At 41.4% G+C, this 56,301-nt stretch carries 69 protein-coding genes, 1 riboswitch and 1 other annotated feature (2 of these 71 only partly in view); of the genes, 55 read left to right on the forward strand and 14 right to left on the reverse strand.

The features are described from left to right. Positions 1-87 carry the 5' end (the start) of a pyrroline-5-carboxylate reductase gene (gene proC, locus M2369_RS02700; RefSeq protein WP_024718913.1) on the reverse strand. Its footprint begins 741 nt before the window's first position, so the window shows 87 of its 828 coding nt (coding positions 1-87); it begins with the start codon at positions 85-87; its stop codon lies off the left edge, out of view. 41 nt (positions 88-128) lie between these two features. Continuing rightward, positions 129-340 (reverse strand) — a binding site (T-box leader). Positions 341-509: 169 nt separating this feature from the next. Here proC and M2369_RS02705 point away from each other — a divergent pair. Further along, on the forward strand, positions 510-1,472 hold the full coding sequence (locus M2369_RS02705; RefSeq protein ID WP_259253373.1) for an MBL fold metallo-hydrolase: 963 nt from the start codon (positions 510-512) through the stop codon (positions 1,470-1,472). Beyond that, positions 1,473-2,249: an SDR family NAD(P)-dependent oxidoreductase gene (locus M2369_RS02710; protein WP_058336677.1), complete on the forward strand. Its 777-nt coding sequence runs from the start codon at positions 1,473-1,475 to the stop codon at positions 2,247-2,249. A gap of 16 nt (positions 2,250-2,265) precedes the next feature. On the opposite strand, the gene M2369_RS02715 is transcribed toward M2369_RS02710, so the two are convergent. Together M2369_RS02715 and M2369_RS02720 are read right to left on the reverse strand one after the other, a co-directional pair. After that, entirely contained in the window at positions 2,266-2,688 is a 423-nt protein-coding gene (locus M2369_RS02715) for a VOC family protein (RefSeq protein WP_259253386.1), read from the reverse strand. A gap of 8 nt (positions 2,689-2,696) precedes the next feature. Next, positions 2,697-4,025 carry a CoA-disulfide reductase gene (locus M2369_RS02720; protein WP_259253374.1) on the reverse strand — a complete coding sequence of 443 codons (1,329 nt, stop codon included), beginning with the start codon at positions 4,023-4,025 and terminating at the stop codon, positions 2,697-2,699. A 190-nt stretch (positions 4,026-4,215) separates the two neighbouring features. Here M2369_RS02720 and coaA point away from each other — a divergent pair, with 190 nt between their 5' ends. Next, on the forward strand, positions 4,216-5,175 hold the full coding sequence (gene coaA, locus M2369_RS02725; protein WP_008342294.1) for a type I pantothenate kinase: 960 nt from the start codon (positions 4,216-4,218) through the stop codon (positions 5,173-5,175). A 31-nt stretch (positions 5,176-5,206) separates the two neighbouring features. Here the strand turns inward: coaA and M2369_RS02730 are convergent, their stop codons facing one another. From M2369_RS02730 to M2369_RS02745, 4 genes are all read right to left on the reverse strand, one after another. Next, positions 5,207-6,442, reverse strand: a complete 1,236-nt coding sequence (locus tag M2369_RS02730) for an MDR family MFS transporter (protein ID WP_259253375.1) — start codon at positions 6,440-6,442, stop codon at positions 5,207-5,209. Between the two features lie 231 nt (positions 6,443-6,673). Continuing rightward, positions 6,674-7,018, reverse strand: coding sequence for a YolD-like family protein (locus tag M2369_RS02735; protein ID WP_017367544.1), 345 nt, complete (start codon positions 7,016-7,018; stop codon positions 6,674-6,676). 15 nt (positions 7,019-7,033) lie between these two features. After that, positions 7,034-8,266, reverse strand: a complete 1,233-nt coding sequence (locus M2369_RS02740) for a DNA polymerase IV (protein ID WP_024718949.1) — start codon at positions 8,264-8,266, stop codon at positions 7,034-7,036. A 141-nt stretch (positions 8,267-8,407) separates the two neighbouring features. Further along, on the reverse strand, positions 8,408-8,857 hold the full coding sequence (locus tag M2369_RS02745) for a YfmQ family protein (protein WP_024718948.1): 450 nt from the start codon (positions 8,855-8,857) through the stop codon (positions 8,408-8,410). 282 nt (positions 8,858-9,139) lie between these two features. On the opposite strand from M2369_RS02745, the gene M2369_RS02750 reads away from it, so the two are divergent. After that, complete coding sequence (locus M2369_RS02750; protein ID WP_007501073.1) at positions 9,140-9,619, forward strand: GNAT family N-acetyltransferase; 480 nt, start codon at positions 9,140-9,142, stop codon at positions 9,617-9,619. Further along, complete coding sequence (locus tag M2369_RS02755) at positions 9,616-10,590, forward strand: GNAT family N-acetyltransferase (protein ID WP_039165852.1); 975 nt, start codon at positions 9,616-9,618, stop codon at positions 10,588-10,590. The genes M2369_RS02750 and M2369_RS02755 overlap by 4 nt, the downstream gene beginning before the upstream one ends. A gap of 17 nt (positions 10,591-10,607) precedes the next feature. On the opposite strand, the gene M2369_RS02760 is transcribed toward M2369_RS02755, so the two are convergent. After that, positions 10,608-11,315 carry an expansin EXLX1 family cellulose-binding protein gene (locus M2369_RS02760; RefSeq protein WP_193803715.1) on the reverse strand — a complete coding sequence of 236 codons (708 nt, stop codon included), beginning with the start codon at positions 11,313-11,315 and terminating at the stop codon, positions 10,608-10,610. A gap of 212 nt (positions 11,316-11,527) precedes the next feature. Between M2369_RS02760 and M2369_RS02765 the strand changes: the two genes are divergently transcribed. The 3 genes from M2369_RS02765 to M2369_RS02775 all read left to right on the forward strand — a co-directional run bounded on the left by M2369_RS02765 (position 11,528) and on the right by M2369_RS02775 (position 13,669). Next, positions 11,528-11,854, forward strand: coding sequence for an iron-sulfur cluster biosynthesis family protein (locus M2369_RS02765; RefSeq protein WP_039165847.1), 327 nt, complete (start codon positions 11,528-11,530; stop codon positions 11,852-11,854). A 12-nt stretch (positions 11,855-11,866) separates the two neighbouring features. Further along, on the forward strand, positions 11,867-12,106 hold the full coding sequence (locus tag M2369_RS02770) for a YqkC family protein (RefSeq protein ID WP_008343836.1): 240 nt from the start codon (positions 11,867-11,869) through the stop codon (positions 12,104-12,106). Positions 12,107-12,406: 300 nt separating this feature from the next. Then, complete coding sequence (locus M2369_RS02775) at positions 12,407-13,669, forward strand: Rap family tetratricopeptide repeat protein (protein WP_144679387.1); 1,263 nt, start codon at positions 12,407-12,409, stop codon at positions 13,667-13,669. A 24-nt stretch (positions 13,670-13,693) separates the two neighbouring features. Here M2369_RS02775 and M2369_RS02780 read toward each other — a convergent pair whose 3' ends face one another. Next, complete coding sequence (locus M2369_RS02780) at positions 13,694-14,623, reverse strand: alpha/beta hydrolase (RefSeq protein ID WP_082627017.1); 930 nt, start codon at positions 14,621-14,623, stop codon at positions 13,694-13,696. 119 nt (positions 14,624-14,742) lie between these two features. Between M2369_RS02780 and M2369_RS02785 the strand changes: the two genes are divergently transcribed. Continuing rightward, the gene (locus tag M2369_RS02785) at positions 14,743-14,967 is read left to right on the forward strand and encodes a YqkE family protein (RefSeq protein ID WP_008343840.1); all 225 of its coding nucleotides are present in this window, start codon (positions 14,743-14,745) and stop codon (positions 14,965-14,967) included. Positions 14,968-15,142: 175 nt separating this feature from the next. Here the strand turns inward: M2369_RS02785 and M2369_RS02790 are convergent, their stop codons facing one another. Beyond that, on the reverse strand, positions 15,143-16,069 hold the full coding sequence (locus tag M2369_RS02790) for an aldo/keto reductase (protein ID WP_008343842.1): 927 nt from the start codon (positions 16,067-16,069) through the stop codon (positions 15,143-15,145). Between the two features lie 168 nt (positions 16,070-16,237). Here M2369_RS02790 and M2369_RS02795 point away from each other — a divergent pair, with 168 nt between their 5' ends. The 23 genes from M2369_RS02795 to lysA all read left to right on the forward strand — a co-directional run bounded on the left by M2369_RS02795 (position 16,238) and on the right by lysA (position 34,396). Next, positions 16,238-16,795, forward strand: a complete 558-nt coding sequence (locus M2369_RS02795; RefSeq protein ID WP_024718940.1) for an NUDIX hydrolase — start codon at positions 16,238-16,240, stop codon at positions 16,793-16,795. Next, positions 16,792-17,973 carry a TIGR00375 family protein gene (locus tag M2369_RS02800; RefSeq protein ID WP_135009210.1) on the forward strand — a complete coding sequence of 394 codons (1,182 nt, stop codon included), beginning with the start codon at positions 16,792-16,794 and terminating at the stop codon, positions 17,971-17,973. The genes M2369_RS02795 and M2369_RS02800 overlap by 4 nt, the downstream gene beginning before the upstream one ends. After that, positions 17,960-18,412, forward strand: a complete 453-nt coding sequence (locus M2369_RS02805; RefSeq protein WP_135009209.1) for a GNAT family N-acetyltransferase — start codon at positions 17,960-17,962, stop codon at positions 18,410-18,412. The genes M2369_RS02800 and M2369_RS02805 overlap by 14 nt, the downstream gene beginning before the upstream one ends. 266 nt (positions 18,413-18,678) lie before the next feature. Beyond that, positions 18,679-18,900: a hypothetical protein gene (locus M2369_RS02810; RefSeq protein ID WP_024718937.1), complete on the forward strand. Its 222-nt coding sequence runs from the start codon at positions 18,679-18,681 to the stop codon at positions 18,898-18,900. A 111-nt stretch (positions 18,901-19,011) separates the two neighbouring features. Further along, positions 19,012-20,142, forward strand: coding sequence for a S8 family peptidase (locus M2369_RS02815; protein ID WP_024718936.1), 1,131 nt, complete (start codon positions 19,012-19,014; stop codon positions 20,140-20,142). Between the two features lie 115 nt (positions 20,143-20,257). Then, positions 20,258-20,902: a stage II sporulation protein M gene (gene spoIIM / locus M2369_RS02820; protein WP_017367532.1), complete on the forward strand. Its 645-nt coding sequence runs from the start codon at positions 20,258-20,260 to the stop codon at positions 20,900-20,902. A gap of 121 nt (positions 20,903-21,023) precedes the next feature. Further along, positions 21,024-21,476: a ferric iron uptake transcriptional regulator gene (gene fur / locus M2369_RS02825; protein ID WP_003215577.1), complete on the forward strand. Its 453-nt coding sequence runs from the start codon at positions 21,024-21,026 to the stop codon at positions 21,474-21,476. A gap of 117 nt (positions 21,477-21,593) precedes the next feature. Then, complete coding sequence (locus M2369_RS02830) at positions 21,594-21,821, forward strand: YqzK family protein (RefSeq protein ID WP_024718934.1); 228 nt, start codon at positions 21,594-21,596, stop codon at positions 21,819-21,821. A gap of 6 nt (positions 21,822-21,827) precedes the next feature. After that, positions 21,828-22,718, forward strand: coding sequence for a site-specific tyrosine recombinase XerD (gene xerD / locus M2369_RS02835; protein ID WP_007501057.1), 891 nt, complete (start codon positions 21,828-21,830; stop codon positions 22,716-22,718). A 153-nt stretch (positions 22,719-22,871) separates the two neighbouring features. After that, positions 22,872-24,056, forward strand: a complete 1,185-nt coding sequence (gene deoB / locus M2369_RS02840; protein WP_025207568.1) for a phosphopentomutase — start codon at positions 22,872-22,874, stop codon at positions 24,054-24,056. 11 nt (positions 24,057-24,067) lie between these two features. Continuing rightward, a complete protein-coding gene (locus M2369_RS02845) occupies positions 24,068-24,880 on the forward strand; it encodes a purine-nucleoside phosphorylase (RefSeq protein ID WP_019743098.1) in 813 nt (270 codons plus the stop codon). Between the two features lie 158 nt (positions 24,881-25,038). Further along, positions 25,039-26,193 (forward strand): D-alanyl-D-alanine carboxypeptidase family protein, encoded by a 1,155-nt coding sequence (locus M2369_RS02850; protein WP_201297801.1) that lies wholly within the window; start codon positions 25,039-25,041, stop codon positions 26,191-26,193. A 157-nt stretch (positions 26,194-26,350) separates the two neighbouring features. Beyond that, a complete protein-coding gene (gene spoIIAA, locus M2369_RS02855; RefSeq protein ID WP_008344431.1) occupies positions 26,351-26,704 on the forward strand; it encodes an anti-sigma F factor antagonist in 354 nt (117 codons plus the stop codon). Beyond that, a complete protein-coding gene (gene spoIIAB, locus M2369_RS02860) occupies positions 26,701-27,141 on the forward strand; it encodes an anti-sigma F factor (protein ID WP_007501052.1) in 441 nt (146 codons plus the stop codon). Before spoIIAA ends, spoIIAB begins: the two co-directional genes overlap by 4 nt. A gap of 12 nt (positions 27,142-27,153) precedes the next feature. Continuing rightward, positions 27,154-27,921, forward strand: a complete 768-nt coding sequence (gene sigF / locus M2369_RS02865) for an RNA polymerase sporulation sigma factor SigF (RefSeq protein WP_259253377.1) — start codon at positions 27,154-27,156, stop codon at positions 27,919-27,921. 114 nt (positions 27,922-28,035) lie between these two features. Next, positions 28,036-28,656: a stage V sporulation protein AA gene (locus M2369_RS02870; RefSeq protein ID WP_061419522.1), complete on the forward strand. Its 621-nt coding sequence runs from the start codon at positions 28,036-28,038 to the stop codon at positions 28,654-28,656. After that, a complete protein-coding gene (locus M2369_RS02875; RefSeq protein ID WP_061419521.1) occupies positions 28,646-29,062 on the forward strand; it encodes a stage V sporulation protein AB in 417 nt (138 codons plus the stop codon). The genes M2369_RS02870 and M2369_RS02875 overlap by 11 nt, the downstream gene beginning before the upstream one ends. 20 nt (positions 29,063-29,082) lie before the next feature. Continuing rightward, positions 29,083-29,535: a stage V sporulation protein AC gene (gene spoVAC / locus M2369_RS02880; protein WP_024718929.1), complete on the forward strand. Its 453-nt coding sequence runs from the start codon at positions 29,083-29,085 to the stop codon at positions 29,533-29,535. 12 nt (positions 29,536-29,547) lie between these two features. Beyond that, a complete protein-coding gene (gene spoVAD / locus M2369_RS02885) occupies positions 29,548-30,564 on the forward strand; it encodes a stage V sporulation protein AD (protein ID WP_024718928.1) in 1,017 nt (338 codons plus the stop codon). Then, positions 30,564-30,914 carry a stage V sporulation protein AE gene (spoVAE, locus tag M2369_RS02890; protein ID WP_007501045.1) on the forward strand — a complete coding sequence of 117 codons (351 nt, stop codon included), beginning with the start codon at positions 30,564-30,566 and terminating at the stop codon, positions 30,912-30,914. The genes spoVAD and spoVAE overlap by 1 nt, the downstream gene beginning before the upstream one ends. 6 nt (positions 30,915-30,920) lie before the next feature. Beyond that, a complete protein-coding gene (gene spoVAEA / locus M2369_RS02895) occupies positions 30,921-31,529 on the forward strand; it encodes a stage V sporulation protein SpoVABEA (protein ID WP_226650633.1) in 609 nt (202 codons plus the stop codon). Next, positions 31,483-32,955: a spore germination protein gene (locus M2369_RS02900; RefSeq protein ID WP_007501043.1), complete on the forward strand. Its 1,473-nt coding sequence runs from the start codon at positions 31,483-31,485 to the stop codon at positions 32,953-32,955. Before spoVAEA ends, M2369_RS02900 begins: the two co-directional genes overlap by 47 nt. A 115-nt stretch (positions 32,956-33,070) precedes the next feature. Beyond that, positions 33,071-34,396, forward strand: a complete 1,326-nt coding sequence (gene lysA, locus M2369_RS02905) for a diaminopimelate decarboxylase (protein WP_024718927.1) — start codon at positions 33,071-33,073, stop codon at positions 34,394-34,396. Between the two features lie 40 nt (positions 34,397-34,436). On the opposite strand, the gene M2369_RS02910 is transcribed toward lysA, so the two are convergent. Beyond that, positions 34,437-35,321, reverse strand: coding sequence for a DUF1002 domain-containing protein (locus M2369_RS02910; protein ID WP_008344446.1), 885 nt, complete (start codon positions 35,319-35,321; stop codon positions 34,437-34,439). A gap of 321 nt (positions 35,322-35,642) precedes the next feature. Between M2369_RS02910 and M2369_RS02915 the strand changes: the two genes are divergently transcribed. Continuing rightward, positions 35,643-36,080 carry a peptidylprolyl isomerase gene (locus M2369_RS02915; protein WP_007501040.1) on the forward strand — a complete coding sequence of 146 codons (438 nt, stop codon included), beginning with the start codon at positions 35,643-35,645 and terminating at the stop codon, positions 36,078-36,080. 30 nt (positions 36,081-36,110) lie between these two features. Here M2369_RS02915 and M2369_RS02920 read toward each other — a convergent pair whose 3' ends face one another. Continuing rightward, positions 36,111-37,373, reverse strand: coding sequence for an MFS transporter (locus M2369_RS02920; protein ID WP_251211249.1), 1,263 nt, complete (start codon positions 37,371-37,373; stop codon positions 36,111-36,113). 250 nt (positions 37,374-37,623) lie between these two features. Between M2369_RS02920 and M2369_RS02925 the strand changes: the two genes are divergently transcribed. The 7 genes from M2369_RS02925 (at position 37,624) to M2369_RS02955 (ending at position 41,969) form a co-directional block, all read left to right on the forward strand. Further along, entirely contained in the window at positions 37,624-38,205 is a 582-nt protein-coding gene (locus tag M2369_RS02925) for a TetR/AcrR family transcriptional regulator (RefSeq protein WP_249856009.1), read from the forward strand. A 200-nt stretch (positions 38,206-38,405) separates the two neighbouring features. After that, positions 38,406-38,642 (forward strand): DUF2164 domain-containing protein, encoded by a 237-nt coding sequence (locus M2369_RS02930; RefSeq protein WP_017359788.1) that lies wholly within the window; start codon positions 38,406-38,408, stop codon positions 38,640-38,642. A 231-nt stretch (positions 38,643-38,873) separates the two neighbouring features. Next, on the forward strand, positions 38,874-39,218 hold the full coding sequence (locus M2369_RS02935; protein ID WP_008344451.1) for a hypothetical protein: 345 nt from the start codon (positions 38,874-38,876) through the stop codon (positions 39,216-39,218). 113 nt (positions 39,219-39,331) lie between these two features. After that, positions 39,332-39,473: riboswitch (FMN riboswitch) on the forward strand. 252 nt (positions 39,474-39,725) lie between these two features. Next, the gene (ribE, locus tag M2369_RS02940) at positions 39,726-40,376 is read left to right on the forward strand and encodes a riboflavin synthase (protein ID WP_138278694.1); all 651 of its coding nucleotides are present in this window, start codon (positions 39,726-39,728) and stop codon (positions 40,374-40,376) included. Positions 40,377-40,387: 11 nt separating this feature from the next. Next, entirely contained in the window at positions 40,388-41,011 is a 624-nt protein-coding gene (ribB, locus tag M2369_RS02945) for a 3,4-dihydroxy-2-butanone-4-phosphate synthase (RefSeq protein WP_017359786.1), read from the forward strand. Between the two features lie 26 nt (positions 41,012-41,037). After that, complete coding sequence (gene ribH / locus M2369_RS02950; protein WP_007501031.1) at positions 41,038-41,502, forward strand: 6,7-dimethyl-8-ribityllumazine synthase; 465 nt, start codon at positions 41,038-41,040, stop codon at positions 41,500-41,502. A gap of 113 nt (positions 41,503-41,615) precedes the next feature. Continuing rightward, positions 41,616-41,969, forward strand: a complete 354-nt coding sequence (locus M2369_RS02955; protein ID WP_017359785.1) for a GNAT family N-acetyltransferase — start codon at positions 41,616-41,618, stop codon at positions 41,967-41,969. Between the two features lie 220 nt (positions 41,970-42,189). On the opposite strand, the gene M2369_RS02960 is transcribed toward M2369_RS02955, so the two are convergent. Next, a complete protein-coding gene (locus M2369_RS02960) occupies positions 42,190-42,714 on the reverse strand; it encodes a DUF309 domain-containing protein (RefSeq protein WP_138278693.1) in 525 nt (174 codons plus the stop codon). An 88-nt stretch (positions 42,715-42,802) separates the two neighbouring features. Beyond that, the gene (locus M2369_RS02965; RefSeq protein WP_008359694.1) at positions 42,803-42,895 is read right to left on the reverse strand and encodes a YjcZ family sporulation protein; all 93 of its coding nucleotides are present in this window, start codon (positions 42,893-42,895) and stop codon (positions 42,803-42,805) included. A gap of 210 nt (positions 42,896-43,105) precedes the next feature. Here M2369_RS02965 and M2369_RS02970 point away from each other — a divergent pair, with 210 nt between their 5' ends. The 15 genes from M2369_RS02970 to M2369_RS03040 form a co-directional block, all read left to right on the forward strand. Continuing rightward, a complete protein-coding gene (locus tag M2369_RS02970; protein WP_007501021.1) occupies positions 43,106-43,864 on the forward strand; it encodes a segregation/condensation protein A in 759 nt (252 codons plus the stop codon). Next, the gene (gene scpB, locus M2369_RS02975) at positions 43,854-44,447 is read left to right on the forward strand and encodes an SMC-Scp complex subunit ScpB (protein ID WP_008344462.1); all 594 of its coding nucleotides are present in this window, start codon (positions 43,854-43,856) and stop codon (positions 44,445-44,447) included. Before M2369_RS02970 ends, scpB begins: the two co-directional genes overlap by 11 nt. A 113-nt stretch (positions 44,448-44,560) precedes the next feature. Beyond that, entirely contained in the window at positions 44,561-45,040 is a 480-nt protein-coding gene (locus M2369_RS02980) for a YpuI family protein (protein WP_024718922.1), read from the forward strand. Positions 45,041-45,150: 110 nt separating this feature from the next. Then, positions 45,151-46,302, forward strand: a complete 1,152-nt coding sequence (locus tag M2369_RS02985) for a D-alanyl-D-alanine carboxypeptidase family protein (protein ID WP_017367523.1) — start codon at positions 45,151-45,153, stop codon at positions 46,300-46,302. Further along, entirely contained in the window at positions 46,290-46,877 is a 588-nt protein-coding gene (locus M2369_RS02990) for a nucleoside recognition domain-containing protein (RefSeq protein ID WP_007501015.1), read from the forward strand. The genes M2369_RS02985 and M2369_RS02990 overlap by 13 nt, the downstream gene beginning before the upstream one ends. 4 nt (positions 46,878-46,881) lie before the next feature. Continuing rightward, the gene (locus M2369_RS02995) at positions 46,882-47,418 is read left to right on the forward strand and encodes a spore maturation protein (RefSeq protein WP_039165799.1); all 537 of its coding nucleotides are present in this window, start codon (positions 46,882-46,884) and stop codon (positions 47,416-47,418) included. Positions 47,419-47,552: 134 nt separating this feature from the next. Next, positions 47,553-48,287, forward strand: coding sequence for a 23S rRNA pseudouridine(2605) synthase RluB (rluB, locus tag M2369_RS03000; protein ID WP_008344472.1), 735 nt, complete (start codon positions 47,553-47,555; stop codon positions 48,285-48,287). A 90-nt stretch (positions 48,288-48,377) separates the two neighbouring features. Then, positions 48,378-48,908, forward strand: a complete 531-nt coding sequence (gene resA / locus M2369_RS03005) for a thiol-disulfide oxidoreductase ResA (RefSeq protein ID WP_017359780.1) — start codon at positions 48,378-48,380, stop codon at positions 48,906-48,908. 1 nt (position 48,909) lies between these two features. Then, on the forward strand, positions 48,910-50,589 hold the full coding sequence (resB, locus tag M2369_RS03010; protein ID WP_173408101.1) for a cytochrome c biogenesis protein ResB: 1,680 nt from the start codon (positions 48,910-48,912) through the stop codon (positions 50,587-50,589). After that, positions 50,573-51,751 carry a c-type cytochrome biogenesis protein CcsB gene (gene ccsB / locus M2369_RS03015; protein ID WP_144679400.1) on the forward strand — a complete coding sequence of 393 codons (1,179 nt, stop codon included), beginning with the start codon at positions 50,573-50,575 and terminating at the stop codon, positions 51,749-51,751. Before resB ends, ccsB begins: the two co-directional genes overlap by 17 nt. Before the next feature lie 86 nt (positions 51,752-51,837). After that, the gene (locus M2369_RS03020) at positions 51,838-52,560 is read left to right on the forward strand and encodes a response regulator transcription factor (protein ID WP_003215596.1); all 723 of its coding nucleotides are present in this window, start codon (positions 51,838-51,840) and stop codon (positions 52,558-52,560) included. After that, positions 52,557-54,338: an ATP-binding protein gene (locus M2369_RS03025; protein ID WP_024718919.1), complete on the forward strand. Its 1,782-nt coding sequence runs from the start codon at positions 52,557-52,559 to the stop codon at positions 54,336-54,338. The genes M2369_RS03020 and M2369_RS03025 overlap by 4 nt, the downstream gene beginning before the upstream one ends. A 202-nt stretch (positions 54,339-54,540) precedes the next feature. Continuing rightward, complete coding sequence (gene sigX, locus M2369_RS03030; protein ID WP_007501006.1) at positions 54,541-55,101, forward strand: RNA polymerase sigma factor SigX; 561 nt, start codon at positions 54,541-54,543, stop codon at positions 55,099-55,101. Then, a complete protein-coding gene (locus M2369_RS03035; RefSeq protein WP_017367519.1) occupies positions 55,061-56,167 on the forward strand; it encodes a hypothetical protein in 1,107 nt (368 codons plus the stop codon). The genes sigX and M2369_RS03035 overlap by 41 nt, the downstream gene beginning before the upstream one ends. A 100-nt stretch (positions 56,168-56,267) precedes the next feature. Next, on the forward strand, positions 56,268-56,301 hold the start of the coding sequence (locus tag M2369_RS03040; RefSeq protein ID WP_024718917.1) for a M23 family metallopeptidase. It continues 614 nt past the right edge of the window; only the first 34 of its 648 coding nucleotides appear in the window; it begins with the start codon at positions 56,268-56,270; the stop codon falls past the right edge of the window.

Here is a 56,301-nt window from a genome sequence, read left to right on the forward strand (position 1 = left end):
TTCATTTGACATAATGCCGCTCTTTAAAAGACCTTTAATCATAGACTCGGCCATTGAGCCTGCACCAATAAATCCAATTTTACTCATAAGCTGCTCCTCCTTGTAGAAAATAAAAAAACCTCTCGTCTGCAAAGGACGAAAGGTTTTTCGCGGTACCACCCTCAATTAGCATGCAATGTTGCATACTCAGCTCTAGTCCCTTAACGCGGGAAACGTTTAGGTTTGCCTAACAGCTCAAAGGGCAGGTTCAGCAAATAAGAGGATGGTGAAGTCTTACAGCCGGTGGACCTCACTCTCTTGCATCGTTATTTTGCTTACTAATCCTTGTCATCGCGCATCTTATATTTGTTGTTCATTATGCAACGATGGACAAGTTTGTGTCAATAGGGATAGATAAAAAAATTGACCATCTAAACCGCATGACAGTCTGCCCTTTGCAAGATACAATGAATAAAGAAGAGTGAGTTCAGATGATCTATGAGTCAAAAATCAGGAGATGACGTATAAAAGTGAAAGAAGAAATGATTCAATTATCCATCCCCACACCGTTTGCGGTGGGGGATGTCCATGCATATGTATTAAAAGGCGATGCCGTGACCTTAGTCGATTGCGGACCGATGACACAAGAGGCGCAGCATGCCTTTGTCACGCAATTAAAGGAACATCATTTATCAATAGATGATATTGATCAAGTGGTTTTGACACATCATCATGCAGATCATGTCGGTCTTTTAGATCTGATGAAACCCCATGTCCGTGTCATCGGACACGAGTTGAATGAGCCCTATATTAGTCAGGATGAAGCGTTTAAACAGCGTCAAATCCATTTTATGAATGATTTTTTTCAGCAGTTAGGTGTGCCGCTTCGTCAAGGTGAGTGTGAAAGAATTGTGAGGCAGTCCTATACATATTCATGTACGGCACATGTCGATGACGTCATAAAAGAAGGCGATCGTTTGAAGGGACATGAGCACTTCCAAGTGCTAGAGACCCCGGGACATGCACAATCTCATCTTTCTTTTTTAGATGAAACAACAGGGAATTTCATCGGCGGTGATCTGCTGCTTACGACCATTTCTTCCAATCCGTTAATGGAAGCGCCAATGAAAGGAACAGAACGTCAAAAATCGCTGCTTCAATATAAAGCATCACTCAAGCGTTTATTGCATTTGCCCATTCAGGCGATTTATCCAGGGCATGGCCAGCTCATTACCTCTCATCACGAATTGATCGAAGAAAGATTTAAAAAACAGGAAAAACGGGCCAATACGATGTATCAGCTGCTTCAACGAAAGGAAATGACCGCCTTTCATCTTTGTCGCACCCTATTTCCGGGCCTGTATGAAGAAGCATTATTTCTGACAATGTCTGAGACAGTCGGACAGCTTGATGTGCTTTTAGCGGCTGGACAAATTGAAGAAGTGCAAAAAGACGGAACCCTCTACTATCGAGCAAATGAAGGAGTGAAATAAATGGGGCGACTAACAGGAAAGAGAATATGGATTACAGGTGCTTCAGGCGGTATTGGTGAAAAGATGGCGTACTTGGCAGCAGCCGAAGGAGCAGAAATCATTGTGTCGGCAAGACGAATTGAAAAGCTCACAGGTGTACAAGAAAAGATTATAAGTGCTGGCGGCGTATGTCACATCGTTCAGCTTGATGTCAGTCAGCTTGAGGACATTGATCAAGCCTATCAACAAGTGGGTGCTGTTGATATTTTGGTGAACAATGCCGGCTTTGGTGTGTTCGATCTCGTCGAAGACGCATCCATTGAGGAAATGGTGTCGATGTTTGAGGTCAATGTCTTTGGTTTAATTGCCTGCACAAAAAAGGTCCTTCCTGAGATGAAACAAAGAGGGAAGGGACATATTATCAATATAGCGTCACAGGCAGGCAAAATTGCCACCCCTAAATCCGCCATCTATTCCGCATCAAAACATGCGGTTCTCGGATTTTCAAACAGCCTCAGAATGGAGCTGGCAGACAGCGGGATTCATGTCACAACCGTCAATCCAGGACCGATTGCCACAGACTTCTTTACCATTGCAGATCGCAGTGGTGAATATGTGAAAAATGTTGATTTTATGATGCTCAGTGCTGACAAGGTAGCAGGGAAGGTCGTATCCGCCATGATGACAAAAAAAAGAGAGATTAATTTACCAGGATGGATGAATGCTGGCAGTAAATTGTATCAATTATTCCCGTTTTTATTTGAAAAAGCAGCACGTAAAGCGATGATGAAAAAATAACAAAAAAAGAAACCGGTCACAGGCTGGTTTCTTTTTTTGTTTGATGGGGCTTAATATTGGTGACGCTAAAGACATTGCCATCAACATCTTCGAAGCTAAAACCGCCTAAGTTTGGGTCAGCTAATATTTGAATAACCGATACGGTCACTTCATGCTCGCTTAAATACTGGTGAAAGTTTTTTAAATCCTTCACAAATAGATCAATCATACTATGCCGAACTCCTGTAAAAGAGTTCATAAAGTAGATTCGTTTCTCGTGTTTTGTTTTGACGAGATAAAAAGAAGGTCCCTCGCCATGGGTAAAAGTGAGCATGGCGGCTTCTTCTGATTGATGTAGAACGATCATCTCTAAAATCTGTTCATACCAAGAGACAGCCCGGGTGATATCAGTCACAGGAATTTCAATAGTAGCAATTTGTTGAATGGTCAATGGCTTCACTCCTTTTTCTATATTCGTCTTGCCGCTTGCTGAAGTGGATCCCATACACTGTTAAAAGGAGGGGCATAGCTAATATCTAAATCTTCAAGGTCTGTCACAGTCAGCCCTTGATAAAGAGCAGTTGCCATGACATCAATTCGTTTATCAACACCTTCTTTACCGATGATTTGTGCGCCAAGCAAGGTGTGATCATCGCTTCTGTAAATCAGTTTCACTTTTATTTTCTCTGCATCTGGGTAATATCCAGCGTGGTCAGTGCTGTCGATGGTGATGGTGGAGAAAGGAAGGCCTGCGTGTTTTGCTTCTTTCTCTGATAAACCCGTTCGCCCTGCCGTCACGTCCATAAATTTCATCACCGCTGTGCCGGTTACGCCTTGAAACGCGCGGTTTGTTCCTGTCATATGAAAACCTGCGATTCTTCCTTGTTTATTTGCTGTCGTGCCGAGCGGAATATAGTCCAGTTCCTTTTTGATACGGTGGTAGGTCGCTGCGCAGTCACCAGCCGCATAGATATCTTGTACATTCGTCTGCATGTATTCATTCACAACAACTGCACCATTTTGAAGACGCTGAATTCCTGTGCTGTCTAAAAAGGATGTTTGCGGAGTGACGCCAACGGCAATGATGACCATATCTGTTTCAATGGTCTGTTTGTCTGTTTGAACAGCTGTTACATGTGTCTTGCCCTTTAACTTTTGCACTGTTTCACCAAGTACTACTTGAATGCCTTGATTATCCGCTTCTTCTTTCAGATACTTTGCCATATCGGGGTCAAAGCCTGGGCCAAGTGTTGCACCCCGCTGAATGATATGAACGTCTTTGCCTAGCCCTTTTAAATTTTCTGCCATTTCTAAGCCGATATATCCTCCGCCGATGATCGTGATATGTGTGACGTCTTTTTTTAGATTGTCTAAAATAGACAGCGCATGCGGGATTGTTTTTAATACGTGGACACCTTCTAATGAATGACTGTCTAGATCAAGTGTGACGGGGCTTGCTCCTGTCGCAATTAACAGGCGGTCATACGTTTCTGTAAAGGGCTCTTTTGTTTTAGAATGAATACCCGATACTGTTTTTTGCTCCGGGTCAATTGAGGTCACTTCGTGTAAGCATCTGGCATCAATTCCGTATTTGTCACGAAAAGTGTCAGCGCTACGTGCGATGAGTTTTCTGTGATGATCAATGAGACCGCCGATCAAGTAGGGGAGTCCGCACTGTCCATATGAGAAAATCTCTCCTTTTTCAAAAGCTACAATTTGCGCGTCTGGATCCTCTCTATATATTTGCATAGCGCAGCTCATTCCTGCTGCATCTCCGCCAATCATCACATATTTCATTTGGTGTGCTCCCTTCTATCTATCAAACTGAATACTCTTATTTACCCTCATTTTCCTTTATTTAATGCTTTTTTTTTTCGCAAAAGAAGCAAACTTTCGTTGAAAAATAAAGACAGCGCCTTCATTTTAAGCTACAATCGGATTATCGTCTTTTTGGTTATGAGTTTAGTTTAGATTGGTGGGAAAGACTTTGGGTGACGAACGACTAGATTTTAATACACTATATACACGCCATACGAGAGAGGCATGGGCCGCTCTTGGAGAATATATGCCGGTATCTGTTTCAGAAGAAGAAGTGAGAGCACTTCAAGGATTAAACGACTACTTATCGCTAGAAGAAGTGCGAGATATTTACATACCGCTTATTCGGTTTCTGACATTACATGTCTTTGCAGAAAAACAAAAAAATCAGCATGTCAATGCTTTTTTAAACTACCCGCATCATGCGAAAATCCCTTTTTTAATTGGGATTGCAGGAAGTGTGGCCGTCGGAAAAAGCACGACAGCACGTATTATTGAAACACTTTTATCAAGGCTTGGAGATGGGCTGAAGGTGAGTCTCGTAACAACGGACGGCTTTTTGTATCCTCAAAAAGAGTTAAAAGATCGGGGGCTGATGGAAAAGAAAGGCTTCCCGGAAAGCTATGATGTTAAAGCGCTACTTTCGTTTTTAAATGAATTAAAATCAGGGAAACAAACTGTGCATGCACCTGTATATTCACATCTGACCTATGACCGTCTTGAAGGGGTGTATGAAACAGTAGAAGATGCAGATATTGTCATCATTGAAGGGATCAATGTGTTGCAATCACCGGCACTGGATGATCTGAAGGATGAGCCGCGCGTGTTTGTATCAGATTACTTCGATTTTTCGATTTATGTAGATGCCGCTGAGACGCAAATTCAATGCTGGTATAAAGAACGGTTCCGTTTGCTGCGGGAAACAGCCTTCCAAGACCCTGAATCTTTCTTTCATCAATACAAAGATTTGACGGATGAAGAAGCAGATCAGATGGCAAGCACGATTTGGAATACAGTGAACCGGCCAAATTTATATGAAAATATTTTGCCGACAAAATATAGAGCCGATTTGATTTTAAAAAAAGGTGATCAGCATAAGGTGGAAGAGATCGCCATCCGCAGGGTATAAAGAAAACCGCTCAAATTGAGAGCGGTTTTTTTTAATGACCTCCACTTACTTTCACAGCCACGGCAGCCGCTGTTCGTTTTTTTAGGCGATAGTATCCGATAAGTAAAAACGGAACGCCTGCAGCGGTGACAATCGCCAAGACTGAAAAAATAGAAAGGGGATGGGCTACGCCAAATAAGTCAATACACAATCCTCCGACAAACGGTCCGACGACGCTGCCGAGCTGAGAAAACCCCATTGCGCCGAAGTATGATCCTTTCACTTCAGGTTTTGCAATATTGTCTACAAACAGATCCATCATCGCAAAGAGCAGCACTTCACCAATCGTAAACACGACAATGATAAAAGCAAGCGTGCCGAGACTTTGTGAAAAAGCAATGGCAAACAAACTGCCTGCTAGAAGCACGTTCCCAGTCGTTAACGACAAAATCGTTGAATAGCGCTTAGCGATCATAATCAGCGGGTACTGAACGACAATGACAACCACTGCGTTTAAGGATAAAAGATACCCAAACAGTTTAGGGCCATCCTCAATCATAGGGGATGCCGATAAATATTGAGGCAGTGTTGAGCTTAGGTGTGAATAGCCAAATGAACATAAAGTAACGCCAATGAGGATGATGCTAAAGACCGTATCTTTCTGAATAATGGAAAGAGCTTTTTTGACGCCGATTTGTTTGGTGCTTTCTGGAGCAGCCACTGGATGCTTTTGAAATTGCCATGCCAGCGTTAACCCGTACAACAAGTAAATGAGGGCAGCGACGAGAAATGGAAAAGTCGTTTTTGATGACCCGAGATATAAGCCAAGCAGTGGGCCGAAAATGACACCAATGTTAATGGCCGTATACCGTAAGTTAAAGACAAACAACCGAATGCTCGATGGGGTGACATCGGATAAGAGTGCTTTAGACGTTGGTTCAAACAGCGCCCGGCACAGTCCATTTAAAGCATTCATAAAAAAGAAGACCCAAATGGCATCTGCAAACGCGAAGCCAACAAAGACAAGTGTCCAGCCAAAGATGGATAAAAGCATGACCTTTTTTCTGCCGATTCGGTCGGAAACATAGCCGCCGTAAAAACTCGCAACAATCCCAATAAGAGAGCTGACGGCAATGATCAATCCAGCTGAAGAGGCTGAGGCGCCTTTGACTTGTGTCAAATAAACGGCTAAAAAGGGAATGCTCATGGATGTCGCCATTCGGCCAAATATCGTGCCGATGATGATCGTCCAACTAAGTGGATGTAAAGTGCGTAAGTTATTTTTCATGCTGTGTCTCCCCTGAGTTTGTAAGATGTTCCAATCATACATGAAAAATTGTGCAAATTAAATACACAATTTGATGGAGGAGTCATCCGTCAAATGACAGAGAAGCTTGAACTGTTCCGTTCATTCGAAGAGCATATGCCTCGTTTTCAAGGTTTTAAGCCTTGATGGGTCATAATTTTTTCAGAAAAACGAAGCGTGTTTTTCAATGATCATGTTTTCGTTTTGCGAAAATCAATTGAGATCGATGGCAATAATTTGATGTAAGGAAAGGTTTAGAACATCTTCGTCATTCACGATTTTCATTTGGCGTGTTTCATAATGAATGGCTTTCACCCAGCCCCAAAACTGTGCTTTCATGCCTGATGAGACATATGTCACGCAAATCGCTTGATCCTCGGTAATCGACTGTGTGATCAAAACATTCATTTCCTCTAGCTGATCGGAGCTGAGCGGTAGAGGTGTATATTCTTTTTTCTTTCGTTTTTGAGCAAGTAGTTGCTCCCGGTGCTCTGGTAGCATCATTCGGCTTGATTCCCACATGATGTTGTATCCAGGTGTTAATTTATTGGGATTCATGCTTGTTCGCCTCCGTTATTTGTAATGCCCGCCAATTTTTTCGGCGCGGTGATATGCCTGCCCTGCGCTTGTCAGTGACGAAGCATGCAATAATGCCGCAGGTCCATATTTCAGATGGATTTCATCAAATACTTTGCTGAGTTGATCTTTCTTCAAATGATGATCAAATAAAGTCAGCTGATAGTGGCTGTCAGGCTGCAGCTGTGAGAGGGTAATGCCTACACTGCGAATGGGCTGGCCATCCCAGTGCTGCTGGCATAGCTGAATCGCTGCCTCTGCAATATCTGAGCCATACTGTGTCGGTGAATGAAGCTTCATTTGTCGATGAAAGCCTGTTGGATGTGAAAAATCAGCCCCTCTTACACCAACAGACACCGTTTGACCGAGATAATGCTTAAAACGTGCCCGCCTAGCGACTTCCTCACTCAATTCAAGAAGAGCGACTTTGATCTCCTCAAAAGATGCGTAATCACGGGGAAGGGTCATATGATGCCCAACGGCTTTTTGCTGATCATGTGTGTGAATAGTGACTGGGGAGGGATCGTGTCCTAAAGCTGTTCGCTGCAGAAGCTCCCCATTGATTCCCCAGCGTTTTTTTAATCGGTCTAACGGATAAGTAGCAAGTGTGCCAATAGTACTGATGCCCATTCGTTTCAAATGATGCTCCATTCGTTTGCCGACGCCAAATAATTTTCCAATTGGAAGCGGCCATAAATCAGCAGCAACCCGGTCGGCACTCAGTTCGTAGATGCCGGATGTGTTTTTTTTGGCAAAATGGTCACAGGCCATTTTAGCGAGCACTTTATTAGGGCCGATGCCCACACGTGCGTAAATGCCAGTCTGATTCATAATCGTTGTTTGTATATGTTGAGCGATCTCATGTGGAGAGCCGAATAGTGTAAGACTGCCTGTAATATCAAGAAACTGTTCATCAATGGAATATGGCTCGACAAGGTCTGTGTATTGTTCAAGCAGTTCTGTAATCATGACAGAGACATCGAGATAGCGCTGCATACGTGGACGTACAACCACTGCTTCAGGACATTTCTCCTGTGCTTCCCATAACCTTGATGCATTTTGTACGCCACGTTTCTTCGCGAGAGGGCAGGCCGCCAGGACGACTCCGCTTCTTCGTTCTGGATCTCCAGAGACAATGAGCGGCACATTCTCCAAATGAGGCGCCTCCACCTTCTCAACTGATGCATAAAATGACTGCATATCCACAAGCAGAATGGCTCGTTCATTCATTGTACTTCACCTCTAAGAACGTATGTTCTGCATCTATTGTAAACAACATGAGGTGAAATTCATACTGGTAAATCATTCAAAAGCTGTCCATACAAAAAAGACGAAGTGGTGAACACTTCGTCTCGTCTGCTGCAACGATTGTTAGGCATGTGCCATGTTGTGGAATGTTTGGAGCGGTTCAGAACGCAGACGATAAGCCATCAGCTTTTTCTTTGGCTTATGTGTAAACTGCCGAACCACATCCACATGGTCATCATAATGGAACAGATAAAGGGTGACATCATGTTTCCCATGCTTTGTTTGCATAGTAAGCGGCGCTGGCCCTTCATTCGGATGAAGAAAGCGTTCTTCATCACCAGGGTAAATATAATAGCGTTCAATAAAGATCGCATCATTAAAATGTTGAATGATTTCAGATGCTCGCTGCTCATCAAGCGAACGACCTTGAAAAGTAATATTTGTTTGCTCACTTGTTACTTTAGCATGTACGGCGTAGCGGCTAAAAAGGCGCTCAACAACACCAGAAGGCAAAGAGGTGACAAGCAGCTTTAAAAGACTAAATACAACAAGCGAAATAACAACCCAAACCAATCTCATCATCTCCAATAAACATTTGTACCATTTCCTATATGAACCATCTTAACATAACAAATGAATGAAACTTTCGCACAAAAAGTGAACTTTTTGAAATAAGTGTGAAGATTTAAAAGGAGATGACGGCTGAAAGACGAAGAACCAACAAGTGAATATGAAAAAAGACAGGCATACTGTCTTTACAACCATTTGATCAGACAGTAGACTATTGAAACAATCGCATTTTTGAGAAAAAACGAATCAAAGGAAAGCCAAAATGGAAAAAGGGGCGAGGCCATCATGATACGTCAAGTGAAACCGTCAGATTTTTACGCAGTCACATCCGTCATTCAAAGCTGGTGGGGAGGCAGAGATTTGCGTGCAAAATTGCCAAAGCTCTTTTTTGAACATTTCCAGCAAACAAGTTTTGTTGTCGTTGAAAAGGGAGAGCTGATCGGCTTTTTGGTTGGTTTTTTATCGCAATCTCATTCGGATGAAGCCTATATTCACTTTGTTGGCGTCCACCCAGATCACCGTAAATTAAAGATAGGTAAAATCCTCTATCAAGCTTTTTATGAAGCGGCTGAAAAGGAAGGAAGAACAACAATTAAAGCTGTCACAGCTCCTATCAATAAAGTCTCCATTGCTTACCATACAAAACTCGGGTTTCAGATAGAAAAGGGAGATAAAACAGTAGATGGCATCTCAGTCTTTTCAGATTACGATGGCATTCATGAAGACCGTGTGTTATTTGTGAAGAAGCTGGAGGCAATGAAATGATTGTTTATTTAGATCACACAATAAGTGATGTAGCAAAGCAGATTTTACATATTCAACTAGCTGCATACCAACAAGAAGCTGAACAAATTGGCTATGCTGATCTTCCGCCATTAAAAGAGACCATTCAAGATGTCATGAAAGCAAAAGAGCAATTTATTGGTTTTCAGCAAAATGATCTCTTATTAGGTGTAGTCTCTTATGAAGAGCTGAAAGATTGTTTGATCATTAGTCGATTGGCTGTGCATCCAAAAGCGCTAAAGCAGGGTATTGGAACAAGACTTATGTCCACAATCATAGAGAAGAATGTGCCGATAGAACTGACCACAGGGCAGGAAAACACCCCTGCAAAAAGGCTATATGAAAAATTAGGGTTTTTTGAAACAAATGTCATTCATGTGGAAAAAGAGCTCACCCTATCAAAAATGAAATGGACACCGCGACGCAAGGTTGAGGTTGTCGAATTCAAAAACGAATGGCATGAAGAATTCCGTCAAGAAAAGCAGCGACTCAAGCAAATCATTCAAAAGAGCTGGATAGAAGGATACCATATAGGCAGCACGTCAGTTACAGGACTTGTTGCCAAACCAATTATAGATATATTAATAGAAGTAAGCGATATAGAAGAGATTGATAGAAAAAAAGAGAGATTTGAACACCTTGGATACGAAGCGCTCGGTGAAAATGGTATAAAAGGGAGACGTTTTTTTCAAAAGGGTGGCTTGAATCGTACGCATCATGTCCATGTGTATGAAAGGAATCATCCTGATGTGAAAAGACATTTATTGTTTCGAAATTACTTAAGACTCCACCCAGAACGAGCTGAAGCGTATGCGTCTGTCAAGGAACAATTAGCAAAGCAGTATCCGGAAGATATACAAAGCTATATGGCGGGAAAGAATGAAATCATAAAAGAAATAGAAAATGAGGCATATCGCTGGGATAAAGAAGGAAGAGAGGAAGCTCTTAAATAAGCTGCCTCTTCTCCTCGTTAATTAGGAAACTGAACATTGCCTTTTACAATATAGGCCTGTGAAGCAGCAGTAGATGGAAGAGCGGGTAATTGATCCTTTACTATGACCCCGCGAATATCTGTGATTCGAACAGGAAGAGATGTAGACCCCATATGAAAGCCAAGGAAATGGTTGTAGTCTGTCTTTCCCATGTTCACCCATTGTCCATCTTTGTAATATTCCATTTTCATAACCGGATATTTATGATTGCGCACTTGAATCGCAGCCCACCACTCACTGCTACCTTCTTTTATTCTGTAAGCTACATTTCCGCTAATCGGTGCTTTTATAATTTTCCAACTAATTGGGATTTTCCCATCTTCCATATTGCCAATTTTGGCAAAGGCATTAGGAGAAAGATCAAGAGCTCCTTTTGCTCCTTCTGGATATTTATCGGTTACATACACAACGGTCTTTCCTTTTGGCCCCGTTACTTCAAGGTAAGCCCCTGCAAGTGCCGCATTTACCCCTTTATAGTTATAGTCATGGGGATTTAAAGCTGTAATTTCCATGTCAGAGGGAATAGGATCTAATAAAGCGGCGCCCCCTGAGTAACCAGATCCCGTATAAGTCGCATAGCTTTCTCGTACTTCATCAAGGATAGATGCCGCTTTCATGTTGGGCATAGTGAAACTCAACATCAATATCAGCGCCCCGATAAAGCAGAGAGATAATCTTTTTTTCACGATCTAAAACCTCCTGTTTCTTCTTTTAAAATTGATAGCGTCATCAGTATAATTCTAAAAAACAGGATGCAGAAAGAGCCAATAGATAGATATAATCCTAGTGAGAAGAGCGTGTATTTCAAAGAGTATGACTTTCGGATTTAGTCGTGTGTCATGTTTTATGGTGTTTTATGTGTTACAATGTAAGCATCAATTTAAAAAGGATGTTCGCCATGTATATTCACATCACAGAACTGGCTAAAACGTATATAGAAAAACAGCAAACAGGAAACGGAACGAAGGAATTACTGCTTCGCTACGATTCAGAAGGTTGTGGCTGTGCAGTGAGTGGCGTACCGATGCTTTGGTTAACAAGTGAAAGAACAGGTGAATGGGAACCACTTAAAAATAGCCAACATTTAAAACTATATATACACACAGCACAAAAGGTGTTTTTTGACGAGGAAATGACGATTGATTTTAATGAAAAAGCCAATACACTTATGTTGAAAAGTCCTCAACAAATACTCAGCCCGAGAATGGGTATACTTGTAAAGTAAGGTGGAAACGTAGTGGATCAAAAGCTGAAAGTGATACAAAATACGGCACAAAATAAAACGTGGGTGTCGTTTTTAAATAATAATCATCCATATAGCCTTTTGCACTGGTCAATCGGTGGAATGGATTCAGTAAAAAAGGACGTCTGGCTTCTCCAAGATGAAGTCACATTTGAAACGGAAGAATTTCCAACGCTTGAATTAGCAGTCAGTTGGATAAAAGAGAATATGGAACACGTAACAGATGTGTTATAAGCCCTTTGCTGAAGAGGGCTTTTTTTGTGCCATCATCATCTCATCAAACAGGAGAACTGTCTAATTTGAAAAATGAGATTTTTCAACGATAAAAAGTCATTTTTAACAAACATTTAGACAAAATGAGAAAAATAGAAAGAGAAAAATAGAGACTGTAAATGCCGAAAAATCGGCAATGAAAGCGGTTATTGCGGGATACCGAAAACTTTACGAAAAACGACATTTCATATTTCTTCCATTCGAGGAAATATGATAGAATACAACATGTATCGTACATGAGGAGGGAGGTGCTAAGGTGAATTGAAGCTCAAGCTGTCATCGCCTCAGGTTGGAATCAAAATAAACGAATGGTATAGGCAGATTTGCGGATTTCATGTCATGAAAGCAGAGAAGCTAAAGGCCGAGATCGAGCAGGAAATCCTTGAGATGGAGCAAGATCAGAACTTGCTGCTTTTTTACCAGCTGATGGATTTTCGACATAAGGTCATGCTTGAATATTTTGAACCGGCAAAAAAAGCCTCGAATGATGAGGAGATTAAGAAGCTTCTAGAAACAATTGAACATTCGCAGACCAAATTAACAGATATGCTTGAATACTATGTTCATTTTTTTACAGGAATGTTTGAATTTGAACAGAGAAACTATTTGAGCGCCATTGCTTATTACCGTTCCGCAGAAAAAAAGCTCAATCTCATATCAGATGATATAGAAAGAGCAGAATTTTATTTTAAATTAGCAGAAATATACTACCACATGAAACAAACCCACTTTTCGATGCACTATGCTTTGCAAGCGTTAGATACGTACTCTGCCTACAGAACGTACACGCTGAGAATCATCCACTGTGAATTTGTCATCGGTGCAAACTATGATGATTTGAAATGCTATGAACATGCATTGCCCTACTTTAAAAATGCTCTAAAGCGAGCACGCTTAATTGGAAACCCTCGAGTCATAGGTTCGGCCCTTTTCAACTTAGGTAACTGCTATTACCAAATGAACGATCTTGCTACAGCAAGTCGCTATCTCAAAGACTCTCTTGAAGTGTTTGAAAAGGAGAATTTAACCCATCTGAATCGCTCTCTAGACCCACTATTTATGCTGACCCAAATCCTGTTTAAACAAAAACAAATAGAAGAGTCGTTAACCCTCTATCAACAAGGTATTATGAAAGCCTGTGAATTAGAAGATGAAATTTACATCTGCAAGTTTCAGTTTTTAAAAGCATTATACGTTGATGCAGAAATAAAAATCATAGACGATACATTAGATTTGTTGGAGGACAAGCGTTTATACCCAGATATTGAGGAACTGGCACTTGATGCGGCTCATTATTATAATGAGCTTGGATTATTTGAAGTTTCTACCCGGTATTACGAAAGGAAAATTCAAGCCATATCAAAAATTCAAAATGGAGGTCATTTATATGAAAATGAGTTTGATAGTTCTTTTATTGGCAGCAACTGCAGGGTTATCGGTCATGAGTCAGCAGCAATCGGAAGAGAGCCATATGGAGCTGGCGGGCAGACACCATACAACAGTGGTGACTATCGTATAAGTTAGCAAAAAGAGGAGACGAACGGCTGTTCATTCTCCTCTTTCATTTTGATTGAAGTGAAATGCTTCCAAAAATGCTTCGACCTCTTGTTCATAGACTTCCTTATTGTCACTATAAGACATCGCATGCGCACCATGTGGCGCAATAAATAGCCGTTTATCACCTTTTTTGCGTGCGTATAACTGCTCGCTTTGCTCACAAGGGATATAGTCATCATGGAGGCTATGAATAAAAAGGATAGGTTCTTTCACCTGATCGATTACATCAAGTGGAGAAACTTGCCGAATGCTGTATCCGTCCCGCCATTTCAACACTTGATCACTTAGTGGAAGAATCCACTGTCCTGAAAGACGAAAATCTGTTTTTAATCGATACAGAAGCTGATCCTCAAAGGAAGCAAAAGGACAATCAGCGATGTAAAAATTGGCGTTTGCATCTGGTTTTGCAGCATATAATAAAGTTGTGACTGCGCCCATCGATTCTCCGTGTATCCCAATGATTGCTTTTTCCCCAAGCCTTTTTCTCAGCCACTTGACGACTTGAGCCAAATCTTCTTTTTCATAATATCCATAGCTCGTTGTTTTTCCGCCGCTCATCCCATGTCTTCTATGATCATAAAGCAGCACATTCCATCCAAGCTTTTGGAATAATTTCATATACTTCACGGAATTGATCAAACTGACTGTAACCCCGTGACAAAGAACGATGGTGCGTGTTGTATGAGGGATCGGTACAAAATAGCCATGAAGATCATAACCAAATGTTGAAGGAATACAAACTTTCTCTTTTTGCAGCTGTTGAAACTCCTCGTGATGATAGTGCCCTTCATCTGATTCTCGTTTGATGAGCTCTTCATCCGTTAATTTTCGTATATACATCATTTTATTGGTAAAAAAAATGCCGATTGCAGCGAGTGGAAATAATACCAAGGCGAGTATAGCGAGCCATTTCTTCTTCAAGCTGATTCTTCCTTTCCGAAGGGTTTCTATGAAGATCATACCACATGTTGGGAGTTTGGCGTGACTCTTGCTGAGCAAATAAAACGGATGATACACTAAAGCAAAAGGAGAGAGGCAAAGTGAAAAAGACCAATCAAGATCAAGCAAAGCTAAAGGACGGCATAAAGGATGATGTGAAACAGCAGCTCCTTCAAATGAAGCAGAATCTGGCCGCCGAGACAGAAAAAAGAGAAGAACAAAAACGACAAGACCTCCTTCGGCAACAGAAAGAAAAAGAAAAAAATAAAAGCTTCTCAGAGCTGCTAGATGAAAGTCATTTAGACTGGAGAAAGTATAAAAGTTAAAAAAGGGAGCTATGATGCTCCCTTTTTTATGTTATATCCTTGAGATGAATACATACTACATGAGCCTAAGAGAAAACACGTCTAACTCCCTCGTATCACTTCATTTCAGAATCGCACCAATAGGGTTGTACATTAAAACAAAACATAAGTGGCAAGCTGTTCTTCCATTTGTCTTCTATTGATTCAAACGATGCGTCTCATACACAGACTGTTTTGTGAAATATGACAAAGCTTTTACTTCTTGGTCGCTTAATGAACGTGCATTTGCCGCTGCCACATTTTCTTTTAACTGTTTCACCGAGCTTGCGCCAAAAACAACAGAGCTGACTGCAGAATGCTTGAGCAAGTATTGAATGGACAGCTCTGTCAGTGATAGGTCATAAGCGACTTTCTTTAACGAAGGAATGATTTGCTGGAGCTCTTCAAATGAATATTCAAGATACCCGTTCTTTTGAATCGCCGCACTTGCTTGCGAAAGGGGTTTTTCAGTTAATAATCCTTTTGCTAAAGGACCTCTTGCCACGACACTAATGCTTTGTTCTTCAAGAAGAGAAAACCATTCTTCTGGGCGGCGGTCGAGTAAACTATATTGCATCATCACACTCACGATATTTGATTTTTTGGCGTATTCTTTTATGACATTCGGACGGATCGACGATATGCCGTAATAGCGAATGACACCTTCTTCAACCAATTCTTCAAATGCCTCGATGGTTTCGTCAATTGGATCGTCAATTGTGCCGCCATGCAATTGATATAAATCAATATAATCTGTTTGAAGTCGTTTCAGGCTTTGTTTCACAGCCTCTTTTATATATGCTTTTGAAGGATCCCAGTCCCAGCCAGGTTTGCCTTTTTCAAAGCGGTTGCCGCCTTTTGTGGCCAAAATCAAATCTTGGCGTCTGTTCTTAATGGCTTCCCCGACGATTTCCTCATTTGTTCCAAAATCATATAAATCAGCTGTATCCAAATAGTTAATCCCAAGATCAATGGCTTCATCTAATAAAGAGAGCGCTTTTTCTTTTTCAGTCCCAAGGGACATACATCCTAGTGCCGCCTCACTAACCAAGAGATCAGAGGTGCCAATTCGTCTTTTTTTCAATTCAATCACACTCCTATCCTTTCACATTAAGTGAAACAATTCTGGAATTCAAGCTAGGTGATTTCAAAAGGCGCATTGAAGCAGGCATCCGCATTTTGGCTTCTCCTAAAACATCTATGTTAAAATGAATGAAGTAAAAAGTGAAAGTAGAACGAGGAGCTGACAAAATTGAAGGACTTTGAAGAAAAAACATTATCGTCAAAAACATTATATAACGGAAAAATCATTGACTTGGTTCTTGAAGATGTAGAATTGCCGAACGGAAAACCAGGCAAACGCGAGATCATTAAACATCCAGGTGCAGTAGCAGTCATTGCACGTACAGACGAAAATAAAATCATTTTGGTCAAACAATACCGTAAAGCACTGGAGAGAGCCATCGTTGAGATTCCGGCTGGAAAACTAGAAAAAGGGGAAGAGCCGGCACATACAGCACTGAGAGAATTGGAAGAAGAGACAGGCTATACTACTCAGGCGCTCCAAAAACTGACCGCCTTTTATACATCACCAGGGTTTGCGGATGAAATTGTTCATATCTACCTTGCCGATCAGCTGGTCCCGCTTGAAGAGAAACGAGAGCTGGATGAGGATGAATTTGTCGAAGTGATGGAAGTTTCATTAGAAGAAGCGCTGCACCTCATCGAAAAACAGCATATTTATGATGCAAAAACAGCCTATGCCATTCAATACTTACAATTGCAAGAGGTACTTAAGTCTACAAAATGAGGGAATTCTTTGCAGATATCCATATTCATATTGGTCGAACAAGAACAGGCAGGGCTGTCAAAATTACAGGTGCAAGGTCACTGACCATTGACCAAATTCTCATTGAAGCGTCTCAAAGTAAAGGGATGGGGATGATTGGTGTCATTGATGCACAATCTCCCGAAGTACTAGAAGAACTGATAGAAGGTGTAGAGGAAGGCACGTACACTGAACTAACCGATGGCGGTTTATCATTTGGAAAGACCGTTTTGCTTTTAGGCAGTGAGCTAGAAATCAATGATGACCAATCAAAAGGTCCGATTCATGTGCTTGCCTTTATGCCCACGCTTCGTAAAATGTCTGAGTTTTCCGCATGGCTTTCTCTTCATATGAAAAATGTGCATTTGAGTTCACAGCGGTTATATGTGGATGGGAGAACGCTTCAGCATAAGGTGAAGGAACTAGGGGGATTATTTATTCCTGCCCATATTTTTACGCCGCATAAAAGTTTATACGGCAAAGGGGTCAATACGTCTTTAACCGAAGTATTCGATCCAGAACTCATTGATGCTGTTGAGCTTGGCCTTAGCTGTGATACGTCTATGGCCTCCCAGCTAAGTGAGCTAAACCGCTATCCTTTTTTAACAAATTCAGATGCCCATTCTTTAGGGAAAATTGCGCGGGAATATACTAAGATCCGAATGGATCATGCCTCCTTTGCTGAATTCGAGCTAGCGCTTCAAGGAAAAGATGGCAGAAACATCACTGGAAATTATGGGCTCGCTCCGCGGCTCGGAAAGTATTATCATACGACCTGTGAGAAATGCGGGGTAAGACCTGACAGTCAGGAGCAAGAAAAGTGCCAAGCATGCGGCCATACCCGAATGACAAAAGGGGTGAGTGAGCGGTTAAAGGAGCTTGCTGACCAAGAAAGTGACAAAGGAATAAGGCCTCCTTATGTTCACCAGCTTCCCCTTCAATTTATTCCGGGTGTTGGAGCCAAAACGTTAGAAAAGTTAAAAGCTGTCTTTCATACAGAGATGAATATTCTTCATCAAGCAACAGAACAAGAATTAAAAGCGGTCCTGCCTGAGAAAACAGCCGATTACATCATCAAAGCAAGAAGAGGTGAAGTTGGACTGATCGCTGGCGGAGGCGGGGTCTACGGTAAGGTGGATATCAATCATGAATCAACTTAAATGGACATGTCACACATTTGAACAACTGTCTAAAGAGGACCTTTACCTGATTTTAATGGAAAGAGTGAATGTGTTTGTTGTAGAACAAACATGTCCTTATCCTGAAATTGATCATCGTGATCAAGAGGCGCTGCATGTAATCGCCAAAGAGAACGGCACGATTGTGGCTTATTGCCGCATTTTCCAAAGCGGGATCATGTACAAAGAGGCATCCATTGGACGTGTCCTTGTGACGAAGACCGGCCGGAAAAAAGGTTACGGGAAGATCCTGCTCGATCAGGCGATAAAAAAGCTCAGTGAATTAGGCGAAACAAAGATTAAAATCCAAGCACAGGCTTATTTGAAATCGTTCTACGAATCGTTTGGCTTCGAAGCTGTCTCAGATTGTTATGATGAGGATGGAATTCCGCATCTTGATATGGTGAGAATAGAAAGATAGGCGTGTCTACGTCTATCTCAGCGTGTAGACAAACCCTCGCATTCTTTGTCAGTCCTGCGCTCCGGTGCTCACGAATGTCAAATTCGCTCCGCGCCAGTGCTCGTTCTTCCTAGACTGCAAAGGTTTTCTATCACGCTGAAAGAAGACAAAAGGCTAAAATCAAGTACATTTTAGCCTTTTGTCAACAATTTGAGATAGACGTGTATACGTCTATCTTTTTTAGGTGCTTTCATGTATCATAACGACAACGAAAGGGGTTTTGCGAAATGGGAAAAAGCAAAGCAAAGAAAAAGAGAGAACACCTTCAAAGGCAGCACAGTCGAAATCCAGAACAATCGAGAGGAAATATACCGCATTTTAGTACACACGAAAGAAAGACAAAAACAAAGCAAGAAGCCTTGCAGCATATGATGAAAAAACATAAAGGTAGGAATGCTTATGATCGCTATGAACAGGATCATAAGCATTTTTATTTTGCTTTTTTGTGACAAGTAGATCAAATAATTGGAAAAATTTTAAAAAATAGGACAAACGGTCGTTTCTTTTTGTCTAAAAATGTAGTTAAATGACAAAAAGAAATGAAAGGGAGAGTGGGTATCGTGAAGGTCAAATCATTTGGAGCAGGGCTTTGTATGGCAAGTATGCTGCTGGCATCGATGACATTCGGCGCATCAGATGTATCTGCAAAGGATCAAGCAAAAAAAGAGTATATGATCGGTTTTTCTTCTTCCGTTCAAGACAAAACACAAAAACAGCTTGTTGAAAAAGCTGGCGGTCATGTGAAAGAATCAATAGATAAAATAGATATGATGAAAGTTTCGTTGAACGAAGCATCAAAAGAAAAACTACATCAAGCAAAAGAAGTTACTTTTATTGAGGAAGACCAAAAAGCAAAAACAAGCGGTCAAAGCGTCCCTTATGGTATCAAAAGCATTAAAGCACAAAAGGTACATAAACGAGGATATGCAGGACAGAATGTCAAAGTAGCTGTTCTTGACAGTGGAATCGACGGCAAGCATGAAGATTTACATGTAACTGGTGGTGTCAGCTTTGTTCCAACAGAGTCCGATCCGCTCGTTGACCCGCATGAACACGGAACCCACGTTGCAGGCACGATCGCAGCATTAGATAATAAGGTAGGCGTCGTTGGTGTGGCTCCAAAAGCTTCGATCTATGCGGTGAAAGTGGCAGATGAAAATGGTGACGGCTACTATAGCTGGATCATTAAAGGCATTGAATGGGCGATTGAGAATGAGATGGATGTCATCAATATTAGTATGGGGGGAGCAAGTGAATCGGAGGCGCTGAAAGAAGCGGTAGATCGAGCATATGACAACGGGATTCTCATTGTCGCATCTGCAGGAAATGCTGGAAGCTACGGGTCACTTAATACGATAGATTACCCGGCCAAATACAGCTCTGTCATGGCAGTTGCATCTGTGGATCAACGAAAGCAAAGAGCCTTTGATTCCTCTGTTGGGGAAGAGGTGGAAGTATCAGCACCAGGTGTTTCAACATTAAGTACCATTCCTCATAACGAATATGGATATAAGAGTGGAACGTCTATGGCATCACCTCATGTAGCTGGTGCTGCGGCAGTCATTCTATCAAAACATCCGAATCTGACAAATGATGAATTGCGTGAAAGGCTGACAAAAACGGCCACAAAACTTGGCGAACCTTTTTATTATGGAGCTGGGCTTGTGAACGTACAAAAAGCTGCACGATAAAGGAAACGAGAAAGCAGTGTACAGTTGCTTTCTCGTTTTTCTTTTCATAAAACTGTCATGTTTCGTCTGCTCTCTCATAGAATCTAGTAACCTTTACTATTTGGGAGGAAGGCGCATGCGGAAAAAGTCTTGGAAAGAACATCTTCTTCAGCACGTGAAAGATCATTTATCAATTTATTTGTTTGTTTCTGTACTATTTTTAATGGGCGTCATTTTTGGAGCCATTATCGTCAATAGTATGACAATGAGTCAGAAAGAGGATTTATTCTACTATTTAAATCAATTTTTTGGTCAACTGACGAATGAGAAAGCAGCAGAATCAAAAGAAATGTTTTTGCAAAGCTTTTTGCATCATATGAAATATTTGGGCCTCATGTGGATACTCGGAATTTCCATCATTGGCCTGCCGCTTATTTTTCTGATGATCTTTTTAAAAGGGATTGTAGTTGGGTTTACTGTCGGTTTTTTGGTCAATCAAATGGGGCTTAGCGGTTTTTTTCTTTCTTTTGTCTCGGTGCTTCCTCAAAATATCTTGCTCATTCCTGCGTATTTAGTGATCGGAACTTGTGCGATTGCGTTCTCCATTCGTTTAATTGGTCAGCTTTTTATGAAAAAAACCATCAGTCAAGCGCCAATCCATTGGTTTGGCCGGTATGCTTCTGTTCTACTGATGATTTTAACCCTCGCTGCTCTTTCGTCCTTTTTTGAATCATACTTATCATTCATGCTGATGAAAAAGCTGGCAGGTGTTCTGTTTTGATAATTTTATAATCGTTATTAAATAATAATCAATTTATTTATCAATTTAAAATGATTATAGTTGGCTCTCTGCACATCATTTGATATAATGATCAAGTAATGTGGCGTAGGAGGGAAAGTCAATGGAAAATCGGATTGATCGAATTAAGAAACAGCTTCATTCTTCCAGCTATAAGCTCACGCCACAGCGTGAAGCAACAGTAAGAGTACTGCTTGAGAATGAAGAAGACCATTTAAGTGCAGAAGATGTATACCTCCTCGTAAAAGAGAAGTCTCCTGAAATTGGTCTTGCTACTGTTTATCGGACGTTAGAATTGCTTACTGAACTGAAAGTTGTTGATAAAATTAACTTTGGAGACGGCGTTTCGCGATATGATCTTCGCAAAGAAGGAGCCGCTCACTTCCATCACCATCTTGTCTGTATGGAATGCGGAACAGTCGATGAGATAGAAGATGATTTATTAGAAGATGTTGAAGAGATTATTGAACGCGACTGGAAATTTAAAATTAAGGATCATAGATTGACATTCCATGGTATTTGCCACCGGTGTCATGATGATGAATCCGGCAAATAATCCGAATTGGAACCTTTTCATTCAAAATGAAAAGGTTTTTTGCATGTTCGCTGTATATTCCTTGTCCCACCTGGCATATGCTGAAGTAATGAGAACACGAGAAAGGACATGAAGAACATGCGAAAATGGCTCAAAACAACAGGTGAAGTAATGAAAGTATTTATCTTGTTCACTGGTTTTACCGTCCTGTTCTATTATGCTATGATATGGATAAATTCAGAATATGAAAGCTATCATCGTTATGATAAACCAGAAGGTGCAGCGATAAAAGTGATGGAAATGGATCAGCCGAAACAAGACAGGTGGCAGGATCGATTGATTTATTTTTATCAAAACGGGGAGTAGAAACCATTGAAGGATCAATTATCCGACTTTATTCATTTTATGACAGTAGAGAGAGGACTCTCTGAAAATACCATTGTCTCTTATAAAAGAGATTTACAGAACTATTTGTCTTTTTTAATGACGCATGAACAATTGACAGATGTAAAAGACGTCACACGCCTTCATATTATTCATTATTTAAAACAGTTAAAAGACGAGGGGAAATCGAGTAAAACGTCCGTCCGTCATCTATCATCGATACGCTCCTTTCATCAATTCTTGCTCCGTGAAAAAGTGACAACAGATGACCCGTCATGGAACATTGAATCACAAAAAACAGAGCGGAAATTACCGAAAGTTCTATCATTAGATGAGGTAGAAAAGCTGCTCGATACACCTAAGCAGCAAACACCATTTGACTACCGTGACAAAGCCATGCTCGAACTTTTATATGCAACAGGTATTCGCGTAAGTGAAATGCTTGATCTGACTCTTGCAGATGTGCATCTGACCATGGGGTTTATCCGCTGTTTTGGAAAAGGAAGAAAAGAGCGAATCGTGCCTATTGGTGAAGCTGCTGCAAGTGCGATTGAAGTGTATATAGAAAAAGGCAGAAACAAGCTGCTCAAAAAACAGCCGGCCGATGCTTTATTTCTGAATCATCACGGAAAAAAAATGTCGCGGCAGGGCTTTTGGAAGAACTTAAAGAAACGAGCCATAGAAGCAGGTATTCAAAAAGAACTGACGCCTCATACGCTCAGACATTCATTTGCGACACATTTGCTTGAAAACGGTGCGGATCTTAGAGCCGTACAGGAAATGCTCGGACATGCCGATATTTCTACTACACAAATTTACACACATGTCACAAAAACAAGATTAAAAGACGTGTATCACAAATTCCATCCAAGGGCATAAGTAAAGCATGGCACGGTGAACGTGTATCATGCTTTTTTATGTTTGGACCGTTTATGGTTGTCAATTGACTTGAAAACGGTTTATACTTGAGATGTCTGACCTCTCCAGTTGTGAAAGGTGAAAGGACAAGAATATTGAAGGAGGCGCTTTTTTATGCCTGATTATCAGTATAAACGTATTTTCCTCATTGTGATGGATTCAGTAGGGATCGGGGAAGCACCTGATGCTGCTGATTTTAATGATGTAGGTGCAGATACACTTGGACATATTGCTGAAAAAATGAACGGGCTTCATATGCCGAATATGGCGAAGCTTGGGCTAAGTCATATTAAAGAAATTAAAGGAATTCCAGCGGACGAAAAACCGCTTGCGTATTATGGGAAAATGCAAGAAGCATCCAACGGGAAAGACACAATGACAGGGCATTGGGAAATCATGGGTCTTTACATCGACACACCATTTAAAGTCTTTCCAGACGGCTTTCCAGATGAACTGTTAAATGAATTAAAAGAAAAAACAGGGCGCGGCATCATTGGAAATAAACCAGCGTCTGGTACAGAAATTCTGGATGAGCTTGGCGAAGAGCATATGAAAACAGGCGATTTAATCGTTTATACTTCAGCAGATTCTGTGCTGCAAATTGCTGCACACGAAGAAGTTGTGCCATTAGACGAACTTTACCGCATTTGCGAAATCGCACGTGAACTGACTTTAGATGAAAAATATATGGTAGGGCGCATCATCGCTCGTCCATTTGTCGGGGAGCCGGGGGCATTTGTTAGAACACCAAATCGTCATGACTATGCATTAAAACCATTCGACCGTACCGTCATGAATGAATTGAAAGATGATGGACTTGATGTCATTGCGATCGGAAAAATCTCTGATATTTATGATGGTGAAGGAATCACCTCTTCACTCAGAACGAAATCCAACATGGATGGAATGGACAAGCTAGTGGAGACGCTGAAAACAGACTTTACTGGGCTGAGCTTCTTAAATCTTGTCGACTTTGATGCGCTTTATGGACATAGAAGAGATCCAGAAGGCTACGGTAAGGCACTAGAGGAATTTGACGCACGTCTACCTGAAGTGTTTGATCTATTAAAAGAGGATGATCTGCTTGTGATCACAGCAGATCACGGAAATGACCCGGTTCATCACGGAACAGATCATACAAGAGAATACGTTCCGCTTATTGCTTACAGCAAAAAGCATCAAGAAGCGAATGAGCTGCCAACAGCGAAAACATTTGCTGATCTTGGGGCAACGGTAGCAGATAATTTTAAATCAACGCTGCCAAAATACGGCACAAGCTTTTTATCTAAACTCAAATAGGGGGAAATCACGTGGGAGCACAGTTTTCAGAAGCGGCGGCATATATTAAACAAGCATCGACATATGTACCAACAGTTGGATTGATTTTAGGTTCAGGTCTTGGCATTTTAGCCGATGAGATTGAAAATCCAATCAAATTGAAATATGAAGATATTCCTGGATTCCCTGTTTCAACAGTAGAAGGGCATGCAGGCCAGCTCGTCATTGGAACGCTGAAAGGCACGGTCGTTTGTGCCATGCAAGGACGTTTCCATTACTATGAAGGGTATGATATGAAGCAGGTGACATTTCCTGTCCGTGTGATGAAAGAAATCGGCATTGAAACATGTATTGTGACAAATGCAGCGGGCGGTGTGAATACGTCCTTCCATCCTGGCGATCTTATGTTGATTACAGATCATATCAATATGATGGGAACCAATCCGTTAATTGGACCAAACGACAGTCAAGGGGTTCGTTTCCCTGATATGTCTGCACCGTATGATAAAGATTTGTTGGCACTTGCAGAGAAAACGGCTAAACATTTAGGCATATCTGTGCAGCAAGGGGTTTATGCAGGAATGACAGGCCCTTCATATGAAACACCGGCAGAGGTTCGTTTCCTCAGAACGCTTGGCGCTGATGCAGTCGGTATGTCGACTGTGCCAGAAGTGATTGTGGCACGTCATGCAGGCATAAAAGTACTTGGTATTTCATGCATCTCTAATGCGGCTTCAGGTATTTTAGATCAGCCGCTTTCTCATGATGAAGTGATCGAAGTGACGGAAAAAGTGAAAGCAAGTTTCCTTGATTTAGTGAAAGAAGTTGTCAAACAACTCTCATAGATCGTGTGAAAAAGCCTTCTGTTCATAAACAGAGGGCTTTTTTTTATGGCAATCAAACGATCTCTGAATAAAACAGCCTTTATGAGGAAAAAATAGAAAGGATTACGATAATGGAGGTCTGCCACTTGAAACGTCATATATGTGCATTGTTTACTTTAATGATCCTTATCTCAATGGTTTCACCATCAGCGATGGCAAAAGAAAAGATTGAAAAGCCAGGAGAAAAACAAACATCAGAATTGGCGCATGAAGCCAAATCAGCGATTTTAATGGAACGTGACACGGGAAAAGTGCTTTACAACAAAAACAGTGATGAAAAACTTGCCCCTGCAAGTATGACCAAAATCATGACGATGCTTCTCATCATGGAAGCGATGGATCAAGGGAAATTAAAAATGACTGATAAAGTAAGAACGAGCGATCACGCAGCATCTATGGGAGGCTCACAAATTTTCCTTGAACCGGGAGAAGAAATGACGGTTAAAGACATGCTAAAAGGCATTGCGATTGCGTCAGGAAACGATGCTTCAGTTGCCATGGCAGAACATATAGCTGGATCTGAAGAACAGTTTGTTGAGCAAATGAACAAAAAGGCAAAAGAGCTTGGACTCACCTCAACGGTCTTTCAAAATCCAACAGGACTTCCTGAAAAAGATCATTACAGCACGGCTCATGATATGGCAAAAATGGCGAAAGAGCTGTTGAAATATGAAGAGATCACCAAGTTCACAGGTGTATACGAAGATTATCTTCGTCAGAACACGGATAAAAAATTCTGGCTTGTGAATACAAACCGCCTCATTAAATTTTATCCAGGTGTGGATGGGGTGAAAACAGGGTTTACAGGCGAGGCGAAATACTGTCTAACTGCATCCGCTAAAAAAGGCAACATGCGCGTGATTGCTGTTGTATTCGGCGCAAGTACACCAAAAGACAGAAATGCCCAAGTCGTCAAAATGCTGGATTACGCCTTTAGTCAATATACAACGCATCCTCTGTACAAGCGTGGTCAAGATGTAGCAGAGATCAAAGTGAGCAAAGGGAAAAAGAAAAAAATTCAGCTTGTCACGTCTGAACCGATTTCTCTTCTAACGAAAAAAGGCGAAAATGTCGATCAGATCAAAAAAGAAATTAAATTAACTCAAGATGTCACAGCTCCATTTTCAAAAGGAACGAAACTTGGCACCATCATCTTGAAAAAAGATGGAAAAGTGCTTCATGAAAGTCCTGTTGAAGCGAAAGAAGATATGGAAAAAGCCGGTGTTTGGACGTTCTTCAAACGGGCTATGGCCGAATTTGTTAAATGGAAGTAAAAGGTGAAAGACTGCTGCAACCGGCAGTCTTTTTTGCTATGAACGAAAAGAACATCTAAATGTGACGAATGATCACTAGTTTTGTCATGGTGAAGGATTTGCATGTGAAGAAAGAGAAACATTCTTTATCCGAAAATAGAGCAAGGAGGAAGAAAAGATGAGCCTTGGTATTGATTTTCAAATAAAAGAGAGCGTACTTTGCATTCGGTTGACAGGGGAGCTTGATCATCACTCCGCAGAGACATTGAGACAAAAGGTGACGAATTATTTGGAAACAGAGGACATTCGCCACATTGTGCTGAATTTAGCTGATTTATCGTTTATGGACAGCTCTGGGCTCGGAGTGATTTTAGGAAGATACAAAGAAATTAAACAACTTGGCGGTGAAATGGTCGTCTGTGCGATCTCGCCAGCGGTGAACCGTTTATTTGATATGTCCGGCTTGTTTAAAATTATTCGTATGGAGCCTTCAGAGCAAACTGCGCTGCAAACATTGGGGGTGGCATCATGACAAATGAAATGAATCTGACTTTTTCTGCTTTAAGTCAAAACGAATCCTTTGCGAGAGTAACGGTGGCAGCATTCATCGCTCAGCTCGATCCAACATTAGATGAGCTAACAGAAATCAAAACCGTTGTGTCAGAGGCGGTCACGAACTCGATCATTCACGGGTATGACGGGAATCCAGACGGCAAGGTGCACATTAGCGTTACGCTGGATGACCATATTGTGTATCTGACGATTCGAGACGAAGGTATGGGCATTTCAGATCTTGAGGAAGCAAGGCAGCCGCTTTTTACGACGAAACCAGACTTAGAGCGCTCCGGGATGGGTTTTACGATCATGGAGAACTTTATGGATGATGTCATGGTGGACTCATCTCCAGAAATGGGCACAACAATCCGCTTAACAAAGCATCTATCAAAAAGCAAAGCGCTTTGTAATTAAGGAGCTGCTCATATGGATGTGGAGGTAAAAAAGCAAGCAAAAAAAGCACAGCTGTCTAATGATGAAGTGAAACAGCTCATCAAAAAAAGCCAAGACGGAGATCAACAAGCAAGAGACCTCCTCGTAGAAAAAAACATGCGTCTTGTTTGGTCCGTTGTTCAGCGCTTTTTAAATAGAGGATATGAACCAGATGATCTGTTCCAAATAGGCTGTATTGGCCTGCTGAAATCTGTTGATAAATTTGATTTGTCTTATGATGTGAAGTTTTCGACCTATGCCGTTCCAATGATCATTGGTGAAATTCAGCGTTTCATTCGTGATGATGGAACCGTCAAAGTCAGCAGGTCTTTAAAGGAACTTGGAAATAAAATCAGGCGGGCAAGGGACGAATTGTCTAAATCTCATGGCAGAATGCCGACTGTTCAGGAAATCGCTGAATATCTGGACATCACACCTGAGGATGTCGTCCTTGCTCAAGAAGCGGTCCGCTCACCATCATCTATTCATGAAACCGTGTATGAAAATGACGGCGATCCGATTACGTTGCACGATCAAATTGCCGATCATTCAGAAGAAAGATGGTTTGATAAAATTGCGCTAAAAGAGGCGATTAAAGAATTAGAAGAGCGTGAGAAACTGATTGTCTATTTAAGGTATTATAAAGACCAAACACAATCAGAAGTAGCAGAAAGACTCGGAATTTCCCAAGTGCAAGTCTCACGGCTTGAAAAGAAGATTTTAAAACAAATCCAAATGCAAATGGATCAAAAAGACAGCTAGCCAATTCGGCTGGCTTTTTTTGTGTGGTAATTACCGGTAAATCAAGTTCTTTCAGTATGAGAACCATTTTTCACCACATACTATTTTTAACCCATCGTATAGGAAGTGACTTGGATGGACGGACAAATCTTTATTCGGCTGCGCCATCGGATTAAGACTGGTAATGATCAGCTTGTTTATTTAGAGGATATCGCCCAAATCACTGGAGATGACAGTGCTGTGCAAAAGCTGAGCAAAATGCCGATATACCATGTCAGCAAAAAGGATCGTCACATCGTTGTGTTAGATATCATGCATGTGGTCAAAACGATCAAAAAAACATGGCCTGACATCGACATTCAAACGGTCGGAGGCTCAGAGGCCATTGTTGAAATTGATACAGGTAAACGCCAACTGTCCCCCGTATTATTCGTGTTTGTATGGCTCCTCTTATTTGTCGGAGCGGCCCTTGCCATCATGAATTTCCATGAGGATGTTAGTATGCGGCTTGTTCATATCCGCCTTTACGAGATGATTACTGGAAACACGGTTGAGCATCCGTATTTATTACAAATTCCATATAGCTTTGGACTCGGTTTGGGCATGATTTTATTTTTCAATCATGTGTTTAAAAAGCGTTTAAACGAAGAGCCAAGCCCGCTTGAAGTGGAAATGTTTAAATATCAGCTCGATCTTGATCATTATGTCGCACTCAATGAAAACAAAGAAACATTGAAAGATATCCATGATCGGTAAATGGCTTTTTGTGGTGCTTGTTGGGCTCGGCGGCGGTTTAACGGTAGGTGCAGGATTCGTGGCGTTTCTCACAGTGCTTGGTATTATCCCTCGATTAATGCAATTAACGAAAACGCAGCGTTTTATTCAAGGATATGAGGCTGCCGTGATAAGTGGAGCGGTCGGTGGCGGCTGGGCTACTTTAAGTCAAGTCCATTTGCATTTATCCAAATGGCTGGCGCTACCGATCGGTCTTTTATCTGGCATTTTTGTCGGCATGCTTGCTGCCGCACTCACTGAAGTGTTAAATGTACTTCCTATCTTAACGAAAAGAATTGGAATGGACGGCAAAATTGTGCTGTTGCTCATGGCCATCGTCTTAGGAAAGGTGTTTGGCTCGCTATTTCATTGGCTTATTTATATTTAAAAATGTGGAGGGAACAACACGTGTCAAGTTTAAAAGAGAACTATCCATCTAAAGTGAAAACGTATCAGCCGAAACCTCCTTATGTACTGAACTGCATCAAGGCTTTTCTTGTCGGCGGTTTGATTTGTGCGATAGGCGAGGGATTGCAAAATTTCTATATTACTTTTTTTGATTTTAATGAGAAGACAGCAGGGAATCCAACGGTGGCGACCCTTATTTTAATTTCTTCTATTTTAACTGGTATTGGTATTTACGATAAAATCGGCCAGTTTGCTGGAGCGGGATCAGCTGTCCCGGTGACAGGATTTGCAAATAGCATGACAAGTGCGGCTCTTGAGCATAAAAGTGAAGGGCTTGTGTTAGGTGTAGCGACCAACATGTTTAAACTGGCTGGGAACGTCATTGTGTTTGGTGTCGTCTCGGCATATGTCGTAGGGATTATTCGATACGTCTTGGAAAAGATGTTTTCGTAGGAGGAATAAAACGTGAAACTAACAGGTAAGCAATCTTGGGTATTTGAACACAAGCTTTATGTGAATGCGGAAGGAACAGCTGCAGGACCGAAAGAAAAAGAAGGCCCAATCGGTCATCTCATTGATAAAACCTATGATGAAATGCACTGTTATCAAAAGAACTGGGAAATGGCTGAAAGGCAGCTCATGGATGATGCCATATCAATGGCCTTATCAAAAGCGAATTTGCAAAAAAGTGATATTGACCTTTTGCTGGCAGGAGATTTACTGAACCAAAACGTGACAGCCAACTATGTGGCAAGAGAACTCAAAATCCCGTTTCTTTGTTTATTTGGTGCCTGCTCCACATCTATGGAATCAGTCGCCATTGCCTCAGCGTTAATAGATGGTGGGTTTGCCAATAGAGCACTTGCTGCGACAAGCAGTCACAATGCGACGGCAGAGCGGCAATTTCGTAATCCAACAGAATATGGTGGGCAAAAACCAGATACAGCCACAAGTACAGTGACAGGGAGCGGTGCTGTCGTCATCAGCCAAGAACCTTCCCAAATTCAAATTACAAGTGCCACCGTCGGACGGGTGATGGATCTTGGGATTACAGATCCATTCGATATGGGTTCGGCTATGGCGCCTGCAGCGGCAGACACAATCAAACAACATTTAGAAGACTTAGGCAGAACAGTAGATGATTATGATCTCATCCTAACAGGAGATCTATCTGGAATTGGATCGCCTATTTTAAAGGATCTTCTGAAAGAAGATGGCATTCAGCTTGGACGGAAGCATGATGATTGCGGATTAATCATATACACACCTGATCAAAATGTATTCGCTGGAGGCAGCGGCTGTGCCTGCTCAGCTGTCGTGACATTCAGTCACATCTTTCAAGAAATGAAAGCAGGGAATTTGCAAAGAGTATTGGTTGTAGCAACCGGGGCGCTTCTCAGCCCAATGATGGTTCAGCAAAAAGAGACCATTCCAACCATTGCGCACGGAGTTGTATTTGAGCGTGCAGGAGGAGAAAGCTAATGGATTATTTGATTGCTTTTGTTGCAGGCGGACTGATTTGCGTGATCGGCCAGCTTTTACTTGATGTACTGAAGCTCACACCGGCACATGTCATGACGACCTTTGTTGTGGCGGGGACGATTTTAGACGGGTTTGGTATTTATGATAAATTTATTGAATTTGCAGGAGCGGGTGCTACCGTCCCTATCGTAAGCTTTGGTCATAGCTTGCTTCATGGGGCGATGCATCAGGCTGATGTCCACGGATTTATTGGAATCGGAATTGGGATTTTTGAGTTAACCTCTGCTGGAATATCAGCTGCAATTTTATTTTCATTTATCATTGCACTTATCTTTAAACCGAAAGGATAACCTAATATGGGGCAAAGACGCAAAGTCATTTTAGTGACAGACGGAGATATATATGCTGCCAAAACGATTGAGCTTGTCGCAAAGAAAGTCGGCGGAAGATGTATTTCCAGCTCAAAAGGGAATCCGAGCAAACGAACAGGACCAGAACTGGTCCAGATGATTTTAAAAACGCCGTATGACCCAGTGTTTGTCATGTTTGATGATTCTGGCTTAACAGGTGAAGGAACAGGGGAGGCGGCTATGAAGCACGTAGCACGTCACCCTGAAATTGAAGTGATTGGCGCCATTGCAGTGGCATCTAAAACCCATCAAGCGGAATGGACAAAGGTACATGTCTCCATTGACCGGGAAGGTGAACTGACAGAATACGGCGTTGACAAACATGGACTTCCAGAAATGGAACCACACAAAATGAGTGGAGATACAGTGTATTGTCTCGATTCACTACAGCTTCCGATTGTTGTCGGCATTGGAGATATTGGCAAGATGGGACGGAAAGATGATCTAAGCAAAGGGTCCCCCATCACAATGAAGGCAGTCGAATTAATTTTAGAAAGGAGCGGTTTCCATGAAGAAAGACAAGGTGCACGTGTACCGAGATCCGAAGAAAAATGAAGACTTTTTCAAAGACAATGTCGGGATGGGTCTCAGCTTTGACCTTGGCGTTCGGAAAATTTATGTCCATGATCAGGAAATCCAGCTTTACTATGTAAATGGATTATGTGATACACAATATGTGATCTATTTATTAAAAGAACTGATTGAAATCAATGACAACGAACCTGAATCAGATGATCTTGCACGTGTGGTAGAAAACCGTCTTGTCAATCAGCAAGTCTCAAAAGTTGAAACGCTTGATGAAGCAGTGGATCAAGTGTTGTCTGGACTTGTGGCAGTCGTTGTCGAAGGTGAAAATTACGCATTTATTATTGACGTCAGGAGCTACCCTGGCAGAATGCCGGAGGAACCGGATACAGAAAAGGTTGTCAGAGGTGCAAGAGACGGCTTTGTTGAAAACATCATTGTGAACACAGCACTCATTCGCAGAAGAGTGCGGGATGAAAAACTGCGATACAAAATGCTTAAAGTAGGCGAGCGTTCTAAAGCAGACGTCTGTGTTTGTTATATTGAAGACATAGCTGACCCTGATCTTGTTGATATTATCGAAAAAGAAGTGTCTGGGATTAAAGTTGACGGACTGACGATGTCTGATAAAACAATAGAAGAATTTATCATTAAGCAAGGATATAATCCCTTCCCGCTTGTGCGATACACCGAGCGCCCAGATGTAGCCGCTAACCATATATTAGAAGGGCATGTCATCATCATTACGGATACATCTCCTAGTGTCATCATTACACCAACCACTATTTTTCATCACGTTCAACATGCTGAAGAATACCGCCAGGCGCCAGCAGTTGGGACTTTTTTAAGATGGGTGCGTTTTTTAGGCATCTTATGTTCTACTTTTCTTTTGCCGATCTGGTTTCTTTTTATTCTAGAACCGAATCTTCTGCCAGACAATCTAAGCTATATTGGATTTAACAAACCCTCCCATATCCCTGTTATTCTCCAAGTATTCCTTGCTGATTTTGGGGTGGAATTTTTACGAATGGCGGCCATCCATACGCCGACCGCCTTGTCGACTGCTATGGGTTTGATTGCAGCCGTCTTAATTGGACAAATTGCAATTGATGTCGGTTTATTTACACCAGAGGTCATATTATACGTCTCGCTAGCAGCCATCGGCACATTCACCACTCCAAGTTATGAACTGAGTGTCGCTAATAAAATCATCCGACTGATCATATTAGCACTAGTAGCGATCTTTAAGCTGAATGGATTAATCATCGGTTTTACGCTGTTACTTATTTATTTAACATCCATTCGTTCCTTACAGACGCCTTATATGTGGCCGTTCATTCCTTTTAATGGAAAGGCTTTGTGGCAAGTGCTCATTCGGACGTCTGTTCCTGGCTCAAAAGTAAGGCCAAGCATCGTTCACCCTCAGAACAGATCAAAAATTCCGCCAAATTCTTAACGCTCGTTGAAAGTGGCTGAAGATTGTGATATTGTATTTTTAACTTTGAGAAACGGCAAAAGGCAGCTTGTGCAGCTGTCTTTTTTCAGCCGAGGCGGAGAAAGAGGGAATGACATTGTATTTACACGGCACTTGCAGACAAAATGAACTCGGACATTTAGAAATTGGTGGTGTTGATGCCGTTTCTTTAGCTGAAACGTATGGGACACCACTTTATGTATATGATGTGGCTTTAATACGGGAGCGTGCAAAAAGCTTTCAGAAAGCATTTATTGAAGAAGAACTAAAGGCTCAGGTGGCATATGCGAGTAAGGCGTTTTCTTCTATCGCCATGTTCCAGCTGGCAAAAGAAGAAGGATTATCACTTGATGTCGTTTCAGGCGGGGAGCTGCACACAGCCATTTGTGCCGGATTTCCAGTAGAAAAAATTCATTTCCATGGTAACAACAAAAGCAGAGAAGAATTAAAGATGGCATTAGCGCATGGAATCGGCTGTATTGTTGTTGATAATTTCTATGAAATCAACCTCATTGAACAGCTTGGTCAAGAGCTGTCAAAACAGGTGAAAGTACTCCTCCGCATCACGCCGGGCGTTGAAGCACATACGCATGACTATATTACAACAGGTCAAGAAGATTCAAAATTCGGTTTTGATCTTCATAATGGACAAGCAGACGAAGCGGTCAAACAAGTACTTGAATCAGAAGTGATCGAGCTTTTAGGTGTCCACTGCCATATCGGCTCTCAAATCTTTGATACAGCTGGTTTTGTCCTTGCGGCAGATAAGATTTTCTTGAAGCTAGATGAATGGAGAGAATCATTTGGATTTATTTCCACAGTGCTGAACTTAGGCGGAGGCTTTGGCATCCGTTATACAGAAGAGGACGAACCACTTCCAGCAACTGAATACGTGGAGAAAATTATTCAAGCGGTGAAAGAAAATGTAGCCCGCTATGAGTTTAAGATGCCTGAAATTTGGATTGAGCCAGGCCGCTCCCTTGTTGGAGATGCGGGAACCACTCTTTATACGATCGGCTCATCCAAACATGTACCTGGCATTCGCGATTATGTAGCCATTGACGGCGGAATGAGTGATAACATTCGACCTGCTTTATATCAAGCAAAATATGAAGCAGCGAGCGCCAATAAAATGAGCCAAACGCATGATCAAACTGTGTCCATTGCAGGCAAATGCTGTGAAAGTGGAGATATGCTCATTTGGGATATTGATCTGCCAGAGTTATCACAGGGAGACTTGTTAGCTGTCTTTTGTACAGGAGCTTATGGCTACAGCATGTCAAACAACTATAACCGCATCCCGCGCCCGGCTGTAGTATTTGTAGAAGATGGGGAAGCGCAGCTTGTCGTTGAGCGTGAGACATATGAGGACATTGTCAAATTGGATTTACCTTATCAATCAAAAGTGAAATCATCGACTTAAAAAAAGCTGCCTGATCATCAGGCAGCTTTTTCTATGACATTTATTTTCCACCAGTAAATACAGAGACGATCGCGTTCCAAATGGAGACAAAGAAATCCCAAATCTTCTGTAGAAGGTTTTTCCCTTCATCTGATTCTATGAATTTTGTAATCTTGTCTTTTGCTTTATCAATTTGAGATCCGACTTGTTTCCAATCGATATTGATATTTTTCATCTTATCAAAGAGAGAGACAAGTTGATCTTTTTGGTCTTGTGTTAGATTTAAGTTCAAATCAGAAGCGGCTTGATCTACTTTTTCTTCCACTTCTTTTGTTGTTTTAGGAACTCCATTTTTGGCAATGTCATCTTTGATTTTTGCAATCAGGGCAGAAGCATTGTCTTTTCCAATAGAGTCTCCCAGTTTAGATGTTGTTACAAGTTCTTCGTTTGCCACCTGTTTCACATCTTCGGGAATGGCTTTGTCGCTTGACACTTCATAGGCTTTTAATAGACCTGTCAGTGCTGCTGTACCAGATACTTCAAACGGCGCCGTCACGACAACCTTTGCATCTTTCACGCCTGCGGTCATTAAAGCATTTAAATACATCTCATCTGTAATTGTCTTAATGTTATGTGTATCCACGGTCAGACCCGTACCTGATTTTTCAATGGTGATGGATGAAGATGATAAGGCTCTCGTCCCGATAGAAGAACGAGGGATATACTTTCCTAAATATTCGTGCTCTTCTTTATTGGTTACTTCAATTTTTGTCGCATTTTCAGGTGGATTCAACTCGTCAAGCACCTTCTGGCGATCAGCCGGTGTTAAGTCTTGCCCGAGTGTGACGATGACATCGCCGACAGCTGCATCCGCTAAGCTGACTTTTGGCGCACCAATCAGTAAAAGGAGCGCTGCCATCATACCAAGCATTGTTTTTTTAAACATGTTGACCTCCTTCAAGTCGAAAGCGTTTCTCGAGGGTGAGAAACTCATCTTTTGAGTACATGATTTGAATTGTACTCCATCATATAGACGTAACAAATCAGTCTGACGTTTCAATTTTCTTTTAAAGATGTTTGAAACCTCCAATATGATGAAGTGATTTGCTCAGTCTGTGATCATTTCCTTAGGAGAAAAGGATCAAGCTCTTTTATTTTATCAATGATGGCAAAAGAGGTAAATCACATTCGACAAGCAGGGGATGTTTAACATCACCGAAAATGTGCTATAATGAGCGTTGTTTAACCTGAAAGGAGAATGTGAAAAATGGCGAAAAAAGGATACATACAATTAACGAATGGAAAGAAAATTGAGTTTGAACTTTACCCAGAGGCTGCTCCAGGTACAGTAGCAAACTTTGAAAAATTAGCGAATGAAGGCTTCTACGATGGATTGAAATTCCACCGCGTGATCCCAGGGTTCGTAAGCCAAGGCGGCGATCCAAACGGTAATGGAACTGGAGGACCTGGTTACACAATTAAATGTGAAACAGAAGGAAACCCTCATCAGCACGAGAGAGGTTCATTATCAATGGCACACGCTGGTAAAGACACTGGCGGCAGCCAATTCTTTATCGTACATGACCCACAGCCGCACTTAAACGGTGTTCACACTGTTTTTGGCAAAGTAACATCTGGTATCGAAGCTGTTCTTGATATGGAACAAGGACAAGGCATGGAAAAAGTCGAAGTGATCGATGCTTAATCCAAAACACCGCTTAATTGCGGTGTTTTTTTATTTTACATCTGATGTTCCTGTGATCTGTGCCGTGAAGCGGTAGGTGATCATCCAATATAAAAGGGCTAAGGCGCTGATAGAGGCTCCAAATAGACATACCCCATTCCAGCCAGCGTTTGCGTATATGTTAGTTGATACAATAGAACCGAGCGCACTGCCGAGGGAATAAAAAATCATATAAGCAGCAGTCAGCCGGCTTCTCGCCTCAGGCCGGACCATGAAAATCATACTTTGATTGGTCACATGAACGGCCTGCACAGATAGGTCAAGAATGACTATACCAACGATTAATAAAATGAGGGAATATTCAGTGAAAAAGATAAAACACCATGAAAAGAGTAATAGGACAAGGGCGATGCACGTTGTTAACTGTCCTAAGCCTCGATCAGCAAGGCTTCCAGCTCGAGCGGCACCTAATGCTCCGGCAACTCCAGCAAGGCCAAATGCACCAATTGCCGTATGTGACAGATTGTATGGCGTAGTGCTGAGAGGCAGCACAAGTGAAGTCCACAGCGTGCCAAACACAACAAAGATCAGAAAACCCAGTACGCCACGAATACGTAGAATTCGTTCTTGTCTGAACAATATAAACATTGAAGCGAGCAAGTTCACATAGGATATGGAGGCTCTCTTGCTGTCAGCACGCGGAAGATACCGGTACAACACGCCAGTTATGATCAGCATCATCACGCCGGAAACGAGATAGACTGATCTCCAGCCGGCGAGATCGGTTAGTACACCAGCAAACGTTCGTGCGAGAAGAATACCAATCACAATTCCACTTTGAACCAAGCCCACTATGCGGCCACGTTCTTCAGGAGCGGCCCACGTCGCTGCGAATGCTACGAGTACCTGAGTGACTACAGCGAGCAGTCCCACCGCAGCTAGTCCTATGAACAGGAAGGTGGCGGTAGGGGCGATACCGACTAGAATGAGAGATAACACGGATACTAGCATTTGAGCTACGATGAGCCGCCGTTGGTTGAACAGATCACCAAGTGGTACGATCAGTAGCAGTCCTAGCGCATAACAAAGCTGAGTAATCGTAATGACCATACCAACGGATGAATAGCTGATACCAAACTCGGCTGCGAGGGAGTCTAATAATGGCTGTGCAAAGTATATGTTTGCAACTGCCATCCCTGAGGCTGTCGAAAACAGTAGAGCCATATTGCGAGTCATCGTTGATCGGGTGTTTATTTGTAAATGAGTCGTTTCCAGATCAGAATGTTCAACGGTATTCATTTTTTCTTTTTTCATGCATGTCATCCTCTCTTTTCGTACTAAATAGTATAATATACTGTTTGGTATAAAATAATTCCTGTTAAGGATAACCAGAGAAACGTTTTAAAGTCAAGATGATGTAGTGAAGATCTTGAGAGGGGCAGTCGATTTGACAATGATACGTCAATAAAATAAAATGATAATGTACCGATGAGTAAAAAATCCTTATAAGAAATAGATGATTGATTTAGTGAAGAGGTTTTTATGATAGAAATGAGGGTTGATGATGGTTCGACAACGGGAATTTGATGAGGAAAAAGCATTAGATGAGGCCTTGTTGCTTTTTTGGGAGAAGGGGTACAGAGCCACTACATTAAGCGACTTAACTGCAAAAATGGGAATACAGCGGCCAAGCTTATACTCAGCGTTCGGTGATAAAGAGGAATTGTTTGAAGCGGCATTACGCAAATATACAACTCAGCATGCTGCCCACATTCGAACAAAACTTCAAAACAGTCTATCTGTAAAGGAAGCATTTCATACATTATTTGCTGAATTAGTAGCAGAGGAATATGGACATGGGCCGAGTAAAGGGTGCTTCTGCATCAATACAATAGTCGAGCTTGCCCCCCACGAAGAGAAATTTGAAATTCTCACAAGAGAGCATCAGATGTATCTTTCGGTCATTTTTGAAGAAAAAATTGTACAAGGTATTCGCTCGGGTGAGCTCGAAAGCAGTCTGAATGCCAAAGCCTTAGCACAGGCGCTGGTTGTTTCTTTTATTGGACTTACAGTTCTCATGAAATCTCGCCCAGAGCGTTCATTTGTAGATCATTCTGTAGCGACGATCCTTTCCATATTGAAATAAATAGTCTATATAAAGAAAGCGTATTTTGATCAATTGATTAAAACACGCTTTTTCTTTTAGGGTGTGATGGACACGTTTTTGTGATATGATAAGAGAACAAACATTCGTATTCGTGAGTGTCACCATATGTAGCTCTAAAAATAAGTGAAAGTGCACATCTAAAAAGCGTGTGATCATGCTGAAAGAAAGCAGGAGATACTTTGAAACCATTAACAAAAGAAGAAAAAAACCAGATGATGATTGCCATTCAGCGTTACTTTGCTGAAGAACGAGAAGAGGAGATTGGTGAATTAGCAGCCATCAATATATTAGAATTTATCACAAAACATCTTGGAAGCTACTATTATAATCAAGGGGTTCGTGACAGCCGAAATATCGCTGTTCAAAGATCTCAATTGTTAGAGGAAGATCTATTCGCATTAGAGAAAAGAATATAATCAAAAAGCTCGTCTTTCTTGTTCACCCTGCTAACAGATAAAGAGGAAAAAAGACCCCCTTAATAAAGAACGCATATTCGTATCATATGTAATGATGAAAAGGTGGAACCAAAAGTCCACTTGAATCGTTATATAAGTAACCATTGAAAATCAGCTTTTTTGGTTTTATTTCATCAAAAGAAGGAATAGAACATACAAATAGGCGAAGTGCAGATGATGGAGGTTCTAAATATGGGGAAAATCAAATTAAAAATCGCAATCTTATTTGTTTTACTGCTTTGTTTAGGCGCAGGTTATTTATACATGAATGGCATGAAAATTGAAGATGTGCCAACAGCCATTGGCGAAAGTTTAACGAATAATGATAAAGATTACACCATCTATGAATATACCATTACAAAAATTGATGGTGATGAGTATTACGGTCAAGCCAAAAATGGCACGAAAATCATTTTTAATGGGAAGAAATTTGAAGATGATGTGGCCGATCTGAAAAAAGGCGATCGTATTAAAGCATACTTTAGTAATGAAAAAAGAATAGACGGTCTTATAAAAGTAGTAAAAGTCGTCAATTAACAAGTCTCCTTTCCTATAGGGAGGCTTTTTTTATGAACAGGTGATAAATCTTGATTGTTGCATTTGACCACAAGGATCGCTATAATAGCCCCTAAGGACAGCTAAATATCGATTGTATCCTTCGGGGCAGGGTGAAAATCCCGACCGACGGTAATAAAGCAAATGCTTTACAGCCCGTGACCCGTTAATTTATTAACGGTTGATTCAGTGAGAAGCTGAAGCCGACAGTGAAAGTCTGGATGGGAGAAGGATAACGAAAGCTATGTATGAACAAAAAATATGTGTTGATCATAGTTTTATTTCTAATGCAAAAAAACCACAGCCCCGGAATTTTTCCGGGGCTTTCTGTATGTCAATATAGTCATCGCATGCAGTGTTTATTAGGTGATCCCTCATTTACCTTGTATGGACCATAAAAAGCGACGAAGGTGTTCAATCGATCACATGTCCCAAACATCGCTTTTTCATAAAGTGAGAAATACAAAAGAAAGAGAAAGGGAGGATCACATGTTTACGGGGATTATTGAAGAAGTGGGTACAGTCCAGTCATTGAGCAAAAGATCCGCAGATGCCATGGAAATTATCATCAAGTGCAGTCGTGTACTAGAAGATGTTCACCTAGGCGATAGTATCGCCATCAATGGCGTTTGTCTCACTGTCACAAGCTTCACAAAAGAACAGTTTGCGGCAGATGTGATGCCTGAGACGGTCAAAGCGACATCACTTGATCAGCTTGCACCAGGTAGCCAAGTGAATTTAGAGCGAGCGATGTCATCAAATGGACGATTCGGCGGTCATTTTGTTTCAGGCCATGTTGATGGAACGGCTGTGATTACCCGTGTAGAAAAGAAGAGTAATGCCATTTACTATGATTTGAAAATGGACAAGACCCTCACAGATATGCTCACAAAAAAGGGATCGATCGCAATAGACGGCGTCAGCTTGACTATTTTCGATTTGCGAGATGCTCATGTGACAGTTTCTATCATTCCACATACGCTTGAAGGAACTATTTTCCCGACTAAAACTATGGGGGATGTAGTAAATATTGAATGTGACATGATCGGTAAATACATTTATCGCTTTTTAACAAAAGAGCAAAATGAAAAGCAGCCATCACGATTAACCCCATCATTTTTAAAAGAGCACGGATTCTAGGAGGCGATTGTATGTATCATTCAGTTGATGAGGCAGTAAATGCCCTGAAACGAGGAGAAATCATTATCGTAGTAGATGATGAAGACAGAGAAAATGAAGGAGACTTTGTGGCACTTGCTGAGCATGCAACGCCGGAAGTCATTAACTTCATGGCTTTACATGGAAGAGGTCTTATTTGCACACCAGTTCATGCCTCGATTGCGAAACACTTGGATCTGCATCCCATGGTCGAGCGAAATACGGATGCACATCATACAGCATTTACAGTGAGCATCGACCATACGTCAACGACAACTGGTATAAGTGCTTTTGAACGCTCAACGACCATTTTGGCCATGTTAAATAAAGAGTCAAAACCAGAAGATTTTGCCCGCCCAGGTCATGTTTTCCCTCTTATTGCGAAAGAGGGGGGCGTAGTAGAAAGACCAGGTCATACAGAAGCGGCCGTTGATCTTGCCAAACTTGCGGGTTCAGTGCCAGCGGGTGTCATATGTGAAATTATGAATGCAGATGGAACCATGGCCCGCGTACCCGAACTACAAAAAATTCAAAAAGAACACGATTTAAAGATGCTGACGATTGAAGCATTGCAGGCATATATAAACAAGCAAACAACGACAATGAAAACAAAATAAAAATCACAAAAAAGGATGATGAACATATGAATACAATACAAGGTAATGTAGTAGCAGAAGGATTAAAGTTTGGAATCGTCGTCGCTAGATTTAATGATTTTATTACAAGCAAATTGCTAGATGGAGCAGAAGATACATTGCTCAGACACGGAGCAAACGGTGACGATATTGATGTCGTGTGGGTGCCGGGGGCTTTTGAAATTCCGTATATGGCAAAAAAACTAGCAGAAACAAAAAAATATGATGCAGTCATTACACTTGGAACCGTGATTCGCGGGGCAACATCACATTACGATTATGTTTGTAATGAAGCGGCTAAAGGAATCGCACAAAGTGCCATCTCAACAGGGGTGCCGATTATCTTTGGTGTACTGACAACAGAATCTATTGAACAAGCCATTGAAAGAGCCGGTACAAAGGCTGGAAATAAAGGCAGTGAATCGGCTGCAGCTGCTATTGAAATGGCCAACCTAAATCGAACGTTTCGTTAATTTGATGAAAAAGAGTTTAAAAACAACCTAAAAGTGTTTATAATGTGTGATGAGCAAGTGATTCATAAGACATTTGCTGGAGAATAGGATAATTTTAATATTGAGGGGTATATATGTTAATTCGTTACAAGAGGTCTTTTGAAAAAATTGCCATGGGACTCCTGTCCTTTATGCCGGGTGAGAAAGACGTCAAACAGCTTCAGCAGACGATAAAGTCGTATGAAATGGATGAAGATCGGCAGCTGTTCCTTTGGAAAGATGGTGAGGATATCGTCGGTGCGATTGGTGTGCTGAAAACAGACGACCAAGTACAAATCGAACATATTAGTGTCAATCCGTCCCATCGTGACCAAGGCATCGGCAAGGAAATGGTATTAGCCGTGGAAGAAGTATTCAAAACGAAAACACTCATTCCAAATGAATTAACGCAAGGCTTCTTTCATAAGTGTCACAATGAAACAAACTAAATATCACACATGTAAAAGCAGAGGTTATATGCCTCTGCTTTAGATTGTTGACAAAGGGCTAAAATGAACTTGATTTTAGCCCTTTGTCTTCCTTTTCAGCGTGATAGAAAACCTTTGCAGTCTAGGAAGGACGAGTACTGGAGCGAATTCGATATTCGTGAGCACCGGCACGCAGGACTGACACCGAATGCGAGGGTTTGTCTACACGCTAGAGCAGAGGTTATATGCCTCTGCTTTTTTTACGTTCCATCTGCTTTTCACGTTCAAGCAATACGTCCGTCCGATCACGCAGTCTATGCTTTTCAATTAAGAATGTATGGGATAAGTTGCTCTCCTGTCCGAAGGTTAAGCCTTCTTTTTCCGCCATCTCTTGGCATAAAGAAAGAAGCGTATCATCTCGGATTGGCAGCATCACACTTTCGTAGGGCGTGTCTTCATCGATTTTCTTTTTCAGTGTTCTCAGCAGTAAAAGAAATGCCTCTTCATCAAGACCTAATTCTGTTAGTACGTTCCGGTCCGAATCTAATATATGAAGGCTGTTTGAAATCAGCCGTTTTGCTCCTTTTCCATTTCCTCGTCTTTGATGATACAAAGCAACAGCAAGCTGAATGAGACCCACCCAGTACTTTTTGCGCTGATGAGGAGGATCTTCTTTCCAAAATTCTTCAAGAATTTCATGACACTCAAAATAATCTCTTGTCGTATGAAATTCATGTAAAAAAGCCACGTACGCTTTAGGATACACAGCGGTCATCTCCTTTTCCACTATCAGTCTAACATACCGAAAAGAAAAGAAGAAAGAGCGCCCCTTTATGAAAGGACGCTCTGTTTCTTTAATAAACCCAAGCCGCGCCAACGATGATCAGCAAGATGAACAGCACAACAATAAGCGCAAATCCTCCGCCGAAGTAATAACCATCTCCCATAATGTTACGGCCTCCTTTTTCATCAGTTCTGATTACAATGGTATTCTATGTATAAATGCCCTCATTGGTATGGGCGAATCCACTGTTTTTCTTTTTTTGCCTGCTGCCTCATGGTCGAAATTATATTGGACGAGAGCTTTATCGTGTCTTATACTAAAGGTTAGCCGATGAAAACGGTACTTAGAAGACAGTAGAAATGGTGAGAAAAGAATGCTGGAATATCAGGTGAAAATAGATTCGTTTGAGGGTCCTTTGGACTTGCTTTTACATTTAATTAACCGTTTGGAAATTGATATTTATGATATTCCCGTCGCTAAAATTACGGAGCAGTATTTATTATATGTCCACACGATGAGGGAGCTTGAACTCGATGTTGCAAGTGAGTATTTGGTGATGGCTGCAACTCTCCTCAGCATTAAAAGCAGAATGCTTCTTCCAAAACAAGAGGAAGAGCTGTTTGATGAAGACCTGATGGAAGAAGAAGAGGACCCTCGTGATGAGCTGATTGGCAAATTAATTGAATACCGCAAGTATAAAAATGCAGCGCAAGAACTGAAGGAACGTGAAGAAGAGCGGCAAAACGCCTTCACAAAACCACCAAGTGATTTAAGTGAATTTGCAAAAGAAGCAGAAGCGAAGGACACAAACTTACATGTCACGGTGTATGATATGTTAGGTGCGTTCCAAAAGGTATTGAACCGCAAAAAAATAACAAAACCAGCACCATCAAAGATTACAAGACAAGAAATCCCGATTGAAGACAAAATGAATGAGATTATGAACCATTTAAGAAAAACAAAAAAGCGAACCAATTTCATGACTTTATTTCAACATGATCAAAAGGAACACCTTGTCGTGACGTTTCTTGCTGTTCTCGAATTGATGAAAAGCCATCAAATCATGCTGGAGCAAGAAGGAAACTTTGAAGATATTTATATCATAGGGAGTGAAACGATTCATGACGCTTGATATCGTGAATTGGAAAGCCATCTTAGAAGCGCTGCTTTATGCAGCAGGTGACGAAGGCTTAACAAGAAAACAGCTCATGTCTGTTCTTGAAGTTGATGAGGCAGCGTTGCTTGATATTATGTCTGCCGTAAAGGAAGAATATCAAAAACAAGAACGAGGAATTGAGCTCATTGAATATGCAGATTCATATATGCTGCTGACGAAAAAAGAATACAGCGTATATTTAAAAAAATTAGTAGAGACACCATCGAAAGGTTTGTCACAGGCAGCGCTAGAAGTGCTCGCCATTGTCTCGTATAAACAACCGATTACACGCAGCGAAGTCGAGGAGATCAGAGGCGTTAAATCAGAACGAGTGCTGCATAGTTTAGTTGCCAAAGCACTGCTCTGTGAAGTAGGACGTGCCGATGGACCGGGACGAGCGATCCTTTATGGGACAACACCTACCTTTTTAGAGCAATTTGGTTTAAAAGCCTTAGATGAATTGCCGCCACTTCCAGAGAATGTGGAAGCAGATGGGGTACAAGAAGAGGCTGATCTCTTTTTTGAAAACTTCAATCAAACATTTGAAGAGATAAAATAGTTCAAAATAAGGAAAAATGTATGATAAAATATAAAAAAGATTTTAGGTCTAAAATCTTTATTTGAAAGATAAAATGGTGACAAAGCCATGAGGGGAAGGTAAACACGAAACAAATGGCACATATGAATGTAAAGGCTCAAGTTGATCAAGCAGGCGTTTTTTTATCAAAGGTTGCAGTTGAAGTGAATGATTTTCTGAACGAAGCTACCTTATCAAGCTTGAAACGATTAAACCCGGAAGCGGAAGCCTATTATTGTGACATATTAAGTACATTGCGGAAGCTTGCAGTTTATAGCGAGGATGCCGCGGCGGTTTGTAGGAAAATCAGGCAGCAGCAGACATTCCCGCAGCAAGCCGCACAGCAGACGCTTCATCGTATTTATCATCAATGTATTGAAGAATTTTTTACACCAAAAAAGGATACATGGTATGAAAATAGCCGTTCAGCCTACACAGGAAAAAGCTGCATTGTTTTCCATCATGAAGTATCGGCTGAGGTCAAACGTTTGTTTTCTTCATTAGAAAAAGATTTTTTAACGATGAGAGAAGAGCTGGAATATACAACATCTCATCAGCAAATGAAAATGGTATAAAGAAGACAAGGCAACTCTCACATGAGAGTTGCTTTTTTTTATGGACGAGGCATCATAACTTTTTCAGCCGCGCATACACTTGTACAAAACGGACAAGGACGTGAATGAACATGCCCTATTTAAAAATTGGAACAGCAGTCCTTCTTCTATTAACACTCTTACTGCCTTTTTCCTCACACGCTCAAGCAGACGTCTCATTATCGGTGAGTGCGAGAAGCGCCATTTTAATAGATGGACAGTCAGGCAGAGTCCTATTTGGAAAGGACGAGCACGAAAAAAGAAGAATCGCCAGTATCACAAAAATTATGACGGCTGTATTAGCCATTGAATCAGGAAAAATGAACGACATGGTCAAAGTGTCAAAACGTGCGATTCAAGCGGAAGGTTCTTCGATTTATTTAAAGGAAGGACAGAAGGTGAGTTTAGAAGACTTGACATACGGGCTCATGCTGCGCTCTGGAAATGATGCAGCTGTTGCCATTGCAGAACATGTTGGCGGCAGCTTAGAAGGGTTTATTTTTATGATGAACCAAAAGGCCTCTGAACTAGGCATGGAGAATACGAATTTTCAAAATCCGCATGGACTCGATGATCATAAAAACCATTATTCATCAGCTTATGATATGGCGATCTTAACGAAGTACGCCATGAAGCATCAGCAATATCAAAAAATTGCCGGTACCACCTTTTATAAAGCAAAAACAATCGAGGGTTATTGGAAAAATAAAAACAAGCTGCTCACGGGTTTGTATCAATATTCGACTGGAGGGAAGACAGGATATACAAAACTTGCAAAACGCACACTTGTCTCCACAGCTGCAAAAGGAGATGCTGCGCTCATTGCTGTGACGATTAATGCACCGGATGACTGGAAGGATCATATCTCAATGTTTGAGTATGCATTTGATCACTATAAAACGTATGTGCTTGCTGAAAAAGGCAGGCTCGCTTCGTTAAAAGGGACTTTTTACGAAAAAAAAGCGTTTATTAAGCGGGATGTGGACTATTTACTAAATGAGGATGAGAAAAAACTAGTGGAAATCGAAACGGAAATGCTGACGCCTGAAAAGAAATGGGAGAAAAACAAAGAAGCGATCCCAGATGTAGTAGGGAAAATGACGTTCTTACTGGATGGTCAGGTAATTGAGCAAGTCCCCATTTTTTATGAAAACAAACGCAACCGAATGCCCCAAAAAAGCTTTCAAGAAATGTTTAAGTCTGTCTTTCAGACATCGATAGGCGGATCTTCATGGTCAATCTGATTTGGGTATTCCTCACGGTCATCGGTCTTGTCTATGCAATGTTTAACGGAACGATGCATGAAGTGAATGAAGCGGTCTTTAAAGGATCAAAAGAAGCGGTCACCATTTCAATTGGGTTGATTAGTGTTCTTGTATTCTGGCTAGGATTGATGAAGATCGCAGAAGAAGCGGGGTTGTTACATTTCTTTAGTAAATTATGCCGGCCCTTTATCTCAAAACTATTTCCTGAGATTCCTGCGAATCATCCAGCGATGGGGTATATTCTGTCCAATCTCATGGCAAATTTCTTTGGCCTTGGCAATGCTGCCACTCCACTTGGGATTAAGGCGATGGAGCAGATGAAAGCATTAAATGGCGGAAAAAATGAGGCGAGCCGGTCTATGATTACGTTTTTAGCAGTCAATACATCTTCTATCACACTTGTGCCAACGACTGTCATTGCCATTCGTATGACCTATGGCGCAGATCAGCCAACAGATATTGTAGGCCCAACCATTTTGGCGACACTTATTTCAGGTATCGGTGCGATTATGATTGATCGCTATTTCCACTATCGCAGAAGCAGGCGGGGGTGATCTTGTGGCATTTATTAACTGGCTGTCACTTGCTTTGATTCCACTGATCATCGCAGGAATATTGATTGCAGGGACGATTAAAAAAGTACCGACGTACGAAACATTTGTAGAAGGCGGGAAAGAAGGCATTCAAATTGCCTTTTCAATCATTCCATATTTAGTCGGTATGCTTGTCGCCATTACGATTTTCCGAGCATCAGGTGCCCTTGATTTTGTCATGGAATTATTGAAACCTGTGTTTACAGCGATTGGTGTTCCTACAGAAGTGGTGCCGCTTGCGCTTATTCGTCCTATATCAGGAACAGCGGCGCTTGGTATGACATCAGACTTAATTGCGACTTATGGTCCAGACTCTTTTATCGGCAAGCTTGCCGCCGTTATGCAAGGGTCAACGGATACGACCCTTTATGTTTTAACCGTCTATTTTGGAGCAGTTGGTATTAAAAAAATGGGAGATGCACTGAAAGTGGGGCTGCTTGCAGACCTGATTGGGATCATTGCATCGATTATTATCGTCAGTTTGTTATTTAGCGGCGCCTAATCAGGTGCTTTTTTTATTTCGTGGATGGAAAACAGCTTTTTTGTTGAAATTAGACAGATGAAACGCTTATTTTTCCACGAATGCTTGTTTGTTTCAAGCCAAGCAAGTAAGATAGTACATGAGGTGAAAGACAAATGGAACGTTTACAGAAAGTAATTGCCCATGCCGGCGTCGCTTCTAGACGAAAGGCTGAAGAATTAATTAAAGAAGGACGAGTTACCGTTAATGGTGAAACAGTGACAGAGCTCGGAGTAAAGGTGGGCTCTTCAGATAAAATTGAAGTCAATGGCTTAAAGCTTGAAAGAGAAGAACCGGTTTACTTTATGCTTTATAAACCGCGCGGCGTCATTTCAGCTGCCGAGGATGATAAAGGACGCAAAGTCGTGACAGACTTCTTTGATGATGTTCCGCAGCGTCTGTATCCAATCGGCCGGTTGGATTATGATACGAGCGGTTTAATTTTGATTACAAATGATGGCGAATTTGCCCATAAGCTTATGCATCCGAAATATCAAATTGATAAAACGTATGCAGCGAAACTAAAAGGCATCCCTTCAAAAGAATTGCTTAGAAAGTTAGAAAAAGGAATCATGTTAGACCATAAAAAAACAGCACCTGCCCGTGCCAAAATGCTTTCGATTGATAAACGAAAGCAAACATGTATTGTGCAATTAACCATTCATGAAGGCAGAAACAGACAGGTTCGCCGTATGTTTGAAGCAATCGGCCACGACGTTCTAAAACTCAAAAGAGAGCAATATGCTTTCCTTCATATTGAAGGCATGAGACCAGGAGATCGCAGAGAATTGACGCCGCATGAAGTGAAACGCCTAAGAGCGATTGCGGATCATGGGAAAAGCGCTTTTTAATTTTCACATAAACTTCAAAAAATGAAGAAGCATCAAAAGAAGGAGAATGCTATAATTTACCTGAATGTCTATGGGGAAGGGGTACTTCAGATGAAGAAAAGACGATTTTTCATACGGACGGGCATTCTCCTCGTGATGCTTGCTGCACTGTGTTATACGATGTATAACTCAGTATTTGCCAAACAGGATCAAATCAAAGAAGGATCTATTGCGCCGAACTTTGTCCTTCAATCGGTAGATGGGGAACGGATTGAATTAAAGGACTTAAAAGGCAAAGGCGTCTTTCTCAATTTTTGGGGTACATGGTGCGGTCCATGTAAGCAGGAATTCCCTTATATGGCAAATCAGTATGAAGTGTTCAAGGATCGCGGTGTCGAAATTGTTGCCGTGAATGTGGGGGAATCCAATATTGCTGTGAAGAACTTTATGGATGCTTATGGCGTGAATTTTCCTGTTGCCATGGACAAAGATCGTCAAGTGACAGAGGCATATGATATTACGCCGCTGCCAACCACATTTTTAATTAATCCTGAAGGCAAAGTAATCAAAGTCATAAAGGGGACGATGACAGAACGTAATGTCTATGAATATATGAATTTGATTAAACCAAAGGGGTCATAGAATGAAAGAGGTAAAGTGCGAGTGTGGACATATTAATCCAATCGGTACTGTTCTATGTGAATCATGCGGGAATCCCATTTCAGTAAAAGAGAAAAATTCATCAAAACTGCTTGATATGAGATATGACGGCAGTGCAAGACGCTCGCAAACATACAACAAAACGATTGTTGATAAAGTATGGAACTTTTTTTCTTCCGTAAAAGTGGGTGTGTGGCTCATTGTCATCACACTGTTAGCTTCTTCGCTAGGAACTATTTTTCCGCAGGAGCGGTTTATTCCGCCAGGTGCATCAGCTTCCACTTATTATGAGGAGCAATATGGGTCGTTTGGCAAGTTATATTACATCCTTGGATTCCATGATCTTTATAATTCTTGGTGGTTTTTAGCCCTTGTCGCATCTATCGGAATTTCCCTTGTGATTTGCAGCCTTGATCGAGTGATTCCACTTTATCGTGCACTCAAAAATCAAGGGGTTGTCAAAAAAGAAGGCTTTATGAGAAGGCAGCGTCTTTTCAGTGAAACAAATCAAACATTAGATCAACATACATATGAAGGCATCGTTAGTAAGATGAAACAAAAGCGTTACCGCGTAAGAGAAGAAGATGGACATATTTTAGCTGAAAAAGGCCGCTTTTCCCGCTGGGGACCTTACGTCAATCATATTGGATTAATTATATTTCTCATTGGATCCATGCTTCGGTTTGTCCCGGGAATGTACGTGGATGAAACATTATGGGTAAGAGAAGGCGAAACGGCACCAATCCCAGGGACGGGAGGCCAATACTTCTTAAAGAATAATGCGTTCTCAATTGACCGCTATGAATCTGAAAAAGAAAAAGAAGTCTTTGAAAATGCTATTGAAAAGGCTGGCGATGGTCAAGTCGTCAAAAGTTATAAAACCGATGCCGTTTTATACAAACGTGAAGGGGAAGTTGTTTTTGGTGAAAAGCCAAAGCTGAAGCAGGTAACAGAACACGATATTAAAGTGAATGAACCGCTTAAGTTTGACAATTTCTCATTATATCAAGTGGATTTTAAACAAAATGAACTCGATCAAATGGTCTTTCAACTGATTCGAAAAGATACTGAGAAATCTTTCGGAACAGTGAAGATTAATCTGCTGGAGCCTAAGTCAGAATATGATCTTGGTAGCGGTTACAAAGTCAAGGTGATGAGTTATTTGCCTGATTTTTATTTTGACGAAGATGGCACACCTAGTACGAAAACGAGGAATCCGAATAATCCTGCGTTCGTATTTGAAATGATCTCTCCTGAAAAACCAAAAGGTGAAAAAAGTTTTGTCGCGATTCAAGAGACAGTAGAGGGTTCTGATAACAATCTTTATAAAATGAAATTTGACCGGGTTGAAACAAAAAACGTGACAGGTTTAACGGTTCGAAAAGACTTAACACTCTGGGTACTTATTGTTGGCGGAATGATCTTTATGATTGGTGTCGTACAAGGGATGTACTGGCAGCATAGAAGAATCTGGCTGTCGGCAAAGGGTGGAAAAGTGTTTGTGGCAGGACATACAAACAAAAACTGGTTCGGCTTAAAGTCTGATCTCAAGGTGTTACTGCATGGCAGTGGCATCAAACAGCCAGTGGATCAAAAAGAACTGCCTGATACAACAAGTATCAGCAAAAGCAAGGGGGAAGGATTAGATGGCGGCAGTCAGTGAAAACCTGTTATTTGCAGCTTTTCTATTGTATTTAGCGGCAGTTCCTTTTTTTGGAGGGGCCATTAAAGGAAAAAAGAAAGAAGAGGGTCCGCGCAAAAACAAGGCGGCACTTATCGGCATAACGCTCACCATCATCGGTTTTTTGAGTCAATTTGGCTATTTTATTTCAAGGTGGATCGCGTCTGGTCACGCACCAGTCAGTAATCTGTTTGAATTCACCACAGCCTTTGGCATGATGCTGGTGCTCGCATTTATTATTTTATATTTTGTCTATCAAGTGTCTGTGCTAGGTTTATTCACACTTCCAATCGCTTTATTAATCATTGCTTATGCAAGCATGTTTCCATCGGATATTTCACCGTTGATTCCTTCGCTTCAAAGTAATTGGCTATATATTCACGTCACGACAGCAGCGCTTGGTCAAGCCATTTTGGCGATCAGTTTTGTGGCAGGTGTGATTTTTCTTTTGAAGCATGTCGATCAAACAAAACCGGGGAAGAAAACCTTTGGCTTAGAGCTGGTCATGTTTATGATTGTGGTCACCCTTGCATTTATCGCTGTCACGTCCATTTTTAGAATGACAGGGTATGAAGCGAAATTTAATTGGGTAGATAAAAATAAAGAAGAGAGCGTCATGGTCTATGAGCTTCCTGCCTTAGTAGGACCTCATAAAGGAGAACTTATCACAAAAGATCGTTTAGAGCCTGCGGTTGATCTGCCGCCTGTTTTTTCAGGTAGAAAGGTGAATACAGTGCTGTGGTCATTTGGCGTTGGGCTGATTATTTATGGACTGCTAAGATTGATCATTCGCAAACGACTAAGTGCGCTGCTTCAGCCGCTCGTAAGACAGGTGAATCTCGATTTAGTCGATGAAATTGGGTACAGGGCTGTTTCCATAGGATTCCCTGTATTTGCGTTAGGCGGTCTTATTTTTGCGATGATCTGGGCACAAATTGCATGGACGAGATTCTGGGGATGGGACCCGAAGGAAGTATGGGCTTTAATTACATTTTTATTTTACGCCGCCTATCTCCACCTTCGGTTATCACGAGGCTGGCATGGTGAAAAGTCCGCTTGGCTTGCTGTAATCGGATTTGCGATCATTATGTTTAACCTCATCTTTGTCAACCTAGTGATTGCGGGGCTTCATTCTTACGCGTAATCGCATGAAAAAGGCCAACTTTTATGATTCGATTCGGCTTTTTGTTAAAATGTATGTAACAACGGAGAAAGCAGGAGGATTGTCTAATGGAACACACAACTCAAACGAAAATATTAGTCGTCGATGATGAGGCAAGAATTCGTCGCCTTTTAAAAATGTATTTAGAACGGGAAAATTATGAAATTGATGAAGCGGAAAATGGGGATGAAGCCATTCAAAAAGGACTTCAAACCGATTATGACCTCATTTTGCTTGATTTAATGATGCCTGGGACAGATGGGATTGAAGTGTGTAATCAAATCCGAGATAAAAAAGCCACACCAATTATTATGCTGACAGCAAAAGGTGAGGAAGCTAACCGTGTGCAAGGCTTTGAGGCAGGAACGGATGATTATATCGTCAAACCTTTCAGCCCGCGTGAAGTGGTTCTTCGTGTGAAAGCACTGCTAAGAAGATCGTCTCAAACGTCATACCTTAATACTGGAACAACCACAAAAGATGTTCTCGTGTTTTCTCATCTATCTATTGATCATGATGCACACCGGGTCACAGCAGATGGAAAAGAAGTCAGCCTCACGCCGAAAGAATACGAACTTTTGTACTTCTTGGCAAAAACGCCGGATAAGGTCTATGACAGGGAAAAGCTTCTCAAAGAAGTGTGGCAGTATGAATTCTTTGGGGATCTGAGAACAGTGGATACTCACGTCAAAAGGCTTCGCGAAAAACTAAATAAAGTGTCACCAGAAGCAGCGAAAAAAATCGTGACAGTATGGGGTGTCGGGTACAAATTTGAGGTCGGCGCTGAATGAAGCTGTGGAAAAGTGTCGTAGGAAAGCTATGGTTAACCATTCTTTTCCTCGTGCTCATTGTTTTATCGATTTTAACTGTGCTTCTTTTAGAGTTCATTGAGAATTACCATGTGGAAGAAGCAAAGTCTGATTTAACACAAATGGCCAACAAAGTAGCAGTCATTTTAGAAAGCCATGAGGATCAATCGCTTGCAAGATCGATTACATCAGAACTAGCTGATAAATTGACAAGTATCGCGATTGTTCAAGAGGATGGACTAGAATGGTATTCGTCTGAAAAAGGCGGGAAGCTTCCTGCGATCACAAAAGAACAAATTGAAGCAGACAAAGATTTGAACAGGGCACTGACAGAACGAAAAAAAATCAGTAAACGAGCTGAATCTGATACAGGCAATCAGAAGGATGAGCGCATTGTAGTAGGTGTTCCTTACGAGGCGAACGGAAAGAAAGGGATGGTCTTTCTTTCTCAATCCCTCCTCGCAGTAGAGCAGACAACAAAACATACGACGCGTTATATCTTCCTCGCAGCCGGAATTGCGATTGTGCTCACCACGATTTTCGCTTTCTTCTTATCCACTCGTGTCACCTATCCTCTCAGAAAGATGAGAGAGGGAGCACAAGATTTGGCGAAAGGGAAATTTGATACAAAGATTCCTATTTTAACGCAAGACGAAATTGGGGAACTGGCGATCGCCTTTAATCAAATGGGTAAGCAGCTTAAATTTCATATAACCGCTTTAAATCAAGAAAAAGAACATTTGTCCAACATTCTCAGCAGTATGGCAGACGGTGTCATCACGATCAATATTGATGGAACGATCCTCATGACAAACCCTCCTGCAGAAAGATTTTTGCAGGCTTGGTATTACGAGCAAAATATGAAGATCAAAGATGGGGATGAACTGCCGCCAGAAGCACGTGAGTTGTTTCATACTGCCGTCAGTACGGAAAAAGAGCAAATGATCGAAGTCACGCTGCAAGGGCGTACTTGGGTTCTTCTCATGTCTCCGCTTTATAACCAGCAAGATGTCAGAGGGGCGGTAGCGGTACTTCGCGATATGACAGAAGAGAGAAGACTGGATAAGCTAAGAAAAGACTTCATTGCAAATGTCAGTCATGAACTTCGTACACCTATTGCTATGCTTCAGGGCTATAGTGAAGCGATTGTCGATGACATTGCCGGATCAGAAGAGGAAAAGAAAGAGATTGCCCAAATTATCTATGATGAATCACTTCGAATGGGTCGTCTTGTGAATGATCTTCTCGATCTCGCACGTATGGAAGCTGGTCATATTACACTGAATCTTGAATCAACTGATACAGAAGAGCTGACTGAAAAAATCTACCGTAAATTCCTTGGAATTGCGAAAGAAAAACAAATCAACCTGACGTATGAAATTCAAGTAGAAGAACCGTATTTTGTATTTGATCCAGATAAAATAGAACAGGTTTTTACAAATCTCATCGATAATGCCATTCGTCATACACCAGAAGGCGGAGAAGTTCACTTCTCAGTTCAATCGGTGGAAAATGGGCTCAAGATGGATGTGAAAGATTCGGGAAGCGGCATTCCTGAAGAGGATCTCCCGTTTATTTTTGAACGGTTTTATAAAGCAGATAAAGCAAGAACAAGAGGACGTTCCGGTACGGGGCTGGGCCTTGCGATTGTGAAGAACATCGTAGAAGCGCATCAAGGCTCCATTCATGCACATAGTAAAGCTGGAACAGGTACTCACTTCACTTTCTATATTCCGAAAAAAAAGCAGGAACTCGTCTAATCTTGACGAAGAATCTTGTTACATGAGAAACACTTCTTTTCGAAAGAAAATGAAGTGTTTTTTCTATTTTCATATTTTTAAGGAGAAGTTAAACTAAAAGCCCTTTCCAAATTGTCGATCTTGTAATATATTTGTCATAAAGTTGTAATGTAACGTTTTGTGAGAGTCACTCGACAAAAATAAGTGAACGGAGGGGTTTCCAATGCATGAAACCTTTCAAAAAATATATGATTCGTACCATCAAGATTTGTACCAATTTTTATTTTATATGGTAAAAGATAAAAATCAGGCAGAGGATCTCGTGCAGGAGGTTTACATTCGGGTACTTCACTCATATAAAACTTTTGAAGGAAGAAGCAGCGAGAAAACATGGCTGTTTTCAATTGCAAGGCATGTGGCAATTGACTGGTTTCGCAAACAGCAAACCATCAGACAACGGGTGCTCGGCACGTTTGATTGGGATAAACAGGATGTAAAAGATCCAGACCTGCTCCCAGATGAATTGGCTGTACAGGATGAAAATATCAAAGAAATTTATGCCGCACTTGATCATTGCACCATTGATCAACGAGCCGTCATCATTTTAAGGTTTATCCAAGGCTACTCAATCATGGAGACGGCCAAGGCGCTAAAGTTCTCGGAAAGCAAAGTCAAAACAACGCAGCACCGAGGCCTGAAAGTGCTCCGAAAACATATGGAGCTTTTGAAGGAGGAGCTAGTGAATGAAAACGAACAGGTCCAATTGGAGCGAAGAACGAATTAAAGTATTACTCAGTCAGCTTCCAAAGGTGGAGGACAACCGTTCATCTAAGCAGATTTACCAGCAAATGCTGATGGCAAGCGGGAAGAAAAAGAAAAGTGCCAGATGGATCGGTCCAGCGGTCGCAACCGTTGTGGTCTTATTTATGGCGTTTTTGATTTCTCCTCATTTATTTCAGCCGGCTGCTCAAGATATAAAGAAAGTGAAAATGGACTCGAGTGCTGAAAAAGGACAGGTGAATGCTACATTAGAGGCGGTAAAAAACACAAATGATCCTTCACATGTTGCTTACGCATCTGACAAAGAAAAGTATATGACGATTTCATACATAGATGAATCGACTTCTCAAGTTGTCCCAATCAGTATTCAAAAAGAAAATAAGCATGACGATGTGCAGGCGCTTCTTGATACATATGAAAAACTGGAGCTGCCTGAAATGACAAAACCTCTTCAAGCCTATATGGATATGGTGGATGTGAGTGAAAAAGGGGACACGCTGATTTTTCAGCTGAAAAATGATTTGTCTCTTGATACATTAAAAGAAGCCAATCGTTTTAAAGACATGGTCAAAGAAACGTTAAAATGGAGCCAATATAAACAAGTACAGGTCAAGTCTGTCAATGGCTCGCACCTTCAATTAGGGACGAATGGCCGTCTTGGTACCATTTCAATTAATAAACAAACAAAGCACGCTTACTACGTTTTAGAAAATAAGAGCGGGACATTTTTGGTGCCGTCAAAAGATGATTACCCTTCTTATAAAGATGCGGTAGAGGCGATGAAGCGGGCGAATGATGCAGGACTCGATCCACTCATTAAAGAAGAGCCTATTCAAAAGGTGACATCAAAAGGAAAACATGCAACCATCACGTTTGGAGCATCAGCACAATTAACGGACTCAATTGATCATATTTTACTTATTGAAGGACTGCTGCTCACAGCGAAAGATTTCGGTTTTACAGATGTCACGATACAAAATGCAGGAACAGATCAAGTAGGCCCATATGAATTAAAAGAACCGCTAGAGGTACCGGCACTGCCAAACCCAGTTGTTATCAAAGAACGCTAAAGGACGCAACTTATTGCGTTCTTTTTTCATGTATAGAAAAGGGCTTCCTTGAGGTATACTATGCTGTCATGAAAAGAACTTCAAAGAAGGGAAGTCACTGATGAAAAGGTATTGCTACATATGTGCTAGCTGTT

The sequence above is a fragment of the Bacillus sp. JUb11 genome, assembly GCF_024807925.1.
In the GTDB taxonomy this organism is placed as follows: Bacteria; Bacillota; Bacilli; order Bacillales; family Bacillaceae; genus Bacillus; species Bacillus altitudinis.

What these genes read in the sequence shown, in the direction of transcription:
- M2369_RS02970 (WP_007501021.1), top strand. Translation starts at nt 43,106, where the DNA reads ATGCTGGAATATCAGGTGAAAATAGATTCGTTTGAGGGTCCTTTGGAC.
- resA (WP_017359780.1), top strand. Translation starts at nt 48,378, where the DNA reads ATGAAGAAAAGACGATTTTTCATACGGACGGGCATTCTCCTCGTGATG.
- spoIIAB (WP_007501052.1), top strand. Translation starts at nt 26,701, where the DNA reads ATGACAAATGAAATGAATCTGACTTTTTCTGCTTTAAGTCAAAACGAA.
- scpB (WP_008344462.1), top strand. Translation starts at nt 43,854, where the DNA reads ATGACGCTTGATATCGTGAATTGGAAAGCCATCTTAGAAGCGCTGCTT.
- M2369_RS03025 (WP_024718919.1), top strand. Translation starts at nt 52,557, where the DNA reads ATGAAGCTGTGGAAAAGTGTCGTAGGAAAGCTATGGTTAACCATTCTT.
- ribH (WP_007501031.1), top strand. Translation starts at nt 41,038, where the DNA reads ATGAATACAATACAAGGTAATGTAGTAGCAGAAGGATTAAAGTTTGGA.
- M2369_RS02830 (WP_024718934.1), top strand. Translation starts at nt 21,594, where the DNA reads ATGCGAAAATGGCTCAAAACAACAGGTGAAGTAATGAAAGTATTTATC.
- M2369_RS02755 (WP_039165852.1), top strand. Translation starts at nt 9,616, where the DNA reads ATGATTGTTTATTTAGATCACACAATAAGTGATGTAGCAAAGCAGATT.
- sigF (WP_259253377.1), top strand. Translation starts at nt 27,154, where the DNA reads ATGGATGTGGAGGTAAAAAAGCAAGCAAAAAAAGCACAGCTGTCTAAT.
- M2369_RS02985 (WP_017367523.1), top strand. Translation starts at nt 45,151, where the DNA reads ATGCCCTATTTAAAAATTGGAACAGCAGTCCTTCTTCTATTAACACTC.
- ribB (WP_017359786.1), top strand. Translation starts at nt 40,388, where the DNA reads ATGTATCATTCAGTTGATGAGGCAGTAAATGCCCTGAAACGAGGAGAA.
- M2369_RS02730 (WP_259253375.1), bottom strand. Translation starts at nt 6,442, where the DNA reads ATGAAAAATAACTTACGCACTTTACATCCACTTAGTTGGACGATCATC.
- M2369_RS02915 (WP_007501040.1), top strand. Translation starts at nt 35,643, where the DNA reads ATGGCGAAAAAAGGATACATACAATTAACGAATGGAAAGAAAATTGAG.
- spoIIM (WP_017367532.1), top strand. Translation starts at nt 20,258, where the DNA reads ATGCGGAAAAAGTCTTGGAAAGAACATCTTCTTCAGCACGTGAAAGAT.
- M2369_RS02910 (WP_008344446.1), bottom strand. Translation starts at nt 35,321, where the DNA reads ATGTTTAAAAAAACAATGCTTGGTATGATGGCAGCGCTCCTTTTACTG.
- M2369_RS02925 (WP_249856009.1), top strand. Translation starts at nt 37,624, where the DNA reads ATGGTTCGACAACGGGAATTTGATGAGGAAAAAGCATTAGATGAGGCC.
- M2369_RS03020 (WP_003215596.1), top strand. Translation starts at nt 51,838, where the DNA reads ATGGAACACACAACTCAAACGAAAATATTAGTCGTCGATGATGAGGCA.
- rluB (WP_008344472.1), top strand. Translation starts at nt 47,553, where the DNA reads ATGGAACGTTTACAGAAAGTAATTGCCCATGCCGGCGTCGCTTCTAGA.
- fur (WP_003215577.1), top strand. Translation starts at nt 21,024, where the DNA reads ATGGAAAATCGGATTGATCGAATTAAGAAACAGCTTCATTCTTCCAGC.
- resB (WP_173408101.1), top strand. Translation starts at nt 48,910, where the DNA reads ATGAAAGAGGTAAAGTGCGAGTGTGGACATATTAATCCAATCGGTACT.
- M2369_RS02875 (WP_061419521.1), top strand. Translation starts at nt 28,646, where the DNA reads ATGATCGGTAAATGGCTTTTTGTGGTGCTTGTTGGGCTCGGCGGCGGT.
- spoVAE (WP_007501045.1), top strand. Translation starts at nt 30,564, where the DNA reads ATGGATTATTTGATTGCTTTTGTTGCAGGCGGACTGATTTGCGTGATC.
- M2369_RS02965 (WP_008359694.1), bottom strand. Translation starts at nt 42,895, where the DNA reads ATGGGAGATGGTTATTACTTCGGCGGAGGATTTGCGCTTATTGTTGTG.
- M2369_RS02955 (WP_017359785.1), top strand. Translation starts at nt 41,616, where the DNA reads ATGTTAATTCGTTACAAGAGGTCTTTTGAAAAAATTGCCATGGGACTC.
- M2369_RS02920 (WP_251211249.1), bottom strand. Translation starts at nt 37,373, where the DNA reads ATGAAAAAAGAAAAAATGAATACCGTTGAACATTCTGATCTGGAAACG.
- M2369_RS02900 (WP_007501043.1), top strand. Translation starts at nt 31,483, where the DNA reads ATGAAGAAAGACAAGGTGCACGTGTACCGAGATCCGAAGAAAAATGAA.
- M2369_RS02980 (WP_024718922.1), top strand. Translation starts at nt 44,561, where the DNA reads ATGGCACATATGAATGTAAAGGCTCAAGTTGATCAAGCAGGCGTTTTT.
- spoVAEA (WP_226650633.1), top strand. Translation starts at nt 30,921, where the DNA reads ATGGGGCAAAGACGCAAAGTCATTTTAGTGACAGACGGAGATATATAT.
- M2369_RS02870 (WP_061419522.1), top strand. Translation starts at nt 28,036, where the DNA reads ATGGACGGACAAATCTTTATTCGGCTGCGCCATCGGATTAAGACTGGT.
- M2369_RS02800 (WP_135009210.1), top strand. Translation starts at nt 16,792, where the DNA reads ATGAGGGAATTCTTTGCAGATATCCATATTCATATTGGTCGAACAAGA.
- ccsB (WP_144679400.1), top strand. Translation starts at nt 50,573, where the DNA reads ATGGCGGCAGTCAGTGAAAACCTGTTATTTGCAGCTTTTCTATTGTAT.
- ribE (WP_138278694.1), top strand. Translation starts at nt 39,726, where the DNA reads ATGTTTACGGGGATTATTGAAGAAGTGGGTACAGTCCAGTCATTGAGC.
- M2369_RS02750 (WP_007501073.1), top strand. Translation starts at nt 9,140, where the DNA reads ATGATACGTCAAGTGAAACCGTCAGATTTTTACGCAGTCACATCCGTC.
- M2369_RS02810 (WP_024718937.1), top strand. Translation starts at nt 18,679, where the DNA reads ATGGGAAAAAGCAAAGCAAAGAAAAAGAGAGAACACCTTCAAAGGCAG.
- M2369_RS02735 (WP_017367544.1), bottom strand. Translation starts at nt 7,018, where the DNA reads ATGAATCCCAATAAATTAACACCTGGATACAACATCATGTGGGAATCA.
- M2369_RS02805 (WP_135009209.1), top strand. Translation starts at nt 17,960, where the DNA reads ATGAATCAACTTAAATGGACATGTCACACATTTGAACAACTGTCTAAA.
- deoB (WP_025207568.1), top strand. Translation starts at nt 22,872, where the DNA reads ATGCCTGATTATCAGTATAAACGTATTTTCCTCATTGTGATGGATTCA.
- M2369_RS03035 (WP_017367519.1), top strand. Translation starts at nt 55,061, where the DNA reads ATGAAAACGAACAGGTCCAATTGGAGCGAAGAACGAATTAAAGTATTA.
- M2369_RS02710 (WP_058336677.1), top strand. Translation starts at nt 1,473, where the DNA reads ATGGGGCGACTAACAGGAAAGAGAATATGGATTACAGGTGCTTCAGGC.
- M2369_RS02720 (WP_259253374.1), bottom strand. Translation starts at nt 4,025, where the DNA reads ATGAAATATGTGATGATTGGCGGAGATGCAGCAGGAATGAGCTGCGCT.
- M2369_RS02765 (WP_039165847.1), top strand. Translation starts at nt 11,528, where the DNA reads ATGTATATTCACATCACAGAACTGGCTAAAACGTATATAGAAAAACAG.
- M2369_RS02740 (WP_024718949.1), bottom strand. Translation starts at nt 8,266, where the DNA reads ATGAATGAACGAGCCATTCTGCTTGTGGATATGCAGTCATTTTATGCA.
- sigX (WP_007501006.1), top strand. Translation starts at nt 54,541, where the DNA reads ATGCATGAAACCTTTCAAAAAATATATGATTCGTACCATCAAGATTTG.
- spoIIAA (WP_008344431.1), top strand. Translation starts at nt 26,351, where the DNA reads ATGAGCCTTGGTATTGATTTTCAAATAAAAGAGAGCGTACTTTGCATT.
- M2369_RS02935 (WP_008344451.1), top strand. Translation starts at nt 38,874, where the DNA reads ATGGGGAAAATCAAATTAAAAATCGCAATCTTATTTGTTTTACTGCTT.
- M2369_RS02850 (WP_201297801.1), top strand. Translation starts at nt 25,039, where the DNA reads ATGATCCTTATCTCAATGGTTTCACCATCAGCGATGGCAAAAGAAAAG.
- M2369_RS02990 (WP_007501015.1), top strand. Translation starts at nt 46,290, where the DNA reads ATGGTCAATCTGATTTGGGTATTCCTCACGGTCATCGGTCTTGTCTAT.